The sequence below is a fragment of the Neptunomonas sp. ABH4_499 genome (assembly GCF_056160565.1).
Map to the genome: position 1 here is coordinate 1 of NZ_JBSWXK010000021.1, position 53,182 is coordinate 53,182.

Consider the following 53,182-nt stretch of genomic DNA (forward strand, 5'->3'; position numbering starts at 1 on the left):
AGAAGTGAAACGCCTTAGCGCCGATGGTAGTGTGGGGTCTCCCCATGTGAGAGTAGGTCATCGCCAAGCTTTTATACGGAACCCCGGTCACGATGTGATCGGGGTTTTTTCGTTTTATCTCCAATCGCAGCGTCTACAGATCAATACCTTGTCATCTCTTGCTAATATTGATTAGATATTGTGCAGTGCACAAACAATCAAACTCAATGGGCGGGCGAAGTGATGGAACTGAATCTAAATGGAAAGCGCGGTCTTGTGCTTGGGGTCGCTAACTCACACTCGATTGCATATGGTTGTGCTCAAGTAGTGGCTTCACTCGGGGCTGAGCTATGTCTAACCTTCCTTAATGACAAAGCGAAATCCTATGTCAGCCCTCTTGCTGAGGAGCTCGGTGCGACGTTATTTCTCCCTTGTGATGTGTCGGTTGAGGGTGAGCTAGAAGCCGTCTTTGAAGCCGTTGAAGATCAATGGGGGGCACTAGACTTTGTTATTCATTCCATTGCTTGGTCGCCGCTCGATGAGCTTCATGGGCGTTTAGTCGATACGACCCGCAAAGGCTTCTGTGACGCGATGGACATCTCTTGCCACTCCTTTATTCGTGCTGCAAAACTTGCTGAACCGCTACTTGAAGCTGCAGGCGGTGGTACATTATTGACGATGAGTTATTACGGCTCAGAGAAGGTCGTACCCCACTATGACATGATGGGACCGATAAAGGCGGCGTTAGAAGCCTCTGTACGATATTTAGCCGCAGAGCTTGGCGAGAAAAAAATACGTGTACATTCGATCTCGCCTGGTCCTATGCCCACCCGGGCTGCGTCAGGCTTGTCGGAGTTTGATCTGTTGATGAAGGATGCGATTCAACATGCACCGCTTCACCAGCTTGCCACGCCTGAGGACATCGGTCGTATGGCGGCTTTTCTGGTCAGTGATTGGGCGAAGAGTCAAACTGGCAGCAACACCTATGTGGATGCCGGTCATCACATCATGGCCTGATCAGCCAGCGAGCCAGGTAAACCACTCTGGATGATTCTGCCAAAGTAACCGAATGGACATGATAAGAGATATCGTGACCAGTAAAGGGCGTACCAGAGCGACGCCCTTTAACATCACCAATCTTGAGCCGAGCATACCGCCTGCAAATTGCCCGACCGCCATGACCAAACCAATGGTCCAGATAACGTGACCACCAAGCGCAAAGAACAGTAGCGAAGCAAAGTTGGAAGTGAAGTTAAGAAGCTTCGTATGAGCGGTTGCTTTCGCCATGCCAAAGCCCAGTAAAGACACGAAAGCAATGGCGAAGAATGAACCTGTGCCTGGGCCGAAAAAGCCATCGTAAAAGCCAATTAAGGTACCAAAGACAAAGGAGAAGGTGGGTAGGGTGATGCGCTGGTGTGTGTCTTCATCCTGTAGTCTTGGTGAAAACAAAAAGTAGATGGCAAAGCCTGCTAATAAAAGTGGCAGCACTTTGTTTAACACGGAGGCATCGATAAATTGTACCCCGATGGTCCCGATCGCAGATCCGACGAACGTGCAGACGATGGCCAATTTCATTTGGCTTAAATCGATCATGCCGCGTTTGATGAAATAGCTGACTGCAGCAAACGAGCCGAAACTGCTTTGCAGTTTGTTCGTGGCTAATGCGGAAGCTGGCGGCATTCCTGTCGCTAATAGAGCAGGGATTGAGATCAGACCACCTCCTCCTGCTATGGAGTCGACTGTGCCCGCACACAAACCAACCAGCGCCAAAACCAGAAGCGTCGCTAAATCGATGTCCATGCTCATCCCTTAGAATAAAATCCGATCCTATCAGTTTGCACTAGAGGCAGGTAGAACTAAAAAGGCAACGAAGGGTTGCGCGCAAACCAGGTGTCTAATTGCTTTAGATACATGGCCGCGGCAAGCCCATCGCCTTGGCCGAATCCGCAGCCAAGTTTTGCTAATGCATTCGCTTGGGATAATGACTGGATCTTGTGTGCGACACTGGCCGTACACAAAGGATTACTGATGGTCAGCAGTGCGCTTATCATCGAGGGGCGACCGTCAGAACAGGCGAGTTCGTCTTTAAATGAATCGATATCCAACGACAGAAATGATGTCGGTAACGCGCTTAATTGCTGGAGATGAGTGGCTACGCCCAGTGGGCCCATGGCTAAATCTGCGCCTGTGCTAATCAATTGGTGGGAAAGCTCCAACATCTCGTTGGAGGTATCAAGGGTGGCCTCTATCGGGAGCTGTAGGATCAATTCAGAGGCGCTTAGTTGATGTTCTTGTATCAGGTTGTGTATCAGGTTAACCATATCATTGGCATAGAGTTGGGTTAAACTGATCGGCACTACCACTGCCTGCAGGACTGAGTTGTGTGACCGAACCTCTTGGAAGGCTTGTATGCTTAAACGCAGCATCCAGTCGGATAGATCGGCAATAAGGCGCTCGTTGGCTCAAAGGGAGAGTAAATTAAGAAGGTCATCATTGGAGAGTTTTGGGTGTGCCTCCCACACCAGTCCACTTTCAAAGGCGTAAGATGTCCGGCTTTGAAGGTCAATGATGGGTTGGAATGTCAGTTTGAGTTGCCCATCGTAGAAGGCTTGGGTCAGCGCTTGAAAGCGAGACAAGTCGGCCGAATCCCCGTGCCGTAGACAGGCGGTTTTAGCGCAAGAGTGGGCGTGTATGAGTACTTTGTCAGGTTCATGTTCTACGAGCCATTGCTTAGCGTTGCTTAAGGGCAGGTCAGCGGTGTGCGTGCTGACATAGTAATGAAGAGGAAGCTCACTGTCGTTGATCAACAGCGGTACATTCAAGATCGAATCAATGCGCCGTTTAATCACAATTTCAGGTGGACCTACCAGCACAAAAGAATCGCCCCAAACCCGTGCAATGACGCAATATTCCTCAAAGTAATTACGAAGACGCTCAGCCAAGGTCGTCAGCACTTTATCAGCTACCTCAGTGCCTAAGGCGGCATTGATGGCTCTGAACTGAGCAATATTGATCTGAGCAATGTTCTCTTGATCGCCAGTGCGCTGTAAGTGTTGGATTAACCCTCGCTCATTGGCCAATTCGGTCAGTGGGTCTTGATTGAGTTCTGTCTGCAGTTGATGAATGGTATGCACGTCTGATTCAAAGCGTAAAATCGCACACAGGACATGTTCGATCAGTTGTTGATGCCGATCCTTAGGACACCCGGCGCCTTTAACAACCCACAAACAGTCTGCATCATTATGGGCCTGATAAAAGATGGAAAGGCCCCCTTCAAACACGGGGGTATTGTCGTGCAAGGCCATATGACAGAGGTTCTTTAAAGAGAGGTCGGTAAGCGAGCTTAATCGACGGCCAAGGTTTGGGTAGTAGCGCTGTGTCGCAAAGGTGCATACGGGTTGATCGGCGTCTCGATGACGTTCAAGAAGCATCATTTCGGGCGTGTCTAAACCCAGACCTGCCGCGACTTGTTTTAGGATAGCCTCCCGAAAATGCTCAATACTTTCCTCTTTCAAAAAAGTATCAAAGACGGCAAGTGTTTGCTCCATACCCTGACCAAGGAGTCGGCGAGTGCGTTTAGTGTGAAAAAAGTGGCAGCCACGCCCTAAGATCAACAACCATTGGTTGTCACTGACGTTCGGATAGCAATGATGATCATCAATGGCGTTCTCAAGTAGCCATTCAGCCATGGGGGTATTAGAGGGCTTTTCGCTGAGCAAGATAAAGCGCGATTGGTATCGGGAGGCGTCTTCACGAAGGGCGCGTATTGCATGATCATCATGTATTAGGGATTGATGCACGAGCACCGTTGAGTAGGCGTGATCAAAGGATAGGCGGACGGCATGCTCGATTGTGTTGGCTTGATCGATCTCAAATGGACGGTCCATCCAAGTGAATTGCCGGGTAAGCTGCGTTAAATGCGTATGGAGTGTTTCGGGTAAGCCGACCATCAAGACTCGCCACGGAGAGAGCGGCGTGTGATCAAGGTGGGGCATTAAGGAGTCGGATAAAAAGGCGTGCATAATGACACTCTCAACACGTTAACGTTCATTAACTATAGTTGAGAGTGTCGTAAAAGCGAGACGCTTATGCGGCGCGAATCACCTTGCCGTGGTTCTCGCCTTCGATCAGCTTGGCATGAAGTGCGCGAATAGCGGTCTCGTAGTCCGCTTCATCGACGATGCACTGGATTTCGACTTGGCGAACCGATTGATGCAGGGCGATGACGTTGATGTCGGCTTCAGACAAAGCCGATACCGCACGTGCTAAGATGCCTTTCACCTTCATGTCGGAGCCGATGGCAGACACGATCGACAAGTTGTGCAACTCAACCAATGCCGTGTCGTACATCTCTTGGATCAGGCGTACAGCACGGTTGATCATTTTACGATTACCGGTCACGTAGTACGTGATGGTGTTCGCATCGGCGTCTTTGTTGACTGTGTACAGTTTGAGCTGGTTCAGCAGACGCGAAATCTCGATGTCGTATTCAAGTGAACCAAGCATCTCTTGGTCGAACACCTCGATACCAACCACATCTTTACGGCCAGCGATGATTTCAACGCATGGGCGTGCATTTTTGTAGTCGGTTGTGATCAGTGTGCCTTCATGCTCTGGCTCGAACGCATTTTTGATACGCAGTGGAATGTTCTGCTGACGCAGACCACGCGCGGCTTTCGGGTGGATCGCTTCCATTCCCAGGTTTGAAAGCTGGTCCGCCACATCGTAATTCGTACGGCCGATTGGCAATACCGCTTCTGAGCCGACCAAGCTTGGATCTGCGCTGCTTAGATGAAACTCTTTATGGATGATCGCTTCACGCGCATCCAAGAAGGTCGCTACTTTCGAGAAGGTCATCTCGCTGTAACCGCGATCGAACGTCTTCATCAGGCCTTCTTTGCAGTGCGTGTAACCCGTTACGATCAGCATCTCTTGAGACGGATTCGTTGTCTCAAGGTGTTTTCTGATCATCTCGTCAAAGTCCAGAGGCTCCGGCTCGTTCCAGCCGCTTAGGTCAACTAAGCGCGCATTGATGTCATGCTGTTGCAGCATCAGCACGGTGTTGAACGCACTGTGCGCCTCGCCCAAAGAAGCGAGCATTTCACGTACGCGCAGCAGCTGGCTTTTCACCTGGAAGTGGCCATGAGTACACAGCTTTTGCAGGTTTTCCATGCACAGCTCAGCGTCACTTAAGCGCTCAGAAATGAAGTGGTTGGCACGTTGCAGTGCTTCACCGGTAAACATTTGATGGTTAATCGCGATCATGTGCTGGCGAACAACGCTTAGGTGCTCGAGCCATGCTGATTCGTTTTCCGCTTCGGCAAATGCGCTGTAAACGCCCGCATCGCCAGTTTTCTTGTGTTCCAGCAGTAAGTTGGTAATGCCGCCGTATGCAGAAACAACAAAAACGCGGTTGTATAACTCGCCAGTTTGCGAGGCGTTCATAAAGATGTTTTGACGAACTTCGTCAAAGCGGCTCATCGAAGTGCCGCCGATTTTTTCTACAGTGGGGTTCATAGTGGTGTTTTGCTGTTTTGTAATAGTAGTGGTGCTCATTATATAACCTAAATCACCTCAATGGAGTCCCGAAATGCAATAAATTCGGGGCATTGAGGCTGATTGAAAGAGTCCCCTTTTACTGATTATGCAGACACCGCTTCGGCTTCAAGAGGGTATACGCCGTTCTCGTCATGTGTTTCAGTGCCGTTCAATGGTGGGTTAAACACGCAGGCCATCTTCATCTCGGTTTTCCCGCGTAAAAGATGCTCATCGTGCTTATCGAGGATGTAGAGAGTGCCAGGCTCAATTGGGTAGACCTTGCCATCCGCCAGCGTTTCGATTTCACCTTCACCTGAGATGCAGTACACCGACTCTAGGTGGTTTTGATACCAGATGTGGGTTTCGGTATCGGCATAGATGGTGGTGATGTGGAACGAGAACCCCATGTTGTCCTCTTTTAAGAGCATGCGAGTGCTCTCCCAGTTTTCTGCCGTCACGCGGCGTTGGCTGTTTTCGGCATCTTTTAGTGTGCGTACGATCATTGAATCACTCCTGTTAAAATAAAGGGTTAGCAGCGGTTGAGAGGCTTACGACGCTTTTTTAATGGCATCGTTGTCGTTGAGCGCGTTTTTAAACGCGGTGTCTAAACGACGTAAACCGTCTTCGAGCTGGTCTTGAGTGATGGTCAATGGGCAGAAACACTTAACCACTTGGTCGTGGTTACCGCATGTTTCAATGATTAAGCCTGCTTGGAACGCTTCTTTGACAACATCAGCGGCGATGTCACCGTTCGGGCATACAATGCCCGCCATCATACCGCGGCCACGTACCGTTAATGATTCTGGGCCGTAGCGGCGGCAGATTTGTTGCAGGCGGTTGTGCAAAATAGCCGATTTTTCTTTAATCTCTTCACTGAAAGCATTGTCTTTCCAGTAAGCATCAATCGTGGTTGCTGCGGTAATGAAGGCGTGATTATTACCGCGGAATGTGCCGTTATGCTCGCCTGGCTTCCACTGATCCAACTCGCGTTTGAATACCGTTAGTGCCAGCGGAAGGCCATAACCGCTTAGGGATTTAGACAAGGTAACGATGTCGGGTTTGATGCCGGCCTCTTCAAAGCTGAAGAAATCGCCACTTCGACCACAACCGGCTTGAATGTCATCCACGATCATCAGCATATCGTGCTCATCGCACAGTTTGCGCAGACCCTTCAGCCACTTTGTAGACGCAACGTTTAATCCGCCTTCGCCTTGAATGGTTTCAAGAATGACAGCGGCGGGTTTATCGATGCCGCTACTTGGATCACGCAGCATTTTATCGATCATTTTTAACGTATCGATGTCTTGGCCGTGATAGCCGTCAAACGGCATTCGATCAACGTGGTTTAGGCTGTGGCCAGCCGCTCCGCGGTGATGTTGGTTCGCTGTGCAGCTCAATGCACCCGCGGTCACTCCATGAAAACCATTCGTGAAAGCGATGATGTTTTCGCGACCTTTGACTTTACGGGCGAGCTTTAAAGCTGCCTCTACACAGTTGGCACCGGTAGGTCCGGTAAACTGCAGCACGTAATCGTTAAGGCCGCGAGGTTTAAGGATGTAATCTTGGAAGTGCTCGATGAACTGCTCTTTAGCGACGGAATGCATATCTAAGCCATGGGTAATGCCATCGGCTTCGATGTAATCAATTAACGTCTTTTTCATTACGGGGTTGTTGTGCCCGTAATTCAGAGAGCCCGCACCGGATAAGAAGTCTAAATATTCTTTTCCATCACTGAAGAGGGTAGCGCCTTTGGCTTGATCAAAAACGACAGGGAATGAACGGCAATAACCACGAACTTCAGACTCATATTGTGTAAATGTATTCATTTGTGTACCTAAATAAAATAGTTAAAAATCGGACCAATAAAGGACAAGCGTGACGGTTTTATAATGAACCTCTGTATAAAACTTCACTGTCATGTTGTCCGTTGAAGTGCTGTTGATGGTCAAACAGCGTTGTGCGCGAGACAGCCATACCACGTGCTTTAAAGAAGCGCTCAAACAATGACTCTGAGGCGATATTGCCGGGTGAGATCGTTGTCTCTAATGCTCGGCATTCGCTTCGGTCAAACAGTGAGTTAAGCAAGGTGGAGGCGAGTCCCTGACCGCGTACTTCGGGGTGAAGCGCGACTTGCCAAACGAATAAGGTGTCTGGCTGATTCGGTGGGGTGTAGCCTGTGATTGAGCCGATCAGCTCTCCTTTCGAGTTCTCGGCGACCAGTGCTGTTCTCGCAAAGTGGTGACATTGCAAAAGGTTGCAATACACCGAATTCGTATCAAGGGGCGGGCATTGGCTGATCAAATAATTCAAGGCCATGCCGTCTTCTGGGTTGGGGTGTCTGATCTTAATCGACGACTCCATCATGGATAAATGTTTCCGTTTGTTAATATTTAGCATTTCTAATTATTTATATTGTAAAACATATCATTTTGCAGATTTCAACCGTGTGAAATCGGAGACAGCGCCGATTAAAAGTCGATTTTAAGGCTGGAGGGTGCGCCATTAGGGGGCGTTGGTGTGTAAAAATGCACCAAAGAATATTAGACAATGAAAGTATTTTTCTGGAAGTCGCGTATAATCAGCGACACCCTTAATTAAATAGTCGAGTAGGAGAGAGTGAGGCTGTAATGGAAAGAAGTCTTCAGGCGCTGGTCGTGTTACGCCAAATCATCAGAGCAACAGAAATTCATGAAAAGAACATCAGTCGTTCTACCGGATTAACGCTGCCGCAATTGATGGTACTTCAGACGCTTCGTGAGTCCTCTCCTATGACCTCCGGCGAGTTGGCTCGTCGTTTAAATGTGGCGCAAGCTACGGTCACCAGTATCCTTGACCGCTTAGAAAAGAAGATGCTGATTAGTCGTGAACGAGGCAAAGAAGATAAGCGTAAAATGTGGGTTCATCTTACCGATGAAGGCACGCATTTACTGGTCAGCTCGCCAACTACGTTACAAGATCGCTTTACTCAAGAGTTTGATGATATGCGCGACTGGGAGCAGTCCATGATGCTGGCCTCGTTGGAGCGCATAGCCCACCTATTGCAAGCCGATCATTTGGATGCGGCGCCTGTTTTAAACATCGGTCGATTGGATCGAGCCGAATCTCATCAAGAATAATTCTAATTTCTTGACTTTAATCAATATTGGTCAATCCTTAGTTCTACGACTTTGATCTGATCATACGTTTGTTTTCACCTTTCCTTGGCTGAGAGTAAGTGATTGGTTGTGTGGAAAAAAGATGGTCAGAATGGTTGCGGTGTCATAATTTTTGGGCATACTCAGAGCATACGCTTAGGAAAGTGTGCGAAAGGACGAGTTGATATTCAGCTCAAATACAGGCTAAGGGTGCCTGAACATGGAAAGTGAACACTCAGTAAATGTTTATTTACGGTTGGGTCTTTCCATAAAACCCTACTGTTAGTGTTGTTTACTCTGCTGGTTGTTCACTAGATCATGCTTTGATGCATGTGTTCCTGTCTGGCTTCTTAGTGCAAAGTCCCCGACACTGCTGATCAAAAGGTCAGGGCTTGGGTAGTACGCCTTGGATCTGTAGTTTTAACTGCGATGTAAGGCTGCTGCGATCATCGATAACATTGAAGTACGAAGGGATTGCTATGCAGGTGGGAGCTTTTGGTTTCCCAGAACAGCAGCGTTCTAAGATTGAAAAAATCGTAAAACTGTCGCGTAAGCACCAGTACCAGCTGGTTACGTTTGATGGTGAACACTGGCCTGAACTGATTCTTGTGTTTGGGGAGCAAGCGCTCACGCAGCCGCCGCTCGACCAACTACCTAATCACCTACACGAGCGTGTAGTGATTGTTTCACGTAATCGCCCAGAGCTTACGCAGTATTTGCATGTGGGCTATCCGCTGATCTCTTCCCGTGTTGTCCGTACCTTGGATCAACTGGCTGATAAACCGCTTGAATCCGAATCTGTTGACGCGTCGGCGGATGCAGTCACGGCCACCGCTGTGTCTGAACCGAATTCAGAGGTGATGAGCGAAGCAAAAGACACGCCTGACGCCCCAATAACTGAGGCCCCTGACGTTGCGGAGTCTAATATCGCAGTGTCCGAGCCGGTTCTGGTCTCTGAATCACTTGAGGCGCCAGTCGAGTCTCCAGTAGAGGTAGCCGCTGAAACGCATGTGGATGCGGGGTCTGAAGTTGCTTCTGACGATACATCTACGGTAGTGGAGCCTGCGTTGTCCGTTACTGAGTCGCCTCCTGTTGAAGCACCAGAGGCACTTGAGACAAACACCTTCACGCCAGAGTCCAGTGAGGCACCTGAAACTGCAGCCGCTTCAGACGACTCTGCATCTGATGCTGTCGCTGAGCAAGATGAGCCTTCTGGCAACGAACTAACGGTCTTGGTTGTGGATGACAGTGCTCCGATGCGAAAAGCACTGGCGAATGAATTAGAAGGTTTGCCGATCGATATGAGCATCGAGTTTGCCGAGAACGGTGAACTGGCGCTCGAGATGGCAAGTGGCGGTAACTATGATCTGATCTTCTTGGACATCATGATGCCTGGCATTGACGGGTTTGAAACCTGTACAGAGCTTCGCAAAATGGCCCATGTTAAGAAGACGCCGATCATTATGTTGTCGTCTAAAACATCTCCTTTGGATGAAGTAAAAGGCATCATGGCAGGGTGTTCTACCTACCTGACAAAGCCGATTGTGCCAGAGGAGTTTAAAAAAGTGATGTTACGGGTAACCAAATGGATTACTGAATACCGTCCTGAGCGTATGGCCGCTATGGCTAAGCTGAGAACCTCGGTATCCAGTTAATTGATGCCCAAAATTCTTAATGAGTAAGATTGATTTATGAGTACGAAAACGATTCTGGTTGTAGAAGATGATCCGGCACAGCAGGCTCACATTCGTGAAGTATTAGCGAAAGTTGATGCCAACGTTGTGGTGGTGGATAACGGTAAGGAAGGCTTTGAAAAAGCGGTAGAACTCAAGCCTGACCTGATCTTTATGGATATTGTGATGCCAGAAGTCGATGGCTTTGCTGCGTGCCGTCAAATCACGCGCCATGAGGAGACGAAAGATATCCCTGTGGTGATCGTGTCTGGTAAGCACCAAGAAGCCGACCGTGTTTGGGCAAAACTGCAAGGCGCAACGGCCGTGGTCGGAAAGCCGTATCAAGACGAAGAGCTGCTTGAGCACGTGCGAGGGCTTGGCTAATGAGTCTGACGGAGGTATCTGATCTGCAACCGATTCCGGAAAGCGGGGATGACGCCTCCGGAACACTTCGACACGGCATACAAATTGGTTCAATAAACTGGCTGATCCCACAAGGGATGCGCAGTGAATTGATCCCGGTGCCGTCGTCGATCTCGTCACTCCCAGGAGCGGCGCCGTGGTTTCTAGGATTGATCAATCACCGAGGTGAAGTTGTACCGGTGTACCACATAGCTGCATGGCTAAGTCACGATCAATCCTCCCTAGTGACACCTAAATGGATTTTGTTGTTGGATAAACACCCCAACACGGTCGGTATCCTAACCGATTACTACCCCGCAGCACTGCATCCCACCGATGCTGTGGAGACTCCGCAAGGATTGCCGGACGCATTGTCACAATCGATCACCCAAACCTACCAGATTGGGGACGCAAAATGGTTGTCAGTGGATGTCGTCAACCTATTTAGCACGCTTAAAAACACCATGATCAATTAGTAATGCCCAAGATGTGATGAGTCACACTGTTTGGTGGGTATGTGATATGCGGTGCAAAGCACCAGAGGACTGTGTATGAAGCTGATTTCGGTTTTCCAGAACCTGAAACTGTCTCAAAAGTTTATGTTGGCGGTGTCCTTGCTTTTGGCAGGGGTGCTCTTCTTGGGCGTTTCTTATTACCAAACGCTCTCACTTGAGCATTTGGCGCAAAAACGTAACAACGAACTGCAAGCGTTCACCGATAAAATCGATGAAATCAACGTGACCGTACTGGACAGTAAGCTGCTGCAGCAGTCGTTCTTTCTGGATCGCAATCTGCAAATCTTGACGCAGTTTGAAGATAAAATGGCGGAGCTCAGCGACACCATCGATGAGCTGGACCCATACCTTGAGAACGAAAAAGAGCGTCAAGTAGTTGCCAGCTTCTACGACATCATCGATACCTATCAAGAGCAGTTCTATGAGTCGGTTAACCTGGCCATCGACTTTGGTTTGGATATCTCAGAAGGTTTGCAATCCGAGTACATTGGCTCGTTGCAAACGCTGGAACTTCTGATTCAGAACGCCAACATGGATACCCTATCGGAGCACATGAGTACGCTGACCGCACTGGGGTACCGTACGCTTGAAACCGACCAGCTGGAAACGATCCGTAAGAGCATCAACGCTGAGATCGAAGCGATGCAGCGTATCACGAATACCTCTCCGTTTGAGGACGATGTTCTTAAGCAGGAGATCCTAAAAGACTTGATCGATGTCGCGACCATGACCGGTGCGGTTATCCGCTCGCGTTTGCTGCAAAACTCGGTCAGTTACCAGATTTCCGATACGGTGGCGGCCATTGACCCGCAGATCACCAACCTGAACAGCCTGGTCAGTGAGTCACGTGCCGTCTCTGAGCTGCAGCGTAAGGCAGACGCGAAAAGTATGAACTCGCTGTTCTTGCTGTCGATGTTCATGATGTTTGTGGCGTTGATCTTTGCATCCTTCATTCTGCAACAGGGTGTTGTAAACCCGGTTCGTAAAATCCAGAACGCGATCGAGCGCATTCGTACCGGCGATAACAAGGCGCGAAGCGAGTTGGAGCAGCAAGATGAGATCGGTCAGCTGTCTCAAACACTGGATCAGTTGATGGATGAGAAAGAGAAGTCCCTCGAAGAGAAAGAAGCTGAAAACGCCCGTCTGAACAGCTCGGTAATCTCTTTGATCCAAAACGTATTCATGCTCAGTGAGAAAGACCTGACGGTTCGTGTACCGGTATCGGAGGACATCACTGGTGCGGTTGCCGACTCCATCAACCAGTTGGCGGCATCGATGAACGAGGTACTCCACGAGGTAACCGACTTTGCGGACCAGGTAACCAGTGCATCCACGCAGGTAAAAGCTCAGTCCGGTACGGTAATTACCTACGCGGAACGTGAGCAGGAAGAGATCAACCAAACCCTGAAAGGTTTGGAGTCGGTGGTAAAAGCGATGCAGGTGATTGCGAAGCTTGCGTACTTGTCGAGTAAGTCTTCTCAGCGTGCGATCGAGACATCGGAAGCGGCGATGTCGTCGGTGAACGATACGGTAGCGAGTATTAACAAGATCCACCAAACGATCCACAACGCGGAAAAACGTATCAAACGTCTGGGCGAACGTTCGCAAGAGATCGGCGGTATCATCAACTTGATCAACAGTATCTCGGAACGTACACACGTACTGTCGTTGAATGCGAGTATGCACGCCTCCTCAGCAGGTGAAGCGGGTCGTGGTTTGATGGTGGTCGTAGATGAGGTACAACGATTGGCTGAGAGTTCGCGTGAGGCAACCGCTGAGATCGAGGGCTTGATCAGTAACATTCAGGCCGATACGGCCGATACCATCGAAGTAATCAACCAAGTAATTACCGACGTTGTTGAGGGTACGCGTCTTGCCGAGCAGGCCGGTGCCCGTATGGAAGAGACCAAAGAGACAACGGAATCCCTGGTAGATTCGGTCGTACGTATCTCGCAAAGTGCGGTGAAACAAGCACGACTGACCGAACAGCTGCAGCAACGTGCTGCACGCATTAACGATACAACAGCCGCAACCAACGAAGAGATGACCCGTCAGGAAGAGCTCTCGAACCAGTTGGTAGCATCGGTTGAGTCACTCAAAACAGCGGTCAGTGGTTTCCGCTTGGCAGACCGAACCACTCAGGGTTGATATAGGGAGAGTTTCCGATGCAGGCGTTGATGGCCGCCCTTACTGCACACCGAAATGCGCTGTTAAACGGTGCAGAGATGGCTCGCGATGCTCAGTCCTGGCAAGATTTCTTGCCAGAGCAAGCCGAAACATGGGAAAGCACGTTAGACCAAGCGTCAGAGCAAGGTTTTCAAGGTGTTGCTGATGCACTTGGCTTGATTTACGAGCAAGCGATCCAGGCGGCAGAAGCGTTTGATCAGCCCGAGCAGCAAGCTTGGGCCACACGGCAGCTCGCCACCTCCCTCGAACTTCTGGCCTTGGTGTTGGAAGGCGAGAGTTTGGCGGTGGACAGTGTGCTCGAGATCTTAAGTGAAGAACGTTGGCCTGAGCCGCTGTCACTGGAAGATCTTGAGTTCTTGATCGAGATTCTCCACCAAGATATCTATCGAATCCGAAACGCCTTAGCCGAAGAGGAACTGATCTGGAACGATGACTACGACGGTCGTCTGGAGAAGTCCGAAGATTCAGCGAAGGACACGCCTGATTTCTGTGTGGTTGATCTATCAGATCTTGACGATGAGAACGTAACGGTCGATCAGAACGTTCTCGGCATGTTGAGTCAGTCCATTCGTGAGCTGGCCACCCAGCCAGTGGGTGAAAATGACTACCCGTACCTGAATTGGGTGAAAGAGATCGCGCCTGTGTTGCGTGCGGTTGACTCCGTTCATTTGTACGGTGCTAAGCGCCTGTTAGAAGGCTTATTGGCGAACATCCGCTTAATCCCATCATCGGATAACACCTGGCCGATCCAAGCCTTGATCACCATGGCGGCTTACTTAGATGCGCTGTCAGTGGGTGAGGCCGACGAGTCCCTGAACGAAACCTTGTTGATGCTCTTTGGCAACCCGGAATTGCCAGTGGTGATGACCGATCAGCAGCGCGATTACATCCGCCAGTTGATGACCATCGCGAGTGTCCGTTCAGCGGCTGAGCTTGAGCCTGAGGTGGTCAGCGAAGAACACTTGGTGATGCCGGCCCTAGGCGAAGTCGAAGGCGGTTTGCAGGGTATGTTGGCGGAAGAGTTACCGTCACTGGCTGATGCTTTGTTGGCCTCTTTGCAACGTGCTGACCGAGAGCAATCCATCCCATCGCTGGTGGATGCACAACGACACGCGCATACCCTAAAAGGGTTGGGGAACATGGCGGGCTTATCCGCTTTGGCAAACCTAACTCACCGAATGGAAGACGTGCTGGAAATGCTCTGTGATGATCAGGTGTTGCCAGGCACGTCGTTGAAAAACGCACTGATGGACAGTGCGGATGCTTTAGCACAGCTGATTGATGCCTTCCTGGACGACATGGTCGATGCGGAATTGGTCCGCACCGCACTGCAGACCATGATGGATTGGTACTACCGCTTAAAAGCCGACGGTGTGGCCGAAGGCGCAACCCTGTACGTGGCACCACACGCAACGCCGCTGACGGCGGCTGAAGGCGATGCACCTTCTACAACGCCAGAATCGGTAATGGCGTCAACACCGGTGGCCGAGCCGACCGAAGCGCCTGAGTCATCGTCTGAGCCTGTACCAGCGGCACCTGCAAAAGCCAGCCCAGCCCCGGCGGAAGAATCTGCTACGAAGACCGAACCTTTTGCCAATACGGCCGCGGCGGAGTCCTCAGAGGAAGCCCAGTTTAGGGTGTCCCGTACGCTGGTTGATGATCTGTTCCGTTTGGCCGGTGAAAACACCGCGATGAGCTCGCAGTTCAGTGATGAGATCACAGACTTGCGCTCACTGACGCGTATCAGTCGTGACCGTCACCGTCAGTTGCAAAAGCTGTTGCTTGAACTTGAGCAACACCTAAACGATTACTACACGCTGCAACAAACGCAGTCGGGTGATTCGGACTCCAACTTTGATCCTCTGGAGATGGACCGTTATCACGAAGTACACACCAGCTTCTCGATGTTGAACGAGACGGCGGCCGACGTACGAGAAGTCGACCACCAGATGGCTGAGCGTGTACAAAAACTCAATGATCTACAGATTGCTCAAGCGGGCTTGCAGCGTGAAACACTGGATTCGGTGGTGCGTGCTCGTCAGGTCTCGGTAAACACCTTGGTACCGCGTTTTGAGCGTATCTTGCGTCAGGCATGTCGTGCCGCGGGTAAACAAGCGGAGCTGGTGGTTGAGGGTGGCGATACCCTAATCGATAGCCAGATCCTTAACCAGTTGACTGCGCCTTTGATGCACATGATCCGTAACGCGGTCGACCACGGTATCGAAACGCCTCACTTACGATTTGAGGCCGAAAAGCCAGAAACAGGCACCATCACGCTGCGTTTTGGTCAAGAACAAGACCGTATCATGGTGGAGTGTGAGGATGACGGTGACGGATTGGATCTTAAGCGAATTCGCTTGATCGCGATTCAGCGTGGTCTGATCACCGAAGATCAGGAGCTATCCGAGCACGAACTCCAGCAGTTAATCTTGCTACCAGGCTTTTCAACCCGCGAAGACACCAGCCAGTTGTCGGGTCGTGGTATCGGTATGGACGTTGTGGCGCAGGAGATTCGACGCTTACAAGGTCAGATCTTGCTGAACAGTGATCGAGGCTTTGGCACCATCATCGAACTGTCTTTGCCATCCAGTACCTTGATGATTCGTGCACTTTTGGTTCGAACCCAAAACCGCGTATTTGCACTGGCTTCAAACGGTATGGGACAAACCATCCTGTCGTTGGATGGCGAGTTGAAAGCCAATGGCGATCAGCTGGTGTTCCATCACGGACAGCACGCTTACGACGCCTATCCATTGGAGTCCTTATTGGGCGAGCCTGCGGTCGATTACCGTACCCGTTCTCTGTTCCAAGTCCTCTTGGTTGAAACCGGTCAAGGCAATCCGATTGCGGTCTTGGTGAATGAAGTTATCGCCTTGCGTGAGCTGGTGTTTAAGCGCATGGGCCCGTACGTTTCTGAAATTCCGGGTATTCCGGGTATGACCTTGCTTTCGAACGGCTCATTGGCTCCTGTGGTTGACTTGCCGCAACGGGTTGCGCATATGATGGGGCAACATGTTGATTGGTTGGCAGGCCTTGAGGAGCAACCGCGTGTGCGGCTGCCAAACATTTTGGTGGTGGATGACTCATTGAGTGCCCGTAAGTCGATGGCTACCTTGCTGAAAGATGCAGGCTTCGAAGTGGCAACGGCGATTGACGGCGTTGAGGCGATGAAGCAGGTTGAAAAGCAAGCGCCGGACCTTGTGGTGACCGACCTAGAGATGCCGCGCATGAACGGAACAGAGCTAACCTCGGCGTTGCGATCCAACAAGAGCACCGCATCTGTACCGGTCATTATGATGACGTCACGTTCTACACAAAAACACCGGGCAGAAGCTGCGGCTGTTGGGGTATCGGTTTATATGACCAAGCCTTGGAGCGAGCATGATGTACTGGATCACATAGAGCAGTTGTTGAGTTCAGTGCCACAGAGCACCACAGCGTTAGTAGTCTGATGTAAGAACGAACGACTTCGTTTCAAGGGGTGAAAAGCGTAATGTTGAAGCAATACCGAAGTCCATATCGATCCTTTATCGCACTTTTCTGTGCCACTGTCCTTTGGTTGGCAGTCCCTCAAGGGGTTCAGGCTGCTACGGCGCCTGAAATCACCAGCATGGGGGAGGCGATTAACCAAGCGGGTCGACAGCGCATGTTGACCCAGCGGATGCTGAAATATTACGCGTTAGCCGGCCAAGATGTGCGCGCTCGTCACTCGCTGGAAGCGCTCAAGGATGCCGAAGAGCTGTTTGAAAGCCAAATGACTCGCCTGAAAGCTTTTGTTGAGGATGATGGCGTTAAGCGCCAATTGACCGAAGCGGAATCACTTTGGAATAACGTGAAGCCCATCTACGCATCAGCGCCCAACCGCGAGCAGGTGATGACCTTGTATGCGAACAATGAGGCGTTATTGGCAGCTTGCCATCAGATTGTGCTCTCGCTCGAGAAGCTCTCGGGTTCCAAAACCGGCGAGCTTGTGAACATGGCTGGGCGTCAACGTATGTTATCGCAACGCATCGCGGCCTCGTATGCGCTGATGGCTTGGGGCTTTGAAAACGAGATGGCGAATAACTACGAAAAAGCCATAAGCGATATGGACAGTGCATTAAGCTACCTCTCCTCTAACCCAACGAACAGCTCGTCAGTATCGTCCTTGTTGGCTGATGCGCGTCAAAACTACAAACGCCTGACGCGAAGCTCCGAAGCGGCGACTAAATCCGTGTATGTGCCGGGCCTGATTGACCGTTCTGCCGAGAAGATCCTCGAAGATATGGACGAAGTCACAAAACTCTATGCGCAAGCACTGAAGTAAACCCGCGCTCATCGCTTTGATGCCCTCGTGCTTACATACCGCGAGGGCATCTTCATACCCTTACTCCGCAAAAGGGAACAGATCGATTCCAATACAGATGGCTAGTTGAACCACTTCGGTTGTCTCCTTACTATGGAGGGGCTGGTTTGCCCGGTTTAAAGGATGGCGAGCAAGCCTTTTGGGAGATCCGATGGTTAAACAATTTGTACGGTACTCGTTGAATACGGCTGCCCTGATGGCTGTATGTGTATCGAGCTCGGTGTGGTCCGCAACATTGAACGTGGTCGTTGAAGGTGTTGAGGGCGAATTAAAAGAGAATGTCGAAGGCTTTTTAAGCATTGAAGCGCTGAACGGCGAAGAGATTAAAAGCCTAAGCCGAGTCCGCTATTTACACCGACAAGCCGAAGACGATATCCGATCTGCCCTTGAACCCTTTGGCTATTATGAGCCGAGCATTGAGACCTTGCTGGAAGAGAAAGGGGATCAATGGGTCGCGACCTACCGAGTAACGGCTGGCACACCTGTGACCTATTCCACGGTCGATCTTGCCATTGATGGAGCGGCCAACGACGACCCTGAGTTTCAGCGTTTAATGAACACCAGCGAGATCCGCGTTGGACAAGTGGTGCTTCACTCCCAATACGATACCTTCAAAAGCCGTCTGATGTCCTTGGCCGCCGAGCGTGGCTATCACGAAGCGCAAGTGGCAAAGAGCCAAGTCCGCGTGGACCTTGAAAGCTACAGCGCCAGTGCTGATCTCAAATTTGAAAGCGGCCCCCGCTACCGTATCGGTGAGATACATTTCTCAGAAAGTCCTTTATCGGAAAACCTGCTGTATCGCTATCTGCCCTTTGAAGAGGGGGAGCCTGTTCGCACCAGTCAATTGGTGGATGTACAAACCGCGCTGCTGGACAGCGATTACTTTAAACGGGTTGAAGTTCGCCCTGCGTGGGAAAATGCGACTGACCAAGAGGTCCCCATCGAGATTCAACTGGAGCCGCAAAAGCGTACGCGCTATGAGGCAGGTTTGGGTTACGGTACCGATACCGGTGCTCGGATAAAACTGGGTGTGACTCGGCGCTGGGTGAATAGCCTTGGCCATCAGATGAGTGGTGATTTGCAGTTATCTGAGATCACCAGCTTAGCGGCCTTGGAGTACACCATACCGGGTAAAGACCCGCTGAAAGAGCGCTATGCGATCAACCTCAATTATGAGGATGAAAACTCCGATACCGTTGAGTCAGAAACCTTTGGTATTGGTGTATCGCGCCAGCGTCAGCTGCGTGAGTGGCAGCTGGTTACGGCACTCCAATACGAGGAAGAAACCTACACCCTTGATGGGGCAACGACCTCCAGCACACTCTTGTACCCCATGTTCAGCATGTCGACCGTTTCGGCCGAGAACCGGCTGAACGTGAAAAACGGCTACCGTCTAACGGCCCAGATCAAAGGCGGTAGCGATGCGCTGTTATCAGACACCAATTTTGTTCAGCTCTATGGCAATGCGAAGTGGATCCACAGCTTAACGGATCAAACACGCGTATTGGCTCGGGTTGAAGCGGGACTGACCGCGGCCGGTGATTTTGACAAGATCCCGGCATCGCATCGCTTTTACGCTGGTGGTGATTCCAGTGTGCGAGGCTACGCTTATCAAAGCCTTGGCCCAAAAGGGGATGATGGTGATGTGATCGGTGGCCCTAATCTTTTAGTCGCCAGTCTTGAAGCGGATTATCGATTTACAGGCTCTGACTGGGGCGTTGCGGCCTTTATTGATGCGGGTAATGCGTATGAGGATGCATCGATCAATCTAAAAACCGGCGTTGGTGTCGGCGTACGTTGGTTCTCGCCCATTGGACCTGTGCGATTGGATTTAGCGGTACCGCAATCCGATGACGCTGATGATGCGTTCCGCATTCACTTTACGCTGGGAGCGGATCTGTAATGACATCCCCGAATGACGCACCCTCATCTTCCAACGAGTCGAATATGAAGCCTGAGACGCCCGCCTCGAATGAGACGTCTGAAAAGCCAGTTCCTGTTAAAAGTAAGTCCTCACTATCAAAGAAGGCCTTGAAAGCAATCAAGTGGGTGTTACTGACGCTCTTGCTACTCATCGTGCTGGTGGTGGCGATACTGCTGGGAGCTGTAGGCTATTTTGGCCGGACGGAGTCCGGTACCGAGAAGTTGATCTCGTACGCCAAGCCTTACTTACCCGGTACGCTCGATGTCGGTCAAGTGAACGGGTTTTTGTTGGGCCGCCTAGAACTTAACGATCTGCAGTACAGCCAATCCGATGGTTTGGATGTTCAAGTACCGCATTTTGTGTTGGATTGGACGCCTTCGCGACTCTTTCAGCGCGAGGTGAGTGTACAAGCATTAACGATCAACGACGCCAAGATCTCGACAGCAAAACCGGTCGAGCCTGAGGAGCCAAGTGGCCCACTGTTCTCGATCAATCTGCCGGACGTGACCTTGCCGGTGTCGATCATGATCGAGCAAGCATCGATTACTAACCTCACGCTAACCTCCACGTTAGCCTCCGGTGAGCTGGGGGCGGCCCAGACACTGGATGATCTGAGCTTACGTGCGCATACTGAAGGGGAGCAGTTGGTGATCGACTCCTTAAGTGTGAAAGCCCCTCAAGGTGAAGCGGCCTTGTCTGGGCAAGTAACGCCGACAGGTGCGTACCCGATGGCGCTTGAACTTAAGTGGACCGCGTACCTGCCGGATCAGCCTGCATTAAAGGGTGAAGGTGCTCTGTCGGGGGATCTGAACGAATTAACCCTGACGCAAACCCTATCGGGGTTGCTGGCGGCGACGGTTAAAGCCGATGTGAAGGATGCGGTAAGCGAGCCAAGTGGCGCACTCAATCTATCGGGGTTGGATCTGGATTTAGGGGCGTTTGTGCCCGATATGCAGAACCAACACATTAAGGCGGCTTTGGCGGCGGATTTTGATCTAAACGCGTTAGTGCTCAAATCACTAACCGTTGAGCAACCTGAGTCGAGGGCGGTGTTTTCGGTCAAAGGGCGTGTCGATCAACTGATGGACACACCGAAATTGGACCTTACTGGTCAGTGGAGCGGAGTGCGTTATCCGTTGGTGGGTGAGCCCATCGTTGCACAAAGCCCTAAGGGGACCTTATCGGTCAAAGGCCTGCTGTCGAATTATCAAGCGCGCTTAACCGCGGCGGTCGAGGGCAGTGGTCTGCCAAAAGGGGATTGGAGCCTGGATGCTAAGGGCAGTACTGAGGCATTGTCTGCGTTTACGCTGGTGGGTAATACGCTAGAGGGTCAAATTAACGCCAAAGGTAATGCGGCTTGGGAGCCTTCGGTGCGTTGGCAGGCTGAGTTATCCACAGATAAGATCAACCCGGGAGTTCAGTGGCCTGAATGGCCTGGGGTGATCAATACTCAGCTGACCTCTAACGGTCAGATCTCATCCAATGGTGTGTTGTCGTTAAAAGCCGATATAGCGCGTCTTGATGGATCGTTGCGTGATCAATCGCTGTCGGGTAAAGGCCAGATTGCGATGCAAGGCCAGCGCATTGATGTTACGGATATTAACCTCGCTCTGGGTGGCGCGGCTGTGACAGCCAACGGCTATATTGCCGATACGTTGGATCTTAATTGGTCGCTGAATGCGCCTAAGCTTTCGCAAGTATTGCCGAGTGCGCGTGGGTCTATTTCCGGAACGGGCACGGTCACCGGTACTCAAACGGCCCCTGTGATTACCGGGCAGTTAAACGGCGAGCGTTTGCAGATGGGCACAGAACAGGTGGCCAATTTAGCACTGGAGGCCAAGGTTAATTTGGCCAAGGGGCAGCGCTCGAGTGTATCGCTGGTGGCCGAAGAGGTTAGTGCCGGTGGACAAAAATGGTCCAAGGTATCGCTAACCGGTGAGGGCACGCCCGAGCAACACCAAGTTCAGTTCAGTACCGAAGAGGGGCAGGTGAATCTGAACCTTGCAGCTTCAGGCGGTTGGAAAGCACCAGCATGGTCTGGCCAGATTACGGACCTTCGCTTCCAAGAGGAGATCGCAGGGCAGTGGCAATTGCGCGATGTGGTTACCGTCAGTGCCAGTGATCAAAAAGCCAACGCGTCGGATCTGTGTTTGGACCGCCTCCCTAATGGGACGGGCAGTGTCTGTGTGAAGGGCGACTGGTCGGTTAAACAAGGTGCTAAAGGGCAGGCGACGGTCAAATCCGTTTCGTTGGATTTATTAGAGCCGTTCATGCCACTGGGCACCGCCGCCACCGGTACCGTGCAGGCCTCATCGGACTTTAAATTACCACCTGGTAAGAATCCGATCTTTGATGCGAGCCTTTCTTTACAGCAAGGTCGCTTAGCGCTGGAAGACCAAGATTTAGATATCTCATTAGGGGATACCGTGATATCGGTGATTGGCGAGGCTGATCGTTGGATTGCAAACGTGCAAGTCCCCGTACTATCGCCGCAGGGTAACATCGAAGCCAAAGCGACGGTGAACGATCCTTACAACACCGGCACGTTGACGGGCGATGTGTCCGCCACGTTGAGTGATTTGGCATTTGTCTCTTTGTTTACTCCTGATGTGCAAGCGGTCTCAGGCCAAGTCGAATCCCAATTGAATCTTTCGGGACGTTTGGCGGAGCCTCGCATCCGCGGTTACCTCAACCTCAACAATGGCCGGGCGGACTTACCGGCGCTGGGTTTACAGCTGAACCCGATTACCCTAAATGTGGCGGACCAAAACGGTACGGACACGTTGGACATCAAAGGCTCGGTCAAATCGGGCGAGGGGACGCTGAACATCACTGGGGCGTTTAATCCACTTGAACAAAGCGGCAACATCGCCTTAAAAGCGGATCGCTTCCAAGGGATGGATACCAAGGAGATTCAGGTCTGGGTATCGCCCGATTTGACGGTGGATATATCCCCGACTCTTATTAAAGTCCGCGGCGATGTTGTCGTACCGGAAGCGCATATTTCACCACCGAAAACCAGCGGCAAAAGTGTGACGACCGCTTCAAACGATGTGGTCGTGGTCAATGGGGATCAAGATGGCCTCGACCAAGCGGTCGGCTCCTTAGTGGATGCACGGGTACGTCTGATCTTGGGTGATAACATCAACGTCGATGCGCTTGGGTTTAAAGGCAAACTGCAAGGCGGCATAGTGGTGGAAGAAAACGGTCTGCAAGCGACACGTGCCACCGGTAACATTGATGTCGCAGCGGGCGAGTACAAGCTGTACGGTCAGGACTTAACCATCGAGCGCGGCAGTGTTGTATACACTGGTGGCCCCATTGATAACCCAGGTTTAGACATGCGCATCTCGCGTACCATTGAGTCGGACGATGTCACGGTCGGGGCGCAAGTTTCAGGTACAGTGAATGCACCGCGCTTTGATCTTTACTCGAACCCCTCGTACCCCGAGAGCACTCAGCTGTCCTACTTAATGTTTGGTCGAGCACCAGATACGGGCTCCTCATCGGAACAAGCGCTTTTGTATCGTGCGGCTGCGGCATTGGCCATGAAAGGCGGAAACAGCATCGCGGAAAATCTGAACGAAACCCTCAATCTGGATGATTTTGGGCTAGAAGGCGATTCGGCCGATGATACGGCGCTCTTTATCGGTAAGTACTTATCACCGCGTTTATACATCAAATATGGCGTGGGCTTACTGGAGCCTGCGAGTACCTTCTTTCTGCGTTATAAGTTAAGCTCGCGCTGGGATTTTGAATCAGAAACCGGCACCGATGGCAGTGGTGGTGATTTGATCTATACCTTGGAGAAATGAGCTAAATGTGGATTTAGCTATCTCAGAATGGAACTTTTGCAATGAGAGCGAAATGGCTAAGGTACTGCTCTTTTTTGTCATTATCTCTGCTAACGTCAATGCTGGTGAAGTCGCTTTGAGAGATCTTTTGGGCCTCTACAAAGTGACTCAGTGTGATGTTAAGTCCGAGCGCACAAAAGAAAACCAGTATGACTGTAAACAAGATCTCTTCTTTGAGCTTGTTCAAGGGCAGTTTGCCGGCGTTAATTCAGATGAGGTGGCTTATGTTTTGTGGAGCGGTGATCAACCTGAGCTTAATTACGTAGCGAATAAAGTAAACAGCCAGTTATCCAGTGATTCAGATAAAACTTCAATATTGATAAACCAAGATGAAAATGGTGTTGAAACGTTAATTTTAGCCAATGATCGGTTGGTGAAGTTTCATTCTAAATTTACTGTAAATGGGCGTGATGAACAGATTGAGTATACTTTAGCGCCTGTTCGCAGAGCTGAACTGCCTGACGTCATCTTGAACTATCCAGAGAAATAGATCGCGCCAACTTCACACTCTGATTTGGCTTATCCGCACTCTGGATAGGCCAGATCTAGCACGGTTGATTGTTATTGATCACCGCCTCGACCATCCACCATTTTACCGCCGATGAACAAGCTCGGTTTGTGGTGGCGGACCTTTCGACGCTACCGGAGCACATTCTGGCCTCGGAGCAGCGGGTGTTTGATGTATCGCCAAAAGCCTTATAACCGACCGGCTTGCGGCATTTGTAAACTCACTAATCTTGTCTACTCTGAATATGTTGAACGAACATTCGCCACGGAGTAGGACATGTCGAACTCAAAAACGTTACTCATCGTAGATGACAGCGCCGTCTCGCGCATGATGATGAAATCTATCTTGGGGGCGAAGGTACCGGACTGGGCGTTATTGGATGCACCGAACGGGCAAGCCGCGCTAGCCCTGTGCGAAACACACACCATTGATTACTTTTCGATTGATCTCAACATGCCAGAACCCGATGGCTTTCAATTAATCGAGATGCTAAAGCCCCGCTACCCATCTGAAAAAATGGTGTTACTGACAGCCAATGTTCAGGATGCCACCCATGCCAAAGCCAAAGAGCTGGGGGTAGCCTGTGTGAACAAGCCCATCACCGATGAATCCATGGATCAGCTTTTAAAGGCGCTGTTATGACAGATCAACCTACTTATTTGACGCCAATCGAACATGACTTTCTGTGCGAAATGTTCAATTTAGGGGTCGGTAAAGCGGCGTCATCCTTGAGTAAAATGGTTAATCAAGAGGTACACCTGTCTGTCCCGATTGTGGAGCTGCGCACCCGACAGGAGATGGCGGCCGAGCTTGGCCAAGGCGTCCCTATTTGCAGCGTGACTCAAAAAATGTCGGGGCCGTTTTCGGCGGATTCGATGCTGTTGTTCCCGGCGGACAGCGGTCTTAATGTCGTGCGCGCTATGCTCAACACGCATGTCTCGGACGAGATGCTGGCCGAGTTGCAACACGAAGCCCTCTCGGAGATCGGCAACGTGGTCTTAAATGCCTGCATTGGCTCAATGGCCAATACAGTATCGAGTAATTTTTCGGTGGGGCTGCCAAGCTTCGATATCTCTGAACCCGAGGCACTGCTTCAAGTATCCGATAATCAAGAAGACGATGTAGTTTTGCTGATTCGTATCTTTATGACGCTCTGCGAGAGCCAAGTTACAGGATATTTGGCGTTTGTCCTTGGGAATGTTTCCCTGCAGGAGATGAGGCGAAGTTTAAACTCCCTGCTCAGCGAAATCGCCAATGAGCACTGAATAGGTCAGTGGAGCGTAAGGGTGTATGTTCGAATCACATGATTTATCCGGTATTTTGGACAGCATGGATCTTGGGGTGCTTATCCTCGACCGGTATAAGCGTGTGCTGTACTGGAACCCTTGGCTGGAAGAGCGCAGCCACTATTCCCGCTCGGCGGTTGAATCCCTCTCGTTTTCCGAGCTGTTCCCGGAGTTAACCGGATCACGCATAGAGGAGTCGATCGATCAGGCCTTGATGGATGGCTATCCCAGTGTGATCTCGAATGTGTTTAACCGCTCGCCGTTTCCGCTTTTTCCCAAAGGTAAGGTCAACGTACCTGATCAAAGCCGCATTCAACAATCGGTGAATGTCTCTCGCTACACGTCGAAACAAGGAACCGACGAGCGTATTTACTGCCTGATCCAGATCACCGACGTTACGGCCGCTGTGATGCGCGAGCAAGCGCTGGAGCAACAAGTCAAAGAACGGCGTTTGGTCGAGAAAACCCTTGATCAAGAGCGCAGCCTTTTTGTGACCGGCCCCTCCATTGTTTTTAAATGTCGCGCCGAAGATCGGTTACCGGTGGAGTATATCTCCCCGAATGTATCGACCCAGCTTGGCTATGAGCCAGAGGTGTTTACGACAGGGCAGCTGAATTTTCTGGATCTGATTCACCCCGATGATCTAAAGCGAATAACCGAGGAGATTGCCGAATCCAGCTTGGCCGGGAATGCGCGTTTTGAACAAGAGTACCGCTTAAAAGACCACAGTGGCGCGTACCGATGGTTTCACGAGGTGATGGTCGTCAACCGAAACCGAAAGGGCAAAATCAGTCACTTTCACGGCTACATGCAAGACATTACCGAGCGTAAACATGCCGAGGCTCACATAAAGCATCTGGCCTACTACGATGCACTGACCGAACTTCCCAATCGACGTTTCTTTATGGATCTTCTTGAGCAAGAGGTTTCGCGCTGTCATCGCCATCACACCTTCGGTGCTGTGCTCTTTCTAGATCTGAACCGTTTTAAAGCGATTAATGACAGCTTAGGTCACAGTGTTGGGGATGGCTTGCTGAAAGGGGTGGCTGAGCGGATCAGTGAATCACTGCGCTCTGAGGATACCGTGGCGCGCATCGGTGGGGATGAGTTTTTAGTACTGCTGACGCAACTCGGTGAGCGGGAGGAGCAAGCGGTGGTGGCCGCCTCGCATGTGCTAGGTAAGATCACAACGGTATTAACCGAGCCTTTTTTTGTGATGGAGCACGAGATCCAAATCGGTCCAAGCATTGGGGTGTGTTTATTTGCAAATGGCAAGGAGGAAGCCCCCGACATCATCCGTCACGCCGACATTGCGATGTATCAGGCCAAGCACGGCAGCCGCAGTTGCTACTGTTTTTACGAGAGCTCCATGCAGGAGTTGGCCGACCAGCGCTTAGCGCTGGAGAAGGATCTGATTCAAGGCCTGCGTTACAACGAGTTTGAACTCTATTATCAACCGCAAATGGACCAAAGCGGCGTGATGTACGCTGCCGAATGCTTAATCCGCTGGAAGCACCCTGCGCGCGGGTTTGTATCACCGGCGGAGTTTATCCCCGTTGCCGAGGAAGTCGGCTTAATCATCCCCATCGGGGATTGGGTGATGCGCGAAGCATGCTTAACGTTAAAACGCTTAATGGAAGAGGGGCAACACACGTTGGATTACTTGGCCGTCAATGTTAGCCCAACGCAGTTCCACCACAGTGATTTTATCGTCAAGGTGCAGAAAATCATCCGACAAACCGGGGTGGATACTCGCCGATTGGTGTTTGAAATCACCGAAGGCTTGTTGATTCAAGACATCAACGAGGCGGTCATTAAAATCAAACAGTTACGAAAAATGGGAATACGGTTCGCCATTGATGATTTTGGTACAGGTTACTCATCGCTTGCGTATTTGCACCGATTGCCGCTGGATATTTTGAAAATTGATCAATCCTTCGTGCGGGATCTCAACCCAGAAGACAGCAATACCGCGATCATCAAGAACATCATCTCGATGGCGCACCACTTGGAGCTCGACCTGATTGCAGAAGGGGTCGAAACCGAAGATACGATGCGCTATTTACAGACGCTTGGCTGCGGTAAGTTCCAAGGTTACTACTTCCATCGTCCGATGCCGTTTGATGATTTCTATCGAACGCTAAACGCCGATCAGCTGGTTGCGCCCACATCGATTGAAACGTTGCGCTGAGACAATGAAGCAATAAATATAAGTGAATGCTGAGTAAGGGTGATCCCCGGCGCGCATAACGAACTCATCGACATCACATCAAATAATGGAGATGGCTACAGCACCGGCACAACGCTGGGTGGTGCGATCGTTACTGTAAAGGGGGAGAGTGTCGCCGCTGGAAGCAGAGCATTGGTTCGCAGCGGCGAGGTGGTGCGCCAGATGCCAGCGTTAATGGCGGTGGAGATTGAGGTTTAATTACTCTTGCTTACTGGGGTCGCCACTAAGTACTCGCCATAAAAAGAGGCCAGTCATCCCCCCAGAAAGTGAGGCCAAATAGCTTCCTATAGGCTCGGGATAATTGTAAAAAAGGGCAGAAAGAAAGAGTAATCCTGAGAAAACGAGGAAAGGTAGATTGAGTTTATAGGGGAGCCACTTTATTACGATAACCGTTATAACTGTCCCAAAAAGAGCAATACCTAGCGCGTTTTCCGTTAGCATATATTTAATACTCCGAAGCTCTTAGAACAGAATTCCCGATTGAGTGTTGCTGGCCTATGCCGCCATTCACATTGAACTCAACTATGATCCAAACATCATCAACATGATGGTGATGAGAGTTTTTTATGATCGTGTCACGGACCCATCCGTTAGTCACAAACCCCGTGATGCCGCCTGCACCGTCGCTAACAGCGGCTTTCGTTGAGTCTTTCATACCAGCGATTTTTTTAAAACCATATTTGAAGCCCTTGCGAACAACGCCGCCAGAGGCAATAGCTGCTACACCACCTACTCTTCCAGCGTTTATTGCCGTTCGATCATTGTTGGCCTCGGCTTGTGCCTGAGTGAGCGGCTCAAATACGTAAGTTTTAATCAGAATGCTACGATCATCTTTTGGAGCCATTCCCATAACTGCCCTTCTTAGCATTAAGATAGTGGCATGTTTGGCTTCGGTATTGATCTTAATATTATTAGAAAATAGGGTCTTAGATATGACGGACTCTGAAAAATCAGAACGCATCATTGAAATTTGAGTAACTTTTCCAGACATTCCATTAACGTTTACCCTGGAAAGCGTTTTGTATTCGACATCACATTGATTCCTTTCAATTGGCACCAGCATTGAAAAGGAAAGGAAAAGGATATGCAAGAGTGGATAAACAGAGACAGGTTCGGATGCTAGTATGATTTACATTCCAGTCTTGCTGGTTAGCTTGAAGTAACTCTAAAGATAGTCCCACTGAACCCTACCTAGCAACATATCACCAAAGAGTTTGTTTTACTAAAGCCTGCGAAACTCAAACGTTCAAAGGCTTGATCAATGACAACTACAGTCGGTATGACTGCCACAGGCGACTATACACAATGGGCAACCAGCGCAAGCCACTCAGACGTAACGATTCAAAATCGTGGCACGGAGTCTGTAGAGGTGGTCATTGCAGCGGCGCTTGCTGGGGGTGGCGATACTGGCTATTTGATCTATCCAGGCGAAGAGCGTCAGTTTAGTGGCTTTTCAGGCGTTATCTCTGGCCGTGCGCCCTTTGGTAATAACAAGTCTGATGTGGTGTTGATCCGCTCATGATCGTTCAAAAAGGGCATTTAGTTGGCGGCTCAAGACCGCTCGGTCACATTGTTCAGGGTGCCGTCGTTATCCCTCAAAACCAAGCGCCAGTGGCCGACACAGACAGTGCGCAGACTGCTTATCAGACGCCAGTAGACATCGATCTGCTCAGTAATGATATCGACCTTGATGGCACTTTGGATGCCTCCTCTGTTGAAATAGTAACCCAGCCAACCAACGGCACAGTGTCAATCAACCCGCTAAATGGCATCGCTACCTACACGCCTGGTCTGGAGTTCTATGGAGTAGACACATTCGAGTACCGAGTAGCGGACGATCAAGGCGCTTGGTCAGAGCCTGTTGCTGTTAGCTTGGATGTGGCTCAGCTGACTCGATACTTCACGTATTTAGAAGAAAGCGGTGGTATGTACTTTCAAGAGGTTCAGGCCAAGTTGCATGAACGGAGTCTCAGCAGCAGTTGCTCGTCAAGCATAGATTTAGTTGTTGTATATTTGTATCTTTCAGGAGGCTTCGGTCTCCTTTTTTATGGCTTGAATAAGCTTAAAGAAGGGTGACAAATAAAGCGCAAATCAGGGACAAAAGCGGCGCGAATTTACACGACCACGCCGATTGAAACGTTGCGCTGAGACAATGAAGCAATAAAGAGAATCAAACGCTAAGGAAGGGCGTTGCCAGAAACAAAAAAGCCCCGCGTTAGCGAGGCTTCAAGTCAGCAACCATCTTGGGGGATATCGCAAAACTGACGAATCTGAAAGATGGTGCCCAGAGGCGGAATCGAACCACCGACACGGGGATTTTCAATCCCCTGCTCTACCGACTGAGCTATCTGGGCTTAAGTGGCGCATATTCAACCATTTACGTTGGAATCTTGCAACTGTTTCGTGTGATTTTTTCGCCAAAAAAGGGTACTTAGCTCTTGGGTGGCGAAAATGGCGGCTAAATACCGATTCCTCAAGCACTTGGATCAGACTGAACTAAACTTAAACGGGCGTTGGCCGACATTGTTTTAAACACAGTCACAGTGCCCGCAAACGGGTGCGGTCAGATCACATGAAAAGCGTGGGGGCTTGGGTTGGCGTTCTTCAAGAGGCGTTCATCAAATCAATCCAGACAGGTTGCATTGCAGCTTTCTAAGGAAGGTGTCGCCATCGCCTGTGCGGAGCGTTTACCCGAAGGGCTAACGGTCACTCATCAAGCCTTTGTTACGGCGGCTAATCCGCTGACCTCCCCAGACCCCATCATCGACTACTTAAACAACGCTTCGTTAACGGACAGCAAAGCAGGAATGGTGCTGAACCGCGGGGAATATCAACTCCTGTTAGTTGAAGCGCCCGAGGTGCCAGAAAACGAGTTAAAAGAAGCGCTGATCTGGCGTGTAAAAGATTTTATGAACTGTGCGCCCGAGGCGGCGTACATCGATTATTGCCCATTGCCTGAAGATGCCTACCGCGGCCGTGGTAACCGAGTGTATGTCGCCGTTGTTGAGCGTGAGCTGGTGGAGGCCCGCGCCAAGTGGATGGAAAGCTTGGGGCTTGAGCCTGCTTGGATCGATATCCCGGAGCTTTCGCTTTTGAACCTTGTGGAGTCCATCACCGAGGATGAGATGGGCACCGCCGTGCTGGCGTTGGAGTCGGATCACAGTCACTTATTGATGTGCTCGGGCAGTCAGCTGTATATGACACGAGACTTGCCCTACAACCCGCAAACGCAGATCGACTCGACGGTGCTCGATGTGCAGCGCTCCATGGATTACTTCGAAAGCCAGATTGGTAAGCCGCCGTGTGTACGGATTTTAGTGCTGCCTCTGCAAGTGGGTGAAACGCCTTTGATGATGGCGCTTCGCGAAGGGTTAGGAGCGGATGTGCAGTCATTGGATTTGGCCGATGTGATCACCGCAAGCGAGCCGCTTAGGGTCGATCTTCAGCAGAGCTGTCTATACGCCATTGCAGCGGCGCTGCGCCCGGAGGGGGTATAGATGAAGCTGCAGCGCGTTAATCTCTTACCCAAACGTGAAAAGCCCAAACGCGATTGGCTGAGCCTCTCGATGATGGGCGTTTATGTGGGCGCTGGCATCGGCTTCATGGTGATCTGGATGTTGTGGAGCCTCTACAACAACTACAGCACACAAGCAGAGCTCAAAACCGCGCAAAGAACGCTGACCACCTTACAGGCGCGCGCCAACGACTTACAAACCGAGCTGCAAAGCATGAAACCCGATGATGGCTTGCTGGCCCGCCAGTCTTTGCTGCAAAAGCGCATCAATATCAAACGGGCCTTAATGGGGGAGCTGGTTACCGTTTCTCGGGCCAACCAAGCGGGGTTTGCCCTGCCGATGTTTGATCTGGCGTTCGCGATGCCTGATGGGGTTTGGCTGCACAGTATTCGATTGGGCAATGATGATCATCAGATCGTTCTTAACGGTTTTACCCAGCACCCAGCATTACTGACGACTTTGGTCGATCAGTTGGCCATTACGCCTCGTTTTACGCTCTTTCATGTCATCAGCATTCAAAGTCAGCAGCAGGATGAGGGCGAGGCTTACAGCTTTGAACTGATTGGCCATGTCACGTTGCCAGCCAGCGTTCATCAAGGAGGCCAGCCATAATGTGGGACAAGCTAAATGAGCGTTACTTAACGCTTAACCCTCGTGAGCGGGTTCTGATGGGCGCAACCACCTTTGTGTTTGTCGCTGCGTTGCTACTGATGTTGGTGATTGAGCCTGCTGAAAAACAGCAGTCGCGTGCGGCTCAGCAATTGACGGCCACTCAAACCAATTTGGACTCCCAGCGGGCCGCGATGAATTTATTGGATGCAGCACGCCAAAAAGACCCATCCGCACCTGCACGGGAAGCGGTTGAGGCGTTAATCCGAGAAGATCAGCAGATCACCGAGCAGCTGTCCGCATTATCGCAGGTGTTAATGGACCCGGCTCAAATGACCGATACCTTGCGTCGTTTGTTGAATCAGCACCCGGGCATTGAGGTGGTGTCGATCGAGAATTTACCGGTACAAAACCTTCAAGCATCAGACCGAATCATCCCCAAGGATACAGAAGCCCAAGCGGACGATACGGCCGACCCAACGGATCAGAATGCCCCAATTTTTCGCCACGGCGTTGAGCTTGTTTTGGTTGGCGACTTTGATGCGTTGTACCGCTACCTGTTTGCCGCTGAACAAAACGCCAAGGCGTTTTTCTGGGATTCGGTCGAGATCGAACAAGAGGAGTACCCACGTAACCGCATGACACTGCGTGTCCATACGCTCAGTGGTGAGGAGGGCTGGTTAGGTGGCTAAACATATGCTGATTCGTATCGTGCCTGTGTGCGTTCTGATGTGGGCGGTTGCGCTCCATGCTGCGCCAACGGTATTGGTCCCCGAATTATTAAAAGACCCGATGAAAGCGCCGCGCTGGGTCACTACCCAAGTGGATGTTCAGCCTGTGGCCGCGGAGATCTCGGTATCGGCGATCATTTACCGCCCCAAAGGCGCGATGGCGGTGATTAATGGCCAGCGTGTTCGCGTGGGGGATACCGTGGCCGATGCGAAAGTGACACGAATAGAGCCAAAACGCGTGCAAGTTATTACCCGCGATGGGCGTCAATGGCTGAGCCTAAGTGCACCCGAGTCGATCAAGGTGCGCCGGAGATAGTAGATGAAACAAAATACACGTACCTCATCCGTTAACCCTCGCTCGCTGATGCTGCTGAGCGTGTTGGCACTGGCGGGCTGTCAGACGGTGGGACATGTGACCCAACAGCCGCCTGCGATGGAATCCGAGCTGATGCTTGAAGAGGCGATTGCCCAAAATCAGATTCAACACACGGTGGCCGCGCCTCCGGCGCCTATGCCGTTGGCCCCGATGTCTTTGGCGGAGCTGTCTCAGCAACCTGAAGAGCGTTTTGATGTGGCCGCCGATCAGCTGTCGGCCCGCACCTTTTTTATGGGGCTGGTCGAGGGCACGCCTTACAACATGATGGTTCACGACCAGATTGAGGGGCTGATCAGCCTGCACCTGAAAGATGTGACGGTGCCCGAGGTGATGCAAGCAGTACGCGATGTTTACGGCTATGAGTACAAACGCACCGGCAATCTGTACCAAGTGGTGCCAGCCGCCCTTGAGACGAAAATTTTCCAAGTGAACTATCTGGATGTGGCGCGTGCCGGCCAGTCCAGTACCTCGGTAAGCTCGGGCTCTGTGTCCCAAGTCGAAAACGATGATTCGGACTCGGATGATGACAGCGATTCGGGCAGTAACCGCTCGACTAAGCTCAGCACCCAGATCAATACCTCGAACCGCTCCGACTTTTGGGGCACCTTACAGATGACGCTCTCGGCCATCATCGGCCCAGAAGAGGGGCGTCGTGTGGTGGTGTCGCCGCAAACCGGTGTGATTGTTGTACGTGCAATGCCAAGCGAACTCAGCATGATCGATGATTATCTTAGCCAGTCGGAGTTGACGCTGAAACGCCAAGTGGTGATCGAGGCGAAGATCCTCGAAGTCACGTTGAACAACGGTTTCCAAGCGGGCATCAATTGGAGTGCATTGGGGCAACCCAACAGCCGTAATTCGGTGCAATTCTCGCAATCCAGCGCCCAAATCAGCAATCCGGACAACTTGGCCGGTGTGTTCAGTGCGGCGTTTAACCTCAATGATTTTACCGCCTTGATCGATCTGCTCGGTCGCCAAGGTAATGTGCAGGTGCTCTCAAGCCCTCGTGTATCGACGTTGAACAACCAAAAAGCGGTGATCAAGGTCGGGACGGATGAGTTTTACGTCACCGACATCCAAAACACCACCACAACGGGGACAGCGACCACCACCACGCCGGACATTGAGCTAACGCCGTTCTTCTCTGGTATTGCGTTGGATGTGACCCCGCAAATCAGTGAAAACAACGAAATTATCCTGCACATTCATCCTTCGGTGAGCGATGTGATGGATCAGCAAAAATCGATCAGCATCGGCACCGATTCGTTCAATATCCCATTGGCGCTGAGCTCCATTCGTGAGTCCGACAGCGTGGTGCGAGCGCAAAGTGGACAGGTGATTGTGATCGGAGGTTTGATGCAATCCTCCAGCAACGATGTGCGCGCCAAAGCCCCAGGGCTTGGCGATATTCCGGGTGTGGGTAAGTTGTTCCAGCAGCGCCAGCAAAGCTCGGACAAAAGCGAACTTGTTATCTTGCTGCGCCCCGTGATTACCGGTGCCGAGCAGTGGAAGCAAGAGCTGCAACGCTCGCTTGATAGCTTCCGTGGGCTTCAATAAGCGTGGGTGTTGCGATGTATACAGACCACTTTGGCATGCAAGAGCTGCCCTTTACGCTGACCCCCAATACGCACTTCTTTTTGGCCATGCCAAGCCATCAGGAAGCGCTTAATTTGGTGCTGGTGGCGTTAAGCGGTGGGGATGGCTTTATCAAGGTGGTGGGCGAGGTCGGCACTGGCAAAACCATGGTCTGCCGCATGCTGCTCAATCAGTTGGAGAAAGAGGGCTACCAAACCGCGTACATGCCCAACCCGCACTTATCCCCAGCCGCACTGCGTCGTCATTTTGCCGAAGAGATCGGTGTGAATAACGTCGGTAGCTTGGACGAAGTGGGTTTAATGAGCGCGATCCAACATCGCTTGATCGAGCTGGCGCAAGGGGAGCATCCCTTGGTGCTCTTGGTCGATGAAGCGCAGGCAATGCCGGAAGAGAGCATCGAAGCGCTGCGACTACTGACCAATCTTGAAACCGAATCCCGCAAACTCTTCCAAGTGGTCTTATTTGGGCAACCTGAGCTTGATGACCTGTTGGCTAAAGCCTCGCTTCGCCAGTTAAAACAGCGCATCACCTTCAGCTGTCGCATCCGGCCGATCACCGAAGAGGCGGTTGAGCCCTACTTACAACAACGAGTGACTCGTGCTGGGTATTCCGGGTTAAAGCTGTTCCGTCCAAGTGCGGCGCGTTTGATTCATCAAGCTTCGAACGGCATTCCGCGGGTGATGAACATCTTGGCGCATAAAGCGTTGATGGTGGCCTACGGCAAGGGCGATCATCAGATTAACCCCTTACATGTTAAGCGGGCCATTCTGGATACCGAGACGGTCTCTATGCCACCGTCCAAAGCGGCGTGGTGGCTGACCGCAACGATCATGGCGTTGGCCACAGGATCATTGCTGTTTTGGGTGCAATCGCGGGGGCTGTTATGAGCTTAGTCAACGACATGCTGCGCGACTTGGATGATCGTAAACGAGACGGTCAAAAAACCGATGGGCTGGGTACAGCACCGTCTAAGGCCAAACGCTCGGGCGGGTTTGTTGCACTGATCCTAGGTCTGATCATCGTGACTCTGGTGGTCGCCGTTGCACCCAAGGCGTGGTTTGCACAGCTTAGAAGTCTGTTCTCAAACAGCACACCACCAGTAGAAGCAACGGTACCTGTGACCACGGTGGCACATACCGAAGGGGGCGTGCTTGAAGTGCCTAACATCACCCAACCCCTTGAGTCATCCGAGCCCCTTACACAGCCGCAGCCCGATTCTACCCAAGTGAATCAACCTCAAGGGATGACTCAGAGCATTGAGCAGATGAACTGGCAGATGATCCCTCAAGAGGGCGGTAGCCCTATTGCCGAGCTGACGTTTTGGTTAGCGAACAGTACGGCGTTTGTGGTGTACGAAAAGAGCGCCGAGCGCATTGAGCTGGGTTTGCAGGTGAGTGATCGAGGGGAGCTTCCGGCATTACCGGATGGACTCAGTGATGTGATTGGTAAGGCCGCAAGCGTGGCGGATGATCAGTACTTTCGCTTTGTGATCGAAACCCGCGAGCCGGTGCGTTTTGAAACCGCGCTTAAAACCAATCCGACGCGCTTTATGGTCACGGCAACACCTAAGGTGGTGACGCCTGTTGCGCCAGCGTCTCGTCCGGCGGAACTGAAGCCTGCCGCCGTCATAGAATCTACCAACAAAACCCCGACCAAGGCTGCCGAACCACCGGCATCAACCGAGTCGATCACGCCGACTCAGGCTCAATCGAACTTGTCGGCTGGGACATGGCGCAAATCGATCTACTCCAGCACCACCGATGCCGGGGGCGTGCGTGAGGCGAAGCGTTTAATGGCCAGTCAGCACACCGCGCAGGCGATTACGGTGTTGTTTGAGCAAGTCGCTCGTGCTCCAAAATCAGTGCAGAGTCGCTATCTGCTGGCTCAGTTGTTGTTGGCAACTGAACAATACCCCGAAGCCCAGCAGGTGTTTATGGGCGCGCCCGACAATCTATCGTGGGGGCTGTTAAAGGCACGTTATTACCTACAAATGGGTCAAACCGGTGCCGCTGTGCAAACCTTGAGTCGTTACCCACAAGGGCAGCAGCGTGCTGATTACATCCAATTACTCGCCGCTGCTTTGCAGCAGCAGGGCAAACATAAAGACGCCGTCGAGCATTACCTAACCTTGTTGGCAATGGACCCGAACCAAGCCTCAGCGTGGAACCGCATGGCGGTATCTTTGGAGCATCTAGGTCGTCGCCAGAAGGCGATTGATGCCTATCAAAATGCTTTGAAAGTGGCTGCAGCGCCCATCGCAGAGCGTCAGTTTGCGGCAGCTCAGATTCAACGTTTATACGGCGCAGCCGGTGTAGGAGGCCAGTAACCGATATGGCATCACCGAAAGCTAAAATCCGAATTGGTGACCTGCTGGTTCAAAACGGCGTCATCAGCGAACCTCAGTTGATGGAGGCGCTGCAGCGCCAGAAAGAAACCCGTCAAAAACTCGGTCGCACCTTAATCTCGTTAGGGTATGTTGAAGAGCAGCAGTTTCTGGAGTTTTTGGCGCAGCAGATGAACGTGCCGCTGGTGGATCTGATCCATTACAGCTTTAACCAAGCGGACGTACTGAAACTCTCGGAAACCCACGCCCGTCGATTCCGCTGCATCGTGTTAAAAGAGCATCCGGATCACTTTTTGGTGGGGATGTCCGACCCCTTAGATCTGTTCGCCTTTGATGAGATTCAGCGCCTTTTACCGAAAACGGTTGAGCAGGCCGTTGTGTCCGAATCCCAACTGCTGCAAACCTTGGATCTGGTGTATCGCCGCTCCAGCGAGATTGAATCCCTTGCCGATGAGCTTAGCGAAGATCTGGGCGAAGACACCTTTGACCTCTCGCGCTTAACCGCCTCCGATGAGGTGGATGCGCCGGTGGTTAGGCTCTTAAAGAGCTTATTTGAAGATGCCGTGCAAGTTGGGGCATCGGATATCCACATTGAACCTGACGAGCACGTTCTTCGGATTCGCCAGCGTGTCGATGGCGTCCTGCAAGAGCAGGTGATGAAGGAAACTCGAATCGCCTCGGTATTGGTGTTGCGCCTTAAGTTGATGGCGCAGTTGAACATCTCGGAAAAGCGCTTGCCGCAAGATGGGCGTTTTCAGATCAACGTGAAAAACCGCACCGTGGATGTGCGTATCTCGACCCTGCCAGTGCAATACGGCGAGTCGGTCGTTATGCGTTTGTTGGATCAAAGCGGCGGCGTGATTGGCCTTGATAAAGCAGGCCTTCCGGATGTGATGCTGACCCGTTTACGACGCCTGATTCGAGAGCCGCACGGCATCTTGCTGGTGACAGGCCCCACCGGTAGCGGTAAAACCACGACGCTGTACGGCGCCCTCAACGAGCTAAACGACCCATCGCGGAAGATCATCACCGTTGAAGACCCCGTCGAGTATCGTTTGCCGCGCATCAGCCAAGTGCAGGTAAACCCACAAATCGGTTTGTCCTTCTCTAAGGTGCTGCGTACCTGTTTGCGTCAAGACCCGGATGTGCTCTTGGTGGGTGAGATACGTGATCTTGAAACCGCGGATATTGCGATGCGCGCGGCGATGACCGGTCACTTGGTGTTATCCACCTTGCACACCAACGATGCGATCTCAAGCGCCATGCGTCTGATTGATATTGGCGTAGAAGGGTATCTGGCAGGGACGGCGGTGCGCGGTATTTTGGCACAGCGATTAATCCGTAAAATCTGTGATAACTGCAAAACGCCGTATCAGCCAACGCTTCAAGAGCAGGTCTGGCTGGATCTTAAGCGGGAAGAGGCGCACGTGGATGGCCATCAGTTGTATCACGGCACCGGGTGCACCTACTGCAACAACACTGGCTACAAAGGCCGTACCGGTATATTTGAGCTGTTGGAACTGAACGATCAGATGGCCGATGCGCTTCGCCGTAACGACAGCGCGGAGTTTGCCAAGGTCGCCAAACACGCCGATGGCTATGAGCCTTTGATGATGAATGCGCTGAAACTGGCCGAGCAAGGGGTCACCTCGTTAGAGGAGGTGTTCCGCGTGACCGAACAGCTGGATGAGAGCTATTTGGATGCGGCCTCGGTGTCGGCTGACGCACATGATCATGCGGATACGCATCTAGGGGCGGCGCCTGCGGCTCCCACGAATACGCCATCCAAAGCGGATGTTCCCCCTTTGCCATCGTTCGAGCTGGATCAAAAAGAAGCCCGCAAAACCGATCAGTCGAACACGCCAAAACCGCCGCCGTTTGGCAATTTGGAGCTTGAGTAATGGCGAGCTTTAGCTATCGCGGGCGCTTAGCCGATGGCTCGGTTACCACTGGCCAGCTTGAGGGGTTAAACCCATCGGAGATCGCCTCGCAGCTGTTTGATCAGGGGATCACGCCGATTGCGATTGAGCAATCCGAAGGGGTTGGTCCAAAAGCGGAGAAAAAGCCGAGCCTGGCTCAGAAAAATCTCTTTGAACGGGTCAAAATTGATGAGCTGATCATGCTCTCGCGTCAGCTGGCCAGTCTGACTCGCGCCGGTGTGCCGATCACCAATGGCATGCGTGGGTTGGCGAATACCGTGGGTAACCCCCTCTTAAGTCGCACGCTGAACCAAATAGCGGATGATCTGGAGCGCGGTAATACGCTCTCGACCACCATGGCCAAGCATCCGAAGCTTTTTAACAACCTGTATGTGAGTTTGATCCACATCGGGGAGAACACCGGTCGCTTGGATGTGTCCTTCTCGCAGATGGCGAGCTATTTGGAGCTGGAGCGCCAAACCACCCGAAACATCAAACAAGCCACCCGCTACCCCATGTTTGTGTTCATCGCGATTGCGCTTGCGATTGGGGTGATCAACGTGTTTGTGATTCCGGCTTTTAAAGGTGTGTTCGACAGCTTTGGCGGCGAGATGCCGTGGCAAACCCGTGTGTTGATTACCCTGTCCGACTTTACCGTGAATTGGTGGTATTTGATTCTCGGTGTGTTGGTGGTGGGGCTGGTGAGCTTTATGCGCTGGAAGAAAACCCCGAAAGGGCGCCTTAAATGGGATGGGATCAAACTCAAAATGCCGCTGGTCGGCGAGATCTTCTACCGGGCCGTGCTGGGACGTTTTTCTCGCACCTTTAGCATTGTTTTGAAAGCCGGTATCCCGATTGAACAGGGCTTAACCATCGTGAGCCGTGCTGTGGGTAATGAGCACATCGGCCAAAAAATTGCCGGTATGCGCCGGGGCATTGAGCGCGGTGAAGGGTTCTCGACGACCGCCTATCGCACCGAGATGTTCAGTCCGTTGGTGATGCAGATGCTAGCCGTCGGTGAAGAGACCGGACGCGTGGATGAGATGCTCGAAGAGGTGGCTAACTTTTATGAGGAGGAGGTCGAGTACGACCTGAAAAACCTATCGAGTGTGATCGAGCCGATCTTGATTGTTGCGATTGGCATCATGGTACTGATTTTGGCGCTTGGTGTGTTCCTACCCTTGTGGGAACTGAGCACAACGATCAATAAGTGACGCGTATGGGGCCGATCTCGCGTCGATCTCGCCTGTTTGATGTGGCCATCACCATGGTCATTTTGGCGGTGTTGTACGGCACCTTGTCGCGTTATTTAGGCCAAGTGGGTGAGTCGGCCGAACGGGCGGCGATGCAAACCACCTTGATGCAGATCCAGCGACAAATCACGCTGACGCTGGCAAAACAGTATGTAAAAGGGCAGGGCGCTGCCGTTGGTGTGGCGATGAGTGATAACCCGTTTGATGGGTTTGAGAGCCCACCTAAAGGCTATCAAGGTGAGATTGATCACCTTTCGGATCTGCCGATGGATGGCCCAAGGGCGGTGTGGTACTTCGACCGGTCGACACATCACTTGGTGTATCTGGTCAGTCGGGGCGATTACCTGATCTATCACCGGCGTGACAGCAAGGCGGCGCGCCTGCAAATTCTCAGATTTGTGCTTAACTTAAGCTCAAATGCGGCCGATAACAAAGGCATACAACCAGGGTTTAATGCCACCTTGACGGCCGTTGACCTCTACCGTTGGGATATGGACACCAGCGACTAACCAAAACTCGAGGGAGTGATAGGACGTCAGTCATAGCGCATATGCGCTGATTTGGAGTAAGAGATATGAAACAGCAATCCGGTTTTACCATCATCGAGCTGGTGGTCGTTATCGCCCTTTTGGGGATCTTGGCGGCGGTCGCTCTTCCACGATTCATTGATGTAACAGATGACGCCCACGCAGCCTCTGTCCAAGGGACGGCGGGCGCTCTGGCCGCTGCTGTGAACTTGGTTAAGTCGCAAGCGATTGTCGAAAACGCAACGGCCGGTGACACCGTGACCATCGATGGCACGCACATCGTTGTGAACGCTAACCGCTACCCTACGCAAACCAACGGTTCTGCAGTCACTGATGGCAGTGCTACACCGGCGGTATCTGCCGCTAACTGTGTGGCGGTTTGGGATTCTGTCCTTCAAGCGGGCGCGCCATCCGCAGCTACTGCTGCTGGCTCTGATTTCTTGGCGACCACCAACGGTAACCAGTGCCTGTTCACCTACCAAAACTCAACTACCATCCCGGATACCGATCAGATCGGTTACGACACAACTTCGGGTGAAGTGGTGGTTCAGTAAGCGCGTCAACCAGCGAGTCCGTAACGATGAAGCATCGTGGCTTCTCGCTGGTTGAATTGGTCACGGTACTGGCTCTGGTGAGCATCCTCGGTGCCGTGGCGTTTGCTCGTTTTGCGAATGTCTCGAACTACCAATCTGCGATTTTTCGGCAAGAGTTACTCTCCTATTTTCGTCTCGCCCAACGTGTGGCTGTGGCTCACCAAGGGGGCGATACTGTCTTTTCCCTTCAGCAGACCGGCGCTACTTGGCAAGTGACGCTGCAGTTTGATGGCCAGACCCGCACCGATACCCTCGATGGTGAGGAGGCGGTCACCTTTCGCTTAGGCGGCTTTACAGGATCGTTGTCAGGCGGCACCTTGTATCGGGCCGTGTATAACGATGAGGGCGACTTCACTCAGGTGACATCCCCCGCCAACATCCCCGTTACCCAAAGTATTCAACTGACAGTTGGGGTTCATAACATCTGTGTGGCACCAACCGGGTTCGCTTATGATGGCAACTGCTTGTAAGCGCCCACACGGCTTTTCCATGATGGAGATAGTGCTGACCATCGCCATTATCAGTGTTTCATTGGTGGTCTTGATCACCGCCTTTGGCGGCTTAGCTAAGCGCACGGCCGACCCTGTCCTGCAAGCCAAAGCGGCCTTTTTGGGCCAAGCCTACATGGATGAGATCATCACCAAACGCTTTGATGAGCAATCACCTGTCGGTGGTACGCCTGCGTGCGATGCCAGCAGTTGCTCCGCGACTCTAGGCCCAGATGCGCTCCCAAGTGGCGCTACCGAAAGCCGCACCGATTATGACGATGTGGATGATTACACGGGCCTTATCGAAACGCCCTCGTTGAATGCGCTAGGGGCGGCGCGCCCTGAGTACGATGGCTTTCAAATTGCAGTACAAGTCCGTTACGCCGGTGGCGATTTTGGGCGGCCCAGCCATACGCTAAAACGGATCGAGGTGACGGTTACCCCACCCGGTGAGAACGGCATCCGTTTTACCGCCTATCGGGGGAATTATTGATGCAAAAGCCCCCATTACACGCCCAAGGTTTTACCTTAATTGAATTGATTGTGGTGATTGTCCTGTTAGGGATCATCGCACTAACAACGACGCAGTTTATCGTCTCCTCTGTATCGGGTTTTGCGGATCAGAACCGACGGGAGAGCATCGCCACGGCCAGTCGTGTGGCAATGGACCGCCTCGTGCGGGAGCTGCGAAACGCGCTGCCCAACAGCGTGCGTACCAATGGCAGCTGCTTAGAGTACATACCAGTTGAGGAAGCCACCCAGTACTTTGATGCCCCGTTTAGCGCGGCTTCGAGCAGTCTTTCGATGGTGCCGTTTTCGAGCACGCCCGAAATTACCCAAAACCAAACCCGTGCGGCCATCTACCCCATCAGCACCAGCGCTGTGTACAACACCGGCTCGTCATCGGTTATCTCGCCAACCATTAGTTCTTCGGCGGCGAGTTTAGTGGGGGCTGCGGCGGTAACACTCAGTTTTAATGCCAGCCATCAGTTTGCATCGGCTTCGCCGCAATCGCGCTTGTTTATGGTCGCCCCGCCGGTGAGTTGGTGTTTTGTGGGGGATAGACTGTATCGTTACAGCGGTTATAACCGCGCGAGTACGCAACCTACGCCGGCCAGTTTGCCAAGTACCGAGCCAAACCGAGGTTTGATGGCGTACCCAGTGACGGCAGGCACGCCGTTTCGCTTAAGTGATGCGACGCTCACGCGTAATGCCTTGGTGATCATCGAATACCAAGCGGTGCTCGAAGGGGAGTCGCTATTGATTCAGCAGGAGGTGCAAGTTCGAAATGCGCCTTAGACAACACGCCTTACGCATCCGATCAAAACATCATCAAGCCGGCCTTGGTTTGATCTCGGCGGTGTTTGTGATCGTGATCTTGGCTTTGCTGGTGGCTGGGATGAGCAAAGTGATGATGGTCTCGCAAAGTTATCGTGCTCAGGAAGTGCTGGCGGCGCGGGCTTTATTGGCGGCTCAGTCGGGCAGTGAATTACACCTATCCAGGTTGTTGCACCCTGATAATAGCGGAGTGTGTGTCTCAGACAGCGGGCAGGTATCGCTCAGTGCAGATGGCCTTGCTGGGTGTGGCTACCAAGCCAGCTGCAGCGCCATTACCATTGATACGAAAAGCTACTTTACGATCGAGAGCACCGGGAGGTGTGGCTCTGGGGTGGATTCGGCCACGCGCATTATCCGAACGCGCGTGGCGAATTGATCTTAGGCTTGGATGCCGTATTGCTCGCGGTAGGCGTTGATGGCCGCAATCGCCTCGTCGTAGCCGCCGGCTTCGCTTAGGTACTCAACGATGTCATCCAGCGATACGATGCTGACCACTTGCATGCCGTAATCGCGCTCCACCTCTTGGATCGCGGACAGCTCACCTTTGCCTTTTTCCATACGGTTTAGGGCGATCATAACCGCTGCAGGCGTTGCTTGGTTGGCGTTGATGATCTCCATCACTTCGCGGATGGCAGTACCTGCGGTGATTACATCGTCGATGATCATCACTCGGCCTTCCAGTGGTGCGCCGACTAAGTTGCCGCCTTCGCCGTGATCTTTGGCCTCTTTACGGTTGAAAACGTAAGGCACGTCGCGGTTAAAATCGTTGGACAGCGCCACAGCAGCCGAGGCCGCCAGTGGAATGCCTTTGTACGCAGGGCCAAACAGCACATCAAACTCGATGCCCGCATCTTCAATGGCGGCTGCGTAGAAACGCCCCAGTTTGGCAAGTGCGGTACCTGTGTTAAACAGGCCAGCATTAAAGAAGTAAGGGCTTACCCGGCCGGACTTAAGAGTAAACTCACCAAAACGCAGTACGTTTTGTTCGATGGCAAATTGAATAAACTCTCGTTGATAGTCACGCATGGTCGGCTCTCGTATTGGGTTAAAAGACGACATTTTAACACTGATTTTATCCCTAAGTGCGTATAAGCGTGAGATTTTACCGAGCTTGAAATTTCATTTTGGTAAACTTACCTATACAATTCATATACATTTTTCAATCGGTTTTTCGCTTTACAGGAACCCACCCAACTATGCGAGTTATCACCTTCAATACACAAGGTATTGAGCAGGCGGCTGATAAAGGATTCTTTGACTGGATGATCCATCAGGATGCAGACGTCGTCTGCCTGCAGGATCTTCGGGCAAAAGAGTATCAGCTGGACGGTGATCGTTATCATCCTGATGGATACTTCCCATACTTCTTCGATGCGTTCGAAGATGGCTATAGCGGTGTAGCGATCTACACCCGTCACATGCCTAAGGCGATCATGACCGGCCTTGGGTTTGAGTTGTGCGACTTCCACGGTCGCTTTATTCAGGCCGATTTCGATAAAGTCAGCGTGTCCTCTTTGCACATCCCATCGGGATTAAAAGGCCACGAAGCACAAAAGACCAAAGATGAGTTTATGACGCACTTTATGGGGCACCTTAAAAAGACCCTACGTAAGCGTCGTGACTTTATCTTCTGCGGTACTTTTAATACCGCACACCGCACGGTCGACCTAAGCAACTGGTACGCGAACCAAACCGTATCGGGCTTTTTACCCAGCGAGCGCGCATGGATGGAAGAGATGCTGGGCGAGTTAGGCTTTATTGACGCGTTTCGCGAAGTGAACAAAGCGGACCGTCAGTTTACTTGGTGGCCGGATTACAACCGTGCTCGCTCCCTGAATGAGGGTGCACGTTTGGATTACCAAGTGACGACTGCGAACCTGCGTAAGATCGTGAAAAGCGTTCAGATCTACAAAGACGAGATGTTCTCGGAACACGCGCCTTTGATCATCGACTACGATATGGATCTGTAACCAAGATTGTCACACGCAAGATGCAAAAAAGGCGCTTACATCAGCGCCTTTTTTAATGCTTCGGACAAGGAACCGAATCAGAAGTGAGTGGGCAGATGCTTACTTCGCCTCTGCCAACGCCTTTTTCTGCAGCTCAACGATCTCTTTAATGCCTTTTTCGGCCAGTGCCAGCATCTTGTTCAGCTCGTCTTGCGTGTACGGCGCGCCTTCGGCAGTGCCTTGTACCTCAATAAAACCGCCTTTATCCGTCATGATCACGTTCATGTCGGTTTCGGCTGCGGAATCTTCAGCGTAATCCAAATCCAGTACCGGCTCTCCCTTGTAGATACCCACAGAGATGGCCGCCAGCATGTGCTTGATCGGGTTGCCTTTCAGAGCACCGTGCTTGTCTTGCTTTAGGAACTCGATCGCATCCATCAGGGCAACGCAGGCACCTGTGATTGATGCCGTGCGAGTACCGCCGTCGGCTTGAATTACATCGCAGTCGATGGTGATGGTGTTTTCACCCAGTTTGTTCAAGTCCAGTGCGGCACGCAACGAGCGGCCGATCAGGCGTTGGATCTCAATCGTACGGCCGCCTTGCTTACCGCGCGCCGCTTCACGGTCATTACGGGTATTGGTAGAGCGGGGCAGCATGCCGTATTCGGCCGTAACCCAGCCAGAGCCAGAACCACGCAAGAAGCGAGGCACGCCGCGATCAACGGTCGCGGTGCAGATCACTTTGGTATCGCCAAACTCAACCAATACAGATCCTTCTGCGTGTTTAGTGAAGTTACGAGTGATTTTGATCTCGCGTAACTGATCCGGCTGACGACCGCTTGGGCGGATAGTGGTCAGACCCAAGGATTGAAGTTGGTCGGAGATTGTAGAACTCATGAATAACGATACCTTTTACTGTGTTTAACACCGTCTAATGACTATTGGCTTAATAGAGCGACAGCCATTTGACTGTTACACTATGAATCGACGCTAATTCTAATCGAGATGGAATCATATGACACGTAGTATGACGGCTTTTGCCAGACAGGAAAGTCAGCACAGTTGGGGCACGGTTATTTGGGAAGTCCGTTCCGTTAATCACCGTTTTTTGGAACCGCATCTGCGTATCCCTGATCAATTCCGCGAATTAGAAGGCACACTGCGCGAGCGCCTGCGTAAAAAACTCAGCCGCGGTAAAGTCGAGTGCACTTTGCGCTTTATGCCAGATGCCAAAGCGCAAAGCCTGCAAATTAACGAAGTGTTTACGCAGCAACTGGTCGAAGCCACCCATCAGATCGAAGCGATCATGGGCCCAAGCCAAACCATCAGCCCGATTGAGCTCTTGAAATGGCCAGGCGTACTGCAAGACGCCCAAATCGATATGGACGAGGTGAAAAGCGTAATCACCCAACTGTTCGATACCGCACTGGATGACCTTGTAAAAGGTCGCGAGCGCGAAGGACAAGAGCTGGCTAACCTGATCCTCCAACGCATCGATGGCATCAGCGCCGTTGTTGCCGATGTACGCGCCAAAATGCCAACCATCCTCGATAACCAACGCAACCTGTTGCGCAGCCGTGTCGCGGAGCTGGGCGTGGAGCTTGACCCACAACGCTTAGAGCAAGAGATTGTGATTCTGGCGCAAAAAGCCGATGTGGATGAAGAGATGGACCGCTTAGACACCCACGTTCAAGAAGTGCGCCGCATCCTGAAAAAACGCGAGCCGGTGGGCCGCCGTTTGGACTTTTTAATGCAAGAGCTTAACCGCGAAGCGAACACGCTGTCGTCGAAATCGATTGTGACGGATACCACACAAAGCGCGGTGGAGCTGAAGGTGTTGATTGAGCAGATGCGGGAGCAGATTCAAAACATCGAATAGTTTTTTTACCCGTCCAAGAATGTCTTAGAAGCCCTGTTATTTGCTTGTAAATACAGGGCTTTTTTATTTTTCCCGTCCAAATCGGTTTGCAGATGTTCGTTACCAACTACCTGTTTAGTGGTGGGCAGAATGGTGGGCAGCCCCCTCATTTTGGCTCAATAAGCGTTTTGCGGTGAGCAAATTGGTGAGCAGTAAGTTGCCCAATTTTCGCATTTAACTCGCCACCACAACAGGTTAGCTGCTGATTCAATAAGCAAATCGGTGGTGGGCAGCCATTATTGCCCCCTCCATTATTTCAGCAACTATGGAGTAAACATGGGAAAACTCACAGCAAAACAGGTTATTGCATACAGCAAAGCCGACCCCAAAAAATATTCAGACGGTGAAGGCCTATACTTTTGCGTCCGCAAACAGGGTTCGCCTTATTGGATGATCCGCTACACCACAGCCAAAGGAAGACGAGAAGCGACCTTGGGACAATTTCCTTTAATGTCGTTGGCAGACGCTCGAATTGCCGCCGCTTATTTTCGAAAAGAAGTACGCGACGGCATAGATCCTCTTCTGGAAAAACAGAAAATCGAGTTACCTGAGATTGAAACCGTGGATCAACTGTTCCATGACTGGTATCGAACCGATCTGAGCCGAAGACTTAAGCATCCCAAGATTCCGTATCGGGTTTACACCAAAGACATAAGCCCAGTCATTGGCATTAAGTGTATTGCTGAGGTGACTGCACGCGATGTGCGCGAAGTATTAGAGCGCATTCGAGAAAGTAACCGCCCTACCATTGCCAACGATACCTTGATGTACATGAAGCAGCTGTTTCGGCATGCGATAAAGCTCGACTTAACGCTGAACAACCCAGCCGCAGCATTTACCGTAGACGATGCCGGTGGCGTGGAGTCTAGTAAAGACAGGATGCTCAGCAAAGAGGAAATTCACTACGCCTTTAGCGTGTTTCATACCCATATCAATAGCTTTGGCCGCGACAACTACCTCGCTTGCTGCCTGTTTTTGGTGTTGGGTGTGCGCAAAAGCGAATTGTGCGAAGCCATGTGGCGTGAAATGGATTTAACCACGGGTGTGTGGGATCTACCCAAAGAACGCAGCAAAACCGGCGTCCCCATTAGCATCCCCTTACCGCGCCAAGCCATTGCCTGGTTTAACGAGCTGCAAGTCCGCGCTTGTGGCTCGCCTTATGTTTTCCCGGCCAGACGAGCAAGCCATCGTCCACATATGGGGCCAGATACGCTAAACCGCGCCATTTCTAAACTCTTTGGTCGCGAGCCGGGTCGCAAAAAACAGCCACCCAATAAGATGGGTAAACTCGAACACTTCACCGTACACGATTTACGCCGCACCTTTCGCAGCCTTGCCGCCTCTTTGGGCATTGCAGGCAATGTGGCCGAACGCTGTCTTAACCATAAGCTAAAAGGCGTTGAGGGCATCTACGACCGACACGATTACTTTGAAGAGCGACGTATTACCCATCAAACCGTAGCTGATGTGGTTGAACCGCTGGTGAACTTTGAACACCCTTCACAGCACCACACAGGAGGGCGTTAACATGCGACTGATGATGCGACTCGCCCCCATTACCTTTCCAATAGCCATGCTGGCAGGCCTTGGTTGGTGTATTGGCATTGCCTTACTCGAACAACCTCATAGCGTAGGCTACGCACTTACTCGGCATTGCCTGATGGTATTCGTGGTACTCGCTCCTTGGCTGACATTAAAACTCACGTTCTACGTGATTGTCAGCCTAGGACGTAAACTGGGGCTCATCCCGTCTGCACGCCCAACGTACAGCCTAGGTTATGAAGAATCCCTCTATTGGTTCAGAGTATTGGCGTTCTTCGATGGCAAACGCAGTCGTATGCCAAAAAAGCCAATCAGGCGAAATTAGCAAGCCCCCATTTGCTCACTTACTGTGGGCAGTTGGGACAATGGGGCAACACTAGATATAGCAAGCTTTAGAGGGTGAATAAGAGGTAATTAAACTGCCCCAAGGAATGGGGCAGTCGGGGATGCGGTAAGAACTCCTAACCGCATCAAAAATGCCAAACTTGCAAAAGTCCCAAAATGGGACTAACATCTGTTTATGAGAATTATCGCATTATCAACCTTAAAAACATTTTGGGAAGACAGCCCAGAATACATCGACGCTAAAGAGCCAACTTTAGCGTGGTATAGGCATGCATTAAACGCTGATTGGGGATCACCGGCGGATGTGAAACAGGACTTTGGAAATGCCAGTATCCTCAAAGATGGGCGTGTCGTGTTTAACATTGCCGGTAATAAATACCGATTAGTCGTTTGGATCAATTATGCCTACAAGGTGGTTTACATACGGTTTATCGGCAGCCATGCACAATACGATCAAATTGATGTGCAAACGATTTAAAGCCAAAAGGTAGTAACAAGAGGTAAATATAATGGACATCAGACCTATTAAAACAGATGCCGACTACCGCGCGGCATTAAACGACATCGAAAACCTAATGATGGCGGAGCCAGATACCGTTGAAGGTGAAAAGCTGGACATTTTGGTTACGTTAGTCGAGGCCTACGAAGCAAAACATTTTCCAATGGATTTGCCAGACCCTGTTGAGGCAATAAAGTTTGAGATGGAGCGCAAAGGCTTAACGGTTAAAGATCTTGAACCCATGATAGGTAAAAGCAATCGTGTTTATGAAATCCTAAACCATAAGCGATCACTCACGCTAAAAATGATTTGGAAACTTCATGAAGGGTTAGGTATTCCAGCAGAGTCGCTGATCAAGCCACCGCAAGTTCGCGCTTCATAGTGCTTCGAATCAAAATTAGTTTGTTATGAATGATGCTCGCTACCCAAACATTTCTGCTATTGATAACAGGCTAGCTGAGCTTGAAAACGAAAAGCAACAGCTTCTCGCATTAAGAGAGGCTTTGCGTAGCGCTCAAAACGAGCGTTCAGTACAGACATTCACGCCAGCACAAAAGGTCGCCCTGTTCAGACAACGATTTCGTGGACGAGAGGATATCTTTGCCAATCGTTGGCAAAACCAACAGGGCCGAAGTGGCTACTCCGTAGCCTGTGATAATGAATGGGTAAACGGGGTTTGCAACAAACCCCGCATTAAATGCCAAGACTGTTCACACCGAAAGTTTAGCGAACTAAACGAGCGCATTATTTACAGGCACCTTGCCGGTCATCAAGTGGTCGGGCTGTATCCCTTAATGAAAGATAATACGTGCTATTTGTTGGCAGCCGATTTTGACAAAGGCTGTTGGCAAGAAGAAGTCAAAGCAATGTCCAAAGCGTGCCAAGCGTTTGATATTCCCCACGCGATAGAAATCTCGCGTTCTGGCAACGGGGCGCACTTATGGATCTTTTTTGAAACCAATATCCCGGCGAACCAAGCTCGGGCACTGGGTTTCGCTTTGCTTGATAAAGCCATGGAAATATTTCCAAATCTTTCGTTTGACTCCTATGACAGGCTCTTTCCTAACCAAGATGTACTTCCTGAAGGCGGGTTTGGCAATCTCATTGCGCTACCACTTCAAAAGGAGGCTCGCCTTTCAGGCCGTAGTTGCTTTGTTGACAGTGATCTGAATTCCATCGATGATCAATGGCAGTACCTTGCTGGGCTTAAAACGCTCACTCAGTCGAGTATTGATCAACTCATAACAACCATTTCACCCAATACCCTATTGCTGTCCGAACAAGAGCTAACAGACAACCGCCCTCCTTGGGAAATCACGGCCAAAGCCGCACCAATAAAATTAGAGTCTTTGCCGAAAAACGTGACCATTACCTTGGCCAACCATATCTACTTTTTGATGAGCGAGTTACCTGGGCCACTACTGGCAGGTCTAAAGCGATTAGCGAGTTTTTCTAATCCTGTGTTTTTTAAAACACAAGCGTTGCGCTTTTCAACCCATGGCATTCCAAGGTTTATTTCCTGTGCTCGTATTGAAAACGGTTATCTAGCTCTACCGCGAGGCTGTCTTGATGACGCGATTGCTTTGCTACAAGAGCAAAATATTTCGCCTCTATTTGACGATAAGCGTGAAACCGGCAAACCATTATTGAAGCTTAGCCCCGAGTTCACTTTGCGAAAGAACCAGCGTGACGCAATGGCCGCAATATCTAAACACGACTTCGGTATTTTGCATGCGCCCACCGCATTTGGAAAAACGGTTACAGCCATTGGTATGATCGTAAAACGCAAAGTAAATACCCTAATACTGGTTCATAGCCGACAACTGCTCGAACAATGGCAAGAGCGCTTGCGCACGTTCCTACCCGAAGTAACCATTGGCAGTATAGGCGGAGGTAAAAGAAAGTCGAGTGGCATTATCGACATAGCCACCTACCAAAGCTTGGTCAATAAAAAAGACAACTCCATCACGCCTCTCATCCAAGACTATGGCCACATTATTGTTGACGAATGCCATCATCTATCTGCACCAAGGTTTGAAATGGTACTCAACGAGGTAAGAGCAAAATATGTATTGGGCCTAACAGCAACACCAGAGCGACAAGATGGTCATCAAAAGATCATTTTCATGGCGGCAGGGCCCATTCGCTACAAAGTGAAGCAAAGCCCTGATGAGCAATTTACTCAAACCGTGATGATTCATCAGCTCTACGATGTACCGTCAGCAGAGCTAATAACAACAGGTGAGCGTCCAAAAATAAGCGATGCCTACCGCTGGCTCGTCGATAACGAACAGCGCACGTCAAAAATCGTCTCAGACGCCTACGAGTGTGTTCAAAATGGCGGACACCCGTTAGTCCTTACAGAGCGTAGAGAGCACGCAGTGTACATACACTCACGACTTACCGAGATGGGTATAAGCACTGTCGTACTTAAAGGCGCCATGAAAGCTGCGGAACGCAAGAACGCTGATAATCATCTGCAATCGGCTCAAGTCGTCGTCGCAACAGGAAAATATGTAGGCGAAGGGTTTGACCTACCAAGACTGGATACGTTGTTTTTGGCCATGCCAATCGCATGGAAAGGTACTTTAGCCCAATATGCCGGTCGTATTCATCGTGAATCCGAAGGAAAAACACAAGTCACCATTCACGACTATGTAGACTGCGCCCTTCCTATGCTGCAACGCATGTTTAAAAAACGCGAGAAAAGCTACAAGGCAATGGGATACGCCCTTGAGTACATTGATGACAACAGTAATAAGCAAGCTGCACTCAAGTTGGTAAACGCCTCTTCAACAAATACCAAGTCAAATTAGCAAGCCGCTCTTCGTTCAACACTTCCCCATGCCTTTACCCCCATACGCCAAAACCACTATCCGTTTGGCTTTTGGATCGAGAAGCCAAACAGGGAAATTAGCCTATTTACTGTTTGGCGTCTCGATTGAAATCCAACGCTGCTAGGCCTTGCCGGTACTGGCGCAAAGCAAGATTTGGCACTTTTTGCACTCTAAACCAACCTCGACTCCAACGTACAAACCGTTTGATTTTTTAAACCCAGAATGCAAACGATCGTTTGGCGTCTCGATTTTTTTGCACTAGCCAAATGCCGCCAAACAGCGCCGTATTGGACTATGTATATCAAACGGTTAGCCGCAAACAGGCCATAACAAAAAACCGATTTGACTGGTTAGTTTGATGGCCATTTCTTTCATCTAATTCACCACCGCGTCTGCATCCGACCACTGAAAATAGACGGCATGAAGAACCAAAAGGTGATAAGTGACGTGTTATGGGCAAGTGGCAACAATTGGGATAGAGAATGGATACAGCAGGTGGTCGCTTTACTGGTTGGGCATGGCACGTTTACCCTCTACCCAGCACTAAGCCATTGCGAGAATGCGGCCGAACGCCTAACCCGCTGGCTGACCTACCAGTTACCGCGCGTTAAACAAGCGCACCCAGGCTGCCCGATTCACCAATGGCTCAATAGCATTGGCGCACAAGTGATCGTAGAGAAATGGCAGAGCCCCGAGCAATGGCCAAACCTGTATTGGCTGCCTTTACCTGAGGTTGATGGCCAAGCGCAAGGCGGGTTGGTTTTGTTACCGGCACATTTTTTACCGGTATATATGAACGGCACAATACAAACCAGAACATTGCAAGCAAACACACCGGCCAACGCCTGTATCTTTTGGTGCATCACGCCTTTGTCTAAAACAGGAAAGCGCGCTATCTTGCACCCCAAACAGCAAAACCGCGCATTTTGCCTGCCCAGTAAGCCAGAACAAATAGGAAAATCGTGCACGGGGTTATTAGTGAGCGGTTTAAGAAAAGAAAGCCAAAAACGAAACGCCAACGTGATCAGTCACCAGTTAAACCTAGCGCTGTTGCACCACCTTTGTGGGCCGGAGAATGATGTGTGGATTACGAACAAATGCTTTGTTAACGACAAGAAGGAAACTCAACAACAAGGCTAAATAGTCGCCCCTGAAAAACACCCTTTACGCACGGACCAAACTCAGGCTCTGTGCGTTCATTTCTCTTCTTTCCAATAACCCGATCAAA

50 protein-coding genes, 1 tRNA gene and 1 rRNA gene are annotated in these 53,182 nt (G+C 51.2%); 41 read left to right on the top strand and 11 right to left on the bottom strand.

Annotation, left to right across the window (positions count from 1 at the left end; translation table 11 throughout):
• Positions 1-69: ribosomal RNA gene (gene rrf / locus ACXAF9_RS16320) — 5S ribosomal RNA — on the top strand; the annotation flags it as partial.
• A 153-nt stretch (positions 70-222) separates the two neighbouring features.
• Positions 223-996: an enoyl-ACP reductase FabI gene (gene fabI, locus ACXAF9_RS16325; RefSeq protein WP_475075955.1), complete on the top strand. Its 774-nt coding sequence runs from the start codon at positions 223-225 to the stop codon at positions 994-996.
• Here fabI and ACXAF9_RS16330 read toward each other — a convergent pair whose 3' ends face one another.
• The 7 genes from ACXAF9_RS16330 to ectA form a co-directional block, all read right to left on the bottom strand.
• A complete protein-coding gene (locus ACXAF9_RS16330) occupies positions 997-1,779 on the bottom strand; it encodes a TSUP family transporter (protein ID WP_475075957.1) in 783 nt (260 codons plus the stop codon).
• Positions 1,780-1,835: 56 nt separating this feature from the next.
• Positions 1,836-2,426, bottom strand: a complete 591-nt coding sequence (locus ACXAF9_RS16335) for an EAL domain-containing protein (protein ID WP_475076081.1) — start codon at positions 2,424-2,426, stop codon at positions 1,836-1,838.
• A 15-nt stretch (positions 2,427-2,441) separates the two neighbouring features.
• Positions 2,442-4,001 carry a diguanylate cyclase domain-containing protein gene (locus ACXAF9_RS16340; protein WP_475075960.1) on the bottom strand — a complete coding sequence of 520 codons (1,560 nt, stop codon included), beginning with the start codon at positions 3,999-4,001 and terminating at the stop codon, positions 2,442-2,444.
• 64 nt (positions 4,002-4,065) lie between these two features.
• Positions 4,066-5,535, bottom strand: a complete 1,470-nt coding sequence (locus ACXAF9_RS16345; RefSeq protein ID WP_475075963.1) for an aspartate kinase — start codon at positions 5,533-5,535, stop codon at positions 4,066-4,068.
• 86 nt (positions 5,536-5,621) lie between these two features.
• Positions 5,622-6,020: an ectoine synthase gene (locus tag ACXAF9_RS16350; RefSeq protein WP_475075965.1), complete on the bottom strand. Its 399-nt coding sequence runs from the start codon at positions 6,018-6,020 to the stop codon at positions 5,622-5,624.
• A 45-nt stretch (positions 6,021-6,065) separates the two neighbouring features.
• Positions 6,066-7,343, bottom strand: a complete 1,278-nt coding sequence (gene ectB / locus ACXAF9_RS16355) for a diaminobutyrate--2-oxoglutarate transaminase (protein WP_475075968.1) — start codon at positions 7,341-7,343, stop codon at positions 6,066-6,068.
• 58 nt (positions 7,344-7,401) lie between these two features.
• Positions 7,402-7,881: a diaminobutyrate acetyltransferase gene (gene ectA / locus ACXAF9_RS16360; protein WP_475075970.1), complete on the bottom strand. Its 480-nt coding sequence runs from the start codon at positions 7,879-7,881 to the stop codon at positions 7,402-7,404.
• A 263-nt stretch (positions 7,882-8,144) separates the two neighbouring features.
• Here ectA and ACXAF9_RS16365 point away from each other — a divergent pair, with 263 nt between their 5' ends.
• The 14 genes from ACXAF9_RS16365 (at position 8,145) to ACXAF9_RS16430 (ending at position 27,536) form a co-directional block, all read left to right on the top strand.
• Complete coding sequence (locus ACXAF9_RS16365) at positions 8,145-8,633, top strand: MarR family winged helix-turn-helix transcriptional regulator (protein WP_475075973.1); 489 nt, start codon at positions 8,145-8,147, stop codon at positions 8,631-8,633.
• Positions 8,634-9,130: 497 nt separating this feature from the next.
• Positions 9,131-10,306, top strand: a complete 1,176-nt coding sequence (locus ACXAF9_RS16370) for a response regulator (RefSeq protein WP_475075976.1) — start codon at positions 9,131-9,133, stop codon at positions 10,304-10,306.
• A 36-nt stretch (positions 10,307-10,342) separates the two neighbouring features.
• The gene (locus tag ACXAF9_RS16375; protein WP_475075978.1) at positions 10,343-10,708 is read left to right on the top strand and encodes a response regulator; all 366 of its coding nucleotides are present in this window, start codon (positions 10,343-10,345) and stop codon (positions 10,706-10,708) included.
• On the top strand, positions 10,708-11,202 hold the full coding sequence (locus ACXAF9_RS16380) for a chemotaxis protein CheW (protein WP_475075980.1): 495 nt from the start codon (positions 10,708-10,710) through the stop codon (positions 11,200-11,202). Before ACXAF9_RS16375 ends, ACXAF9_RS16380 begins: the two co-directional genes overlap by 1 nt.
• A gap of 75 nt (positions 11,203-11,277) precedes the next feature.
• Positions 11,278-13,389 carry a methyl-accepting chemotaxis protein gene (locus tag ACXAF9_RS16385; RefSeq protein WP_475075984.1) on the top strand — a complete coding sequence of 704 codons (2,112 nt, stop codon included), beginning with the start codon at positions 11,278-11,280 and terminating at the stop codon, positions 13,387-13,389.
• A 17-nt stretch (positions 13,390-13,406) separates the two neighbouring features.
• Complete coding sequence (locus ACXAF9_RS16390; RefSeq protein WP_475075987.1) at positions 13,407-16,880, top strand: hybrid sensor histidine kinase/response regulator; 3,474 nt, start codon at positions 13,407-13,409, stop codon at positions 16,878-16,880.
• Between the two features lie 41 nt (positions 16,881-16,921).
• Positions 16,922-17,734: a type IV pili methyl-accepting chemotaxis transducer N-terminal domain-containing protein gene (locus ACXAF9_RS16395; protein ID WP_475075989.1), complete on the top strand. Its 813-nt coding sequence runs from the start codon at positions 16,922-16,924 to the stop codon at positions 17,732-17,734.
• Positions 17,735-17,924: 190 nt separating this feature from the next.
• Positions 17,925-19,676 carry an autotransporter assembly complex protein TamA gene (locus tag ACXAF9_RS16400; RefSeq protein ID WP_475075993.1) on the top strand — a complete coding sequence of 584 codons (1,752 nt, stop codon included), beginning with the start codon at positions 17,925-17,927 and terminating at the stop codon, positions 19,674-19,676.
• 128 nt (positions 19,677-19,804) lie between these two features.
• Complete coding sequence (locus tag ACXAF9_RS16405; RefSeq protein WP_475075996.1) at positions 19,805-23,512, top strand: translocation/assembly module TamB domain-containing protein; 3,708 nt, start codon at positions 19,805-19,807, stop codon at positions 23,510-23,512.
• Positions 23,513-23,564: 52 nt separating this feature from the next.
• Positions 23,565-24,041: a hypothetical protein gene (locus ACXAF9_RS16410; RefSeq protein WP_475075999.1), complete on the top strand. Its 477-nt coding sequence runs from the start codon at positions 23,565-23,567 to the stop codon at positions 24,039-24,041.
• Positions 24,042-24,109: 68 nt separating this feature from the next.
• Entirely contained in the window at positions 24,110-24,253 is a 144-nt protein-coding gene (locus ACXAF9_RS16415; RefSeq protein WP_475076004.1) for a hypothetical protein, read from the top strand.
• A gap of 82 nt (positions 24,254-24,335) precedes the next feature.
• Complete coding sequence (locus tag ACXAF9_RS16420) at positions 24,336-24,701, top strand: response regulator (RefSeq protein ID WP_475076006.1); 366 nt, start codon at positions 24,336-24,338, stop codon at positions 24,699-24,701.
• Positions 24,698-25,324 carry a hypothetical protein gene (locus ACXAF9_RS16425; RefSeq protein ID WP_475076010.1) on the top strand — a complete coding sequence of 209 codons (627 nt, stop codon included), beginning with the start codon at positions 24,698-24,700 and terminating at the stop codon, positions 25,322-25,324. The genes ACXAF9_RS16420 and ACXAF9_RS16425 overlap by 4 nt, the downstream gene beginning before the upstream one ends.
• A 25-nt stretch (positions 25,325-25,349) precedes the next feature.
• On the top strand, positions 25,350-27,536 hold the full coding sequence (locus tag ACXAF9_RS16430) for a putative bifunctional diguanylate cyclase/phosphodiesterase (protein WP_475076014.1): 2,187 nt from the start codon (positions 25,350-25,352) through the stop codon (positions 27,534-27,536).
• Positions 27,537-28,020: 484 nt separating this feature from the next.
• Here the strand turns inward: ACXAF9_RS16430 and ACXAF9_RS16435 are convergent, their stop codons facing one another.
• A complete protein-coding gene (locus tag ACXAF9_RS16435; protein WP_475076018.1) occupies positions 28,021-28,566 on the bottom strand; it encodes a hypothetical protein in 546 nt (181 codons plus the stop codon).
• 270 nt (positions 28,567-28,836) lie between these two features.
• Between ACXAF9_RS16435 and ACXAF9_RS16440 the strand changes: the two genes are divergently transcribed.
• Both ACXAF9_RS16440 and ACXAF9_RS16445 read left to right on the top strand, forming a co-directional pair.
• Positions 28,837-29,097 (top strand): hypothetical protein, encoded by a 261-nt coding sequence (locus tag ACXAF9_RS16440; RefSeq protein ID WP_475076021.1) that lies wholly within the window; start codon positions 28,837-28,839, stop codon positions 29,095-29,097.
• Positions 29,094-29,651: an Ig-like domain-containing protein gene (locus ACXAF9_RS16445; protein ID WP_475076025.1), complete on the top strand. Its 558-nt coding sequence runs from the start codon at positions 29,094-29,096 to the stop codon at positions 29,649-29,651. Before ACXAF9_RS16440 ends, ACXAF9_RS16445 begins: the two co-directional genes overlap by 4 nt.
• Positions 29,652-29,853: 202 nt before the next feature.
• On the opposite strand, the gene ACXAF9_RS16450 is transcribed toward ACXAF9_RS16445, so the two are convergent.
• Positions 29,854-29,929: transfer RNA gene (locus tag ACXAF9_RS16450), tRNA-Phe, on the bottom strand.
• A gap of 288 nt (positions 29,930-30,217) precedes the next feature.
• Between ACXAF9_RS16450 and ACXAF9_RS16455 the strand changes: the two genes are divergently transcribed.
• The 15 genes from ACXAF9_RS16455 to ACXAF9_RS16525 all read left to right on the top strand — a co-directional run bounded on the left by ACXAF9_RS16455 (position 30,218) and on the right by ACXAF9_RS16525 (position 43,240).
• Positions 30,218-31,072, top strand: coding sequence for a hypothetical protein (locus tag ACXAF9_RS16455; protein ID WP_475076029.1), 855 nt, complete (start codon positions 30,218-30,220; stop codon positions 31,070-31,072).
• Positions 31,073-31,702 carry a PilN domain-containing protein gene (locus ACXAF9_RS16460; RefSeq protein WP_475076031.1) on the top strand — a complete coding sequence of 210 codons (630 nt, stop codon included), beginning with the start codon at positions 31,073-31,075 and terminating at the stop codon, positions 31,700-31,702.
• Positions 31,702-32,391 (top strand): type II secretion system protein GspM, encoded by a 690-nt coding sequence (gene gspM, locus ACXAF9_RS16465; protein WP_475076033.1) that lies wholly within the window; start codon positions 31,702-31,704, stop codon positions 32,389-32,391. The genes ACXAF9_RS16460 and gspM overlap by 1 nt, the downstream gene beginning before the upstream one ends.
• Positions 32,384-32,746, top strand: a complete 363-nt coding sequence (locus tag ACXAF9_RS16470; RefSeq protein WP_475076035.1) for a hypothetical protein — start codon at positions 32,384-32,386, stop codon at positions 32,744-32,746. Before gspM ends, ACXAF9_RS16470 begins: the two co-directional genes overlap by 8 nt.
• Positions 32,747-32,749: 3 nt before the next feature.
• Positions 32,750-34,363, top strand: a complete 1,614-nt coding sequence (gene mshL, locus ACXAF9_RS16475) for a pilus (MSHA type) biogenesis protein MshL (RefSeq protein ID WP_475076037.1) — start codon at positions 32,750-32,752, stop codon at positions 34,361-34,363.
• A gap of 14 nt (positions 34,364-34,377) precedes the next feature.
• Positions 34,378-35,289, top strand: a complete 912-nt coding sequence (locus ACXAF9_RS16480; RefSeq protein WP_475076039.1) for an ExeA family protein — start codon at positions 34,378-34,380, stop codon at positions 35,287-35,289.
• Complete coding sequence (locus ACXAF9_RS16485; protein WP_475076041.1) at positions 35,286-36,728, top strand: tetratricopeptide repeat protein; 1,443 nt, start codon at positions 35,286-35,288, stop codon at positions 36,726-36,728. Before ACXAF9_RS16480 ends, ACXAF9_RS16485 begins: the two co-directional genes overlap by 4 nt.
• A gap of 5 nt (positions 36,729-36,733) precedes the next feature.
• The gene (locus ACXAF9_RS16490; protein ID WP_475076043.1) at positions 36,734-38,647 is read left to right on the top strand and encodes a GspE/PulE family protein; all 1,914 of its coding nucleotides are present in this window, start codon (positions 36,734-36,736) and stop codon (positions 38,645-38,647) included.
• Positions 38,647-39,879, top strand: a complete 1,233-nt coding sequence (locus ACXAF9_RS16495) for a type II secretion system F family protein (RefSeq protein ID WP_475076045.1) — start codon at positions 38,647-38,649, stop codon at positions 39,877-39,879. The genes ACXAF9_RS16490 and ACXAF9_RS16495 overlap by 1 nt, the downstream gene beginning before the upstream one ends.
• 5 nt (positions 39,880-39,884) lie before the next feature.
• Positions 39,885-40,427: a hypothetical protein gene (locus ACXAF9_RS16500; RefSeq protein WP_475076047.1), complete on the top strand. Its 543-nt coding sequence runs from the start codon at positions 39,885-39,887 to the stop codon at positions 40,425-40,427.
• A 65-nt stretch (positions 40,428-40,492) separates the two neighbouring features.
• Entirely contained in the window at positions 40,493-40,999 is a 507-nt protein-coding gene (locus ACXAF9_RS16505) for a pilus assembly FimT family protein (RefSeq protein ID WP_475076049.1), read from the top strand.
• A 26-nt stretch (positions 41,000-41,025) separates the two neighbouring features.
• Complete coding sequence (locus tag ACXAF9_RS16510) at positions 41,026-41,508, top strand: pilus assembly FimT family protein (RefSeq protein ID WP_475076051.1); 483 nt, start codon at positions 41,026-41,028, stop codon at positions 41,506-41,508.
• Positions 41,489-42,019, top strand: a complete 531-nt coding sequence (locus ACXAF9_RS16515) for a type II secretion system protein (RefSeq protein ID WP_475076052.1) — start codon at positions 41,489-41,491, stop codon at positions 42,017-42,019. The genes ACXAF9_RS16510 and ACXAF9_RS16515 overlap by 20 nt, the downstream gene beginning before the upstream one ends.
• Positions 42,019-42,825: a PulJ/GspJ family protein gene (locus ACXAF9_RS16520; RefSeq protein WP_475076054.1), complete on the top strand. Its 807-nt coding sequence runs from the start codon at positions 42,019-42,021 to the stop codon at positions 42,823-42,825. Before ACXAF9_RS16515 ends, ACXAF9_RS16520 begins: the two co-directional genes overlap by 1 nt.
• The gene (locus ACXAF9_RS16525) at positions 42,815-43,240 is read left to right on the top strand and encodes a hypothetical protein (RefSeq protein WP_475076058.1); all 426 of its coding nucleotides are present in this window, start codon (positions 42,815-42,817) and stop codon (positions 43,238-43,240) included. Before ACXAF9_RS16520 ends, ACXAF9_RS16525 begins: the two co-directional genes overlap by 11 nt.
• A gap of 2 nt (positions 43,241-43,242) precedes the next feature.
• Here ACXAF9_RS16525 and pyrE read toward each other — a convergent pair whose 3' ends face one another.
• Positions 43,243-43,890: an orotate phosphoribosyltransferase gene (gene pyrE, locus ACXAF9_RS16530; protein ID WP_475076060.1), complete on the bottom strand. Its 648-nt coding sequence runs from the start codon at positions 43,888-43,890 to the stop codon at positions 43,243-43,245.
• Between the two features lie 170 nt (positions 43,891-44,060).
• On the opposite strand from pyrE, the gene ACXAF9_RS16535 reads away from it, so the two are divergent.
• Positions 44,061-44,834: an exodeoxyribonuclease III gene (locus ACXAF9_RS16535; protein ID WP_475076064.1), complete on the top strand. Its 774-nt coding sequence runs from the start codon at positions 44,061-44,063 to the stop codon at positions 44,832-44,834.
• A 99-nt stretch (positions 44,835-44,933) separates the two neighbouring features.
• Here the strand turns inward: ACXAF9_RS16535 and rph are convergent, their stop codons facing one another.
• The gene (gene rph / locus ACXAF9_RS16540; RefSeq protein WP_475076066.1) at positions 44,934-45,710 is read right to left on the bottom strand and encodes a ribonuclease PH; all 777 of its coding nucleotides are present in this window, start codon (positions 45,708-45,710) and stop codon (positions 44,934-44,936) included.
• A 118-nt stretch (positions 45,711-45,828) separates the two neighbouring features.
• Here rph and ACXAF9_RS16545 point away from each other — a divergent pair, with 118 nt between their 5' ends.
• From ACXAF9_RS16545 to ACXAF9_RS16575, 7 genes are all read left to right on the top strand, one after another.
• Complete coding sequence (locus ACXAF9_RS16545; protein WP_475076068.1) at positions 45,829-46,692, top strand: YicC/YloC family endoribonuclease; 864 nt, start codon at positions 45,829-45,831, stop codon at positions 46,690-46,692.
• A 315-nt stretch (positions 46,693-47,007) separates the two neighbouring features.
• On the top strand, positions 47,008-48,258 hold the full coding sequence (locus tag ACXAF9_RS16550; protein WP_475076070.1) for a tyrosine-type recombinase/integrase: 1,251 nt from the start codon (positions 47,008-47,010) through the stop codon (positions 48,256-48,258).
• Between the two features lies 1 nt (position 48,259).
• Positions 48,260-48,598: a hypothetical protein gene (locus ACXAF9_RS16555; RefSeq protein ID WP_475076072.1), complete on the top strand. Its 339-nt coding sequence runs from the start codon at positions 48,260-48,262 to the stop codon at positions 48,596-48,598.
• 195 nt (positions 48,599-48,793) lie between these two features.
• Positions 48,794-49,096, top strand: a complete 303-nt coding sequence (locus ACXAF9_RS16560) for a type II toxin-antitoxin system HigB family toxin (protein ID WP_075607785.1) — start codon at positions 48,794-48,796, stop codon at positions 49,094-49,096.
• Between the two features lie 31 nt (positions 49,097-49,127).
• Positions 49,128-49,499 (top strand): helix-turn-helix domain-containing protein, encoded by a 372-nt coding sequence (locus ACXAF9_RS16565; protein ID WP_000354815.1) that lies wholly within the window; start codon positions 49,128-49,130, stop codon positions 49,497-49,499.
• Between the two features lie 25 nt (positions 49,500-49,524).
• Positions 49,525-51,933 carry a TOTE conflict system archaeo-eukaryotic primase domain-containing protein gene (locus tag ACXAF9_RS16570; RefSeq protein ID WP_475076077.1) on the top strand — a complete coding sequence of 803 codons (2,409 nt, stop codon included), beginning with the start codon at positions 49,525-49,527 and terminating at the stop codon, positions 51,931-51,933.
• Between the two features lie 516 nt (positions 51,934-52,449).
• The gene (locus ACXAF9_RS16575; RefSeq protein WP_475076079.1) at positions 52,450-53,094 is read left to right on the top strand and encodes a hypothetical protein; all 645 of its coding nucleotides are present in this window, start codon (positions 52,450-52,452) and stop codon (positions 53,092-53,094) included.
• The last annotated feature ends 88 nt before the right edge of the window (positions 53,095-53,182 follow it).

Bases quoted from the DNA above. Each gene is read 5' to 3' on its own strand.
- ectA (WP_475075970.1), bottom strand. From the start codon at position 7,881: ATGATGGAGTCGTCGATTAAGATCAGACACCCCAACCCAGAAGACGGC.
- ACXAF9_RS16560 (WP_075607785.1), top strand. From the start codon at position 48,794: ATGAGAATTATCGCATTATCAACCTTAAAAACATTTTGGGAAGACAGC.
- ACXAF9_RS16505 (WP_475076049.1), top strand. From the start codon at position 40,493: ATGAAACAGCAATCCGGTTTTACCATCATCGAGCTGGTGGTCGTTATC.
- ACXAF9_RS16370 (WP_475075976.1), top strand. From the start codon at position 9,131: ATGCAGGTGGGAGCTTTTGGTTTCCCAGAACAGCAGCGTTCTAAGATT.
- ACXAF9_RS16345 (WP_475075963.1), bottom strand. From the start codon at position 5,535: ATGAGCACCACTACTATTACAAAACAGCAAAACACCACTATGAACCCC.
- ACXAF9_RS16510 (WP_475076051.1), top strand. From the start codon at position 41,026: ATGAAGCATCGTGGCTTCTCGCTGGTTGAATTGGTCACGGTACTGGCT.
- mshL (WP_475076037.1), top strand. From the start codon at position 32,750: ATGAAACAAAATACACGTACCTCATCCGTTAACCCTCGCTCGCTGATG.
- ACXAF9_RS16485 (WP_475076041.1), top strand. From the start codon at position 35,286: ATGAGCTTAGTCAACGACATGCTGCGCGACTTGGATGATCGTAAACGA.
- ACXAF9_RS16425 (WP_475076010.1), top strand. From the start codon at position 24,698: ATGACAGATCAACCTACTTATTTGACGCCAATCGAACATGACTTTCTG.
- ACXAF9_RS16365 (WP_475075973.1), top strand. From the start codon at position 8,145: ATGGAAAGAAGTCTTCAGGCGCTGGTCGTGTTACGCCAAATCATCAGA.
- ACXAF9_RS16535 (WP_475076064.1), top strand. From the start codon at position 44,061: ATGCGAGTTATCACCTTCAATACACAAGGTATTGAGCAGGCGGCTGAT.
- ACXAF9_RS16440 (WP_475076021.1), top strand. From the start codon at position 28,837: ATGACAACTACAGTCGGTATGACTGCCACAGGCGACTATACACAATGG.
- gspM (WP_475076033.1), top strand. From the start codon at position 31,702: ATGTGGGACAAGCTAAATGAGCGTTACTTAACGCTTAACCCTCGTGAG.
- ACXAF9_RS16495 (WP_475076045.1), top strand. From the start codon at position 38,647: ATGGCGAGCTTTAGCTATCGCGGGCGCTTAGCCGATGGCTCGGTTACC.
- ACXAF9_RS16525 (WP_475076058.1), top strand. From the start codon at position 42,815: ATGCGCCTTAGACAACACGCCTTACGCATCCGATCAAAACATCATCAA.
- ACXAF9_RS16420 (WP_475076006.1), top strand. From the start codon at position 24,336: ATGTCGAACTCAAAAACGTTACTCATCGTAGATGACAGCGCCGTCTCG.
- ACXAF9_RS16550 (WP_475076070.1), top strand. From the start codon at position 47,008: ATGGGAAAACTCACAGCAAAACAGGTTATTGCATACAGCAAAGCCGAC.
- ACXAF9_RS16435 (WP_475076018.1), bottom strand. From the start codon at position 28,566: ATGTCTGGAAAAGTTACTCAAATTTCAATGATGCGTTCTGATTTTTCA.
- ACXAF9_RS16330 (WP_475075957.1), bottom strand. From the start codon at position 1,779: ATGGACATCGATTTAGCGACGCTTCTGGTTTTGGCGCTGGTTGGTTTG.
- ACXAF9_RS16380 (WP_475075980.1), top strand. From the start codon at position 10,708: ATGAGTCTGACGGAGGTATCTGATCTGCAACCGATTCCGGAAAGCGGG.
- ACXAF9_RS16480 (WP_475076039.1), top strand. From the start codon at position 34,378: ATGTATACAGACCACTTTGGCATGCAAGAGCTGCCCTTTACGCTGACC.
- ACXAF9_RS16340 (WP_475075960.1), bottom strand. From the start codon at position 4,001: ATGCACGCCTTTTTATCCGACTCCTTAATGCCCCACCTTGATCACACG.
- ACXAF9_RS16395 (WP_475075989.1), top strand. From the start codon at position 16,922: ATGTTGAAGCAATACCGAAGTCCATATCGATCCTTTATCGCACTTTTC.
- ACXAF9_RS16390 (WP_475075987.1), top strand. From the start codon at position 13,407: ATGCAGGCGTTGATGGCCGCCCTTACTGCACACCGAAATGCGCTGTTA.
- fabI (WP_475075955.1), top strand. From the start codon at position 223: ATGGAACTGAATCTAAATGGAAAGCGCGGTCTTGTGCTTGGGGTCGCT.
- ACXAF9_RS16350 (WP_475075965.1), bottom strand. From the start codon at position 6,020: ATGATCGTACGCACACTAAAAGATGCCGAAAACAGCCAACGCCGCGTG.
- ectB (WP_475075968.1), bottom strand. From the start codon at position 7,343: ATGAATACATTTACACAATATGAGTCTGAAGTTCGTGGTTATTGCCGT.
- ACXAF9_RS16500 (WP_475076047.1), top strand. From the start codon at position 39,885: ATGGGGCCGATCTCGCGTCGATCTCGCCTGTTTGATGTGGCCATCACC.
- ACXAF9_RS16375 (WP_475075978.1), top strand. From the start codon at position 10,343: ATGAGTACGAAAACGATTCTGGTTGTAGAAGATGATCCGGCACAGCAG.
- ACXAF9_RS16490 (WP_475076043.1), top strand. From the start codon at position 36,734: ATGGCATCACCGAAAGCTAAAATCCGAATTGGTGACCTGCTGGTTCAA.
- ACXAF9_RS16515 (WP_475076052.1), top strand. From the start codon at position 41,489: ATGATGGCAACTGCTTGTAAGCGCCCACACGGCTTTTCCATGATGGAG.
- ACXAF9_RS16520 (WP_475076054.1), top strand. From the start codon at position 42,019: ATGCAAAAGCCCCCATTACACGCCCAAGGTTTTACCTTAATTGAATTG.
- pyrE (WP_475076060.1), bottom strand. From the start codon at position 43,890: ATGCGTGACTATCAACGAGAGTTTATTCAATTTGCCATCGAACAAAAC.
- ACXAF9_RS16385 (WP_475075984.1), top strand. From the start codon at position 11,278: ATGAAGCTGATTTCGGTTTTCCAGAACCTGAAACTGTCTCAAAAGTTT.
- ACXAF9_RS16570 (WP_475076077.1), top strand. From the start codon at position 49,525: ATGAATGATGCTCGCTACCCAAACATTTCTGCTATTGATAACAGGCTA.
- ACXAF9_RS16565 (WP_000354815.1), top strand. From the start codon at position 49,128: ATGGACATCAGACCTATTAAAACAGATGCCGACTACCGCGCGGCATTA.
- rph (WP_475076066.1), bottom strand. From the start codon at position 45,710: ATGAGTTCTACAATCTCCGACCAACTTCAATCCTTGGGTCTGACCACT.
- ACXAF9_RS16430 (WP_475076014.1), top strand. From the start codon at position 25,350: ATGTTCGAATCACATGATTTATCCGGTATTTTGGACAGCATGGATCTT.
- ACXAF9_RS16400 (WP_475075993.1), top strand. From the start codon at position 17,925: ATGGTTAAACAATTTGTACGGTACTCGTTGAATACGGCTGCCCTGATG.
- ACXAF9_RS16410 (WP_475075999.1), top strand. From the start codon at position 23,565: ATGGCTAAGGTACTGCTCTTTTTTGTCATTATCTCTGCTAACGTCAAT.
- ACXAF9_RS16445 (WP_475076025.1), top strand. From the start codon at position 29,094: ATGATCGTTCAAAAAGGGCATTTAGTTGGCGGCTCAAGACCGCTCGGT.
- ACXAF9_RS16555 (WP_475076072.1), top strand. From the start codon at position 48,260: ATGCGACTGATGATGCGACTCGCCCCCATTACCTTTCCAATAGCCATG.
- ACXAF9_RS16545 (WP_475076068.1), top strand. From the start codon at position 45,829: ATGACACGTAGTATGACGGCTTTTGCCAGACAGGAAAGTCAGCACAGT.
- ACXAF9_RS16460 (WP_475076031.1), top strand. From the start codon at position 31,073: ATGAAGCTGCAGCGCGTTAATCTCTTACCCAAACGTGAAAAGCCCAAA.